This is a genomic window from Oceanobacillus sp. NCCP-135 (assembly GCF_059698015.1).
Genome location: NZ_BAAKSZ010000027.1, coordinates 1 through 41,871, shown reverse-complemented (window position 1 = coordinate 41,871; position 41,871 = coordinate 1). Strand labels below are relative to the sequence as shown.

Annotated in this window: 34 protein-coding genes, 2 pseudogenes and 2 riboswitches; of the genes and pseudogenes, 3 read left to right on the top strand and 33 right to left on the bottom strand. The window is 38.4% G+C overall.

Features of this window, described 5'->3' with window-relative positions:
* Positions 1–533: 533 nt before the first annotated feature.
* From AC6HVZ_RS15995 to AC6HVZ_RS15860, 28 genes and pseudogenes are all read right to left on the bottom strand, one after another.
* A complete protein-coding gene (locus AC6HVZ_RS15995) occupies positions 534–833 on the bottom strand; it encodes a YerC/YecD family TrpR-related protein (protein ID WP_497559179.1) in 300 nt (99 codons plus the stop codon).
* A gap of 23 nt (positions 834–856) precedes the next feature.
* Positions 857–1,927: a DUF3048 domain-containing protein gene (locus AC6HVZ_RS15990; RefSeq protein WP_497559178.1), complete on the bottom strand. Its 1,071-nt coding sequence runs from the start codon at positions 1,925–1,927 to the stop codon at positions 857–859.
* A 42-nt stretch (positions 1,928–1,969) separates the two neighbouring features.
* Positions 1,970–3,712 carry an adenine deaminase C-terminal domain-containing protein gene (locus tag AC6HVZ_RS15985; RefSeq protein WP_497559177.1) on the bottom strand — a complete coding sequence of 581 codons (1,743 nt, stop codon included), beginning with the start codon at positions 3,710–3,712 and terminating at the stop codon, positions 1,970–1,972.
* 645 nt (positions 3,713–4,357) lie between these two features.
* Positions 4,358–5,602 carry a phosphoribosylamine--glycine ligase gene (gene purD, locus AC6HVZ_RS15980; protein ID WP_497559176.1) on the bottom strand — a complete coding sequence of 415 codons (1,245 nt, stop codon included), beginning with the start codon at positions 5,600–5,602 and terminating at the stop codon, positions 4,358–4,360.
* Positions 5,603–5,617: 15 nt separating this feature from the next.
* Entirely contained in the window at positions 5,618–7,150 is a 1,533-nt protein-coding gene (gene purH, locus AC6HVZ_RS15975) for a bifunctional phosphoribosylaminoimidazolecarboxamide formyltransferase/IMP cyclohydrolase (RefSeq protein WP_497559175.1), read from the bottom strand.
* Positions 7,151–7,452: 302 nt separating this feature from the next.
* Positions 7,453–8,022 carry a phosphoribosylglycinamide formyltransferase gene (gene purN, locus AC6HVZ_RS15970; protein ID WP_497559174.1) on the bottom strand — a complete coding sequence of 190 codons (570 nt, stop codon included), beginning with the start codon at positions 8,020–8,022 and terminating at the stop codon, positions 7,453–7,455.
* A gap of 3 nt (positions 8,023–8,025) precedes the next feature.
* On the bottom strand, positions 8,026–9,039 hold the full coding sequence (gene purM / locus AC6HVZ_RS15965) for a phosphoribosylformylglycinamidine cyclo-ligase (RefSeq protein ID WP_497559173.1): 1,014 nt from the start codon (positions 9,037–9,039) through the stop codon (positions 8,026–8,028).
* A 718-nt stretch (positions 9,040–9,757) separates the two neighbouring features.
* The gene (purF, locus tag AC6HVZ_RS15960; RefSeq protein WP_497559172.1) at positions 9,758–11,107 is read right to left on the bottom strand and encodes an amidophosphoribosyltransferase; all 1,350 of its coding nucleotides are present in this window, start codon (positions 11,105–11,107) and stop codon (positions 9,758–9,760) included.
* A 191-nt stretch (positions 11,108–11,298) separates the two neighbouring features.
* Positions 11,299–13,524 carry a phosphoribosylformylglycinamidine synthase subunit PurL gene (gene purL, locus AC6HVZ_RS15955; protein ID WP_497559171.1) on the bottom strand — a complete coding sequence of 742 codons (2,226 nt, stop codon included), beginning with the start codon at positions 13,522–13,524 and terminating at the stop codon, positions 11,299–11,301.
* 66 nt (positions 13,525–13,590) lie between these two features.
* Entirely contained in the window at positions 13,591–14,721 is a 1,131-nt protein-coding gene (purK, locus tag AC6HVZ_RS15950) for a 5-(carboxyamino)imidazole ribonucleotide synthase (protein ID WP_497559170.1), read from the bottom strand.
* Entirely contained in the window at positions 14,708–15,199 is a 492-nt protein-coding gene (gene purE, locus AC6HVZ_RS15945; RefSeq protein WP_497559169.1) for a 5-(carboxyamino)imidazole ribonucleotide mutase, read from the bottom strand. Before purE ends, purK begins: the two co-directional genes overlap by 14 nt.
* Positions 15,200–15,331: 132 nt before the next feature.
* Positions 15,332–15,432, bottom strand: a riboswitch (purine riboswitch).
* A gap of 99 nt (positions 15,433–15,531) precedes the next feature.
* Positions 15,532–15,935, bottom strand: a pseudogene (locus tag AC6HVZ_RS15940) (SDR family oxidoreductase); the annotation flags it as partial.
* Positions 15,936–16,054: 119 nt separating this feature from the next.
* Positions 16,055–16,263 (bottom strand): annotated as a pseudogene (locus AC6HVZ_RS15935) (SDR family NAD(P)-dependent oxidoreductase); the annotation flags it as partial.
* A 103-nt stretch (positions 16,264–16,366) separates the two neighbouring features.
* A complete protein-coding gene (locus AC6HVZ_RS15930) occupies positions 16,367–17,872 on the bottom strand; it encodes an acyl-CoA synthetase (protein ID WP_497559168.1) in 1,506 nt (501 codons plus the stop codon).
* A 260-nt stretch (positions 17,873–18,132) separates the two neighbouring features.
* Positions 18,133–18,876 (bottom strand): 3-oxoacyl-ACP reductase FabG, encoded by a 744-nt coding sequence (fabG, locus tag AC6HVZ_RS15925; RefSeq protein ID WP_497559167.1) that lies wholly within the window; start codon positions 18,874–18,876, stop codon positions 18,133–18,135.
* 224 nt (positions 18,877–19,100) lie between these two features.
* Positions 19,101–19,991: an intracellular short-chain-length polyhydroxyalkanoate depolymerase gene (gene phaZ, locus AC6HVZ_RS15920; RefSeq protein WP_497559166.1), complete on the bottom strand. Its 891-nt coding sequence runs from the start codon at positions 19,989–19,991 to the stop codon at positions 19,101–19,103.
* A 16-nt stretch (positions 19,992–20,007) separates the two neighbouring features.
* Entirely contained in the window at positions 20,008–21,018 is a 1,011-nt protein-coding gene (locus AC6HVZ_RS15915) for a 3-oxoacyl-ACP synthase (protein WP_497559165.1), read from the bottom strand.
* A gap of 19 nt (positions 21,019–21,037) precedes the next feature.
* Positions 21,038–22,036 carry a branched-chain amino acid ABC transporter permease gene (locus AC6HVZ_RS15910; protein ID WP_497559164.1) on the bottom strand — a complete coding sequence of 333 codons (999 nt, stop codon included), beginning with the start codon at positions 22,034–22,036 and terminating at the stop codon, positions 21,038–21,040.
* Positions 22,037–22,040: 4 nt separating this feature from the next.
* On the bottom strand, positions 22,041–22,901 hold the full coding sequence (locus tag AC6HVZ_RS15905; protein WP_497559163.1) for a branched-chain amino acid ABC transporter permease: 861 nt from the start codon (positions 22,899–22,901) through the stop codon (positions 22,041–22,043).
* Between the two features lie 14 nt (positions 22,902–22,915).
* On the bottom strand, positions 22,916–23,623 hold the full coding sequence (locus tag AC6HVZ_RS15900; protein ID WP_497559162.1) for an ABC transporter ATP-binding protein: 708 nt from the start codon (positions 23,621–23,623) through the stop codon (positions 22,916–22,918).
* Position 23,624: 1 nt separating this feature from the next.
* A complete protein-coding gene (locus tag AC6HVZ_RS15895; protein WP_497559161.1) occupies positions 23,625–24,374 on the bottom strand; it encodes an ABC transporter ATP-binding protein in 750 nt (249 codons plus the stop codon).
* Positions 24,375–24,458: 84 nt separating this feature from the next.
* Complete coding sequence (locus AC6HVZ_RS15890; protein WP_497559160.1) at positions 24,459–25,670, bottom strand: substrate-binding domain-containing protein; 1,212 nt, start codon at positions 25,668–25,670, stop codon at positions 24,459–24,461.
* 85 nt (positions 25,671–25,755) lie between these two features.
* Positions 25,756–26,754: a 3-oxoacyl-ACP synthase gene (locus AC6HVZ_RS15885; protein WP_497559159.1), complete on the bottom strand. Its 999-nt coding sequence runs from the start codon at positions 26,752–26,754 to the stop codon at positions 25,756–25,758.
* The gene (locus AC6HVZ_RS15880) at positions 26,751–27,164 is read right to left on the bottom strand and encodes a MaoC family dehydratase (protein ID WP_497559158.1); all 414 of its coding nucleotides are present in this window, start codon (positions 27,162–27,164) and stop codon (positions 26,751–26,753) included. Before AC6HVZ_RS15880 ends, AC6HVZ_RS15885 begins: the two co-directional genes overlap by 4 nt.
* 6 nt (positions 27,165–27,170) lie before the next feature.
* Complete coding sequence (locus AC6HVZ_RS15875; RefSeq protein WP_497559157.1) at positions 27,171–28,661, bottom strand: AMP-binding protein; 1,491 nt, start codon at positions 28,659–28,661, stop codon at positions 27,171–27,173.
* A complete protein-coding gene (locus AC6HVZ_RS15870; protein ID WP_497559156.1) occupies positions 28,662–29,267 on the bottom strand; it encodes a TetR/AcrR family transcriptional regulator in 606 nt (201 codons plus the stop codon).
* 106 nt (positions 29,268–29,373) lie between these two features.
* Positions 29,374–32,619: an AfsR/SARP family transcriptional regulator gene (locus AC6HVZ_RS15865; RefSeq protein ID WP_497559155.1), complete on the bottom strand. Its 3,246-nt coding sequence runs from the start codon at positions 32,617–32,619 to the stop codon at positions 29,374–29,376.
* Between the two features lie 321 nt (positions 32,620–32,940).
* Positions 32,941–33,555, bottom strand: coding sequence for a DUF2179 domain-containing protein (locus AC6HVZ_RS15860; RefSeq protein WP_497559181.1), 615 nt, complete (start codon positions 33,553–33,555; stop codon positions 32,941–32,943).
* 348 nt (positions 33,556–33,903) lie between these two features.
* Here AC6HVZ_RS15860 and AC6HVZ_RS15855 point away from each other — a divergent pair, with 348 nt between their 5' ends.
* Positions 33,904–34,338: an Hsp20/alpha crystallin family protein gene (locus AC6HVZ_RS15855; RefSeq protein ID WP_497559154.1), complete on the top strand. Its 435-nt coding sequence runs from the start codon at positions 33,904–33,906 to the stop codon at positions 34,336–34,338.
* Positions 34,339–34,400: 62 nt separating this feature from the next.
* Here the strand turns inward: AC6HVZ_RS15855 and AC6HVZ_RS15850 are convergent, their stop codons facing one another.
* The gene (locus tag AC6HVZ_RS15850) at positions 34,401–35,108 is read right to left on the bottom strand and encodes an MOSC domain-containing protein (RefSeq protein WP_497559153.1); all 708 of its coding nucleotides are present in this window, start codon (positions 35,106–35,108) and stop codon (positions 34,401–34,403) included.
* Between the two features lie 96 nt (positions 35,109–35,204).
* Between AC6HVZ_RS15850 and msrA the strand changes: the two genes are divergently transcribed.
* Positions 35,205–35,729 carry a peptide-methionine (S)-S-oxide reductase MsrA gene (gene msrA, locus AC6HVZ_RS15845; RefSeq protein WP_497559152.1) on the top strand — a complete coding sequence of 175 codons (525 nt, stop codon included), beginning with the start codon at positions 35,205–35,207 and terminating at the stop codon, positions 35,727–35,729.
* 14 nt (positions 35,730–35,743) lie between these two features.
* On the opposite strand, the gene AC6HVZ_RS15840 is transcribed toward msrA, so the two are convergent.
* Positions 35,744–36,460, bottom strand: a complete 717-nt coding sequence (locus tag AC6HVZ_RS15840) for a gamma-glutamyl-gamma-aminobutyrate hydrolase family protein (protein ID WP_497559151.1) — start codon at positions 36,458–36,460, stop codon at positions 35,744–35,746.
* A 132-nt stretch (positions 36,461–36,592) separates the two neighbouring features.
* Here AC6HVZ_RS15840 and AC6HVZ_RS15835 point away from each other — a divergent pair, with 132 nt between their 5' ends.
* A complete protein-coding gene (locus tag AC6HVZ_RS15835; protein WP_497559150.1) occupies positions 36,593–37,765 on the top strand; it encodes an MFS transporter in 1,173 nt (390 codons plus the stop codon).
* A 49-nt stretch (positions 37,766–37,814) separates the two neighbouring features.
* Here AC6HVZ_RS15835 and AC6HVZ_RS15830 read toward each other — a convergent pair whose 3' ends face one another.
* The 3 genes from AC6HVZ_RS15830 to AC6HVZ_RS15820 all read right to left on the bottom strand — a co-directional run bounded on the left by AC6HVZ_RS15830 (position 37,815) and on the right by AC6HVZ_RS15820 (position 41,460).
* Positions 37,815–39,119 (bottom strand): NCS2 family permease, encoded by a 1,305-nt coding sequence (locus AC6HVZ_RS15830; protein WP_497559149.1) that lies wholly within the window; start codon positions 39,117–39,119, stop codon positions 37,815–37,817.
* Positions 39,120–39,253: 134 nt separating this feature from the next.
* Positions 39,254–39,354, bottom strand: a riboswitch (purine riboswitch).
* Positions 39,355–40,357: 1,003 nt separating this feature from the next.
* Entirely contained in the window at positions 40,358–40,900 is a 543-nt protein-coding gene (locus AC6HVZ_RS15825) for a hypothetical protein (RefSeq protein WP_497559148.1), read from the bottom strand.
* 152 nt (positions 40,901–41,052) lie between these two features.
* The gene (locus AC6HVZ_RS15820; RefSeq protein ID WP_497559180.1) at positions 41,053–41,460 is read right to left on the bottom strand and encodes a transposase; all 408 of its coding nucleotides are present in this window, start codon (positions 41,458–41,460) and stop codon (positions 41,053–41,055) included.
* Between the last annotated feature and the right edge of the window lie 411 nt (positions 41,461–41,871).

The following is a 41,871-nucleotide window of genomic DNA, read 5'->3' as shown; positions in this document are numbered from 1 at the left end:
GAAAATAAAATTAGCCTTGTCCTTAACACCTTGGGACACTTGCACTTTGAGACTTCGCAATTAGCTCAGAATAATTTTTGAAGTTTGATCGTTAGGGGTCTATCGGTGTGCGAATTGGGCGGGCGGATGTGCGGGTGAGCGGGGATGCGGGCGTGCGGGAATGCGGGCGGTGGTTTTTCGGGTGTGCGGGGTGCGGGCAAAGTTGAGAGATAAGTGGTCTGGGTTGAGAGATAAGTGGTCTAATTTGAGAGAAACAGTTAAAAAGTTGAGAGATAGGTGGTTCTGCTCGGGTTGTCTCTCAACTTTATGTAGATGTCTCTCAACTTTATGAGATTTCTCTTAACTTTAAGCAGGTGTCTCTCAACTTTCCGGAATTGTTGGGTGGATAGGATAATCTGCACTTGTAGGGTTATTTTTACTTATATTCCCACTCATTTCCGGCTATACACCCTCCATACATAGATTCCGATAACCTGCTCACCATTCATTCCAACCCAAAAAACCGCTGCTTATACTGACAGCGGTCATACCATTTACTTTTCATCTTCCAAAATTCTTTCCAGCACCATCTGGTATCCATCGCTGCCATAATTAATGCAGCGGCGCACACGTGAAATGGTTGCTGTTGAAGCGTTTGTTTCTTGTTCGATCGCACTATATGTGCTTCCCTCTGTCAACATTTTTGCAACTTGTAATCGTTGGGAAATGGAATGGATTTCTGACATTGTAGCAATATCATCGAAAAAGCGGTAGCATTCCTCCCGATTCTTTAACGATAGAATCGCATCAAACAATTGATCTAATTGTTCTCCACGTAATTTATCAATTTGCAAATCAAACCCTCCTGCTTCCTATACTAGTTTGATACGGATATAGATTGTTGTAATCCTGGATCGGATGGAATCACATTAATCCATGTTTTCCCTGGCATGAAGCCTACTGGCTGACCTTCTCTTACAGGGATGATTCTTCCATCTCGATTTTCCCACTGCACCGCTTGAATTTTACCATGTTGAATTAAATAACCTTCCCCACCTGATGTGAGATCAATTCCACGTCGACCAACTTCATCAATCACTTCATGATAGGTTTCTACAATAAAAATATTCTCTACTTGTACAGGATCTCCAGTATCTAATTCAACCGTTTTTTCCTGATCATTAAATCTAGTATAATTTCCGTTAGATGGATCATATTCATATTCCACGATTTCCAGCGGCTGATTGGAATAAGTAACCTTCACATGATTAGCGACTTTTCCTGGAAGTTCTGCCATTTCGTCTTCTGTTAAAAAAGACAATGGCTCATAAGTTGCAGTGCTTTCATATCCTTTATCTTCTGCTGCACGATACACTGCACCAAGCTGCAAATAAGAATTATGTGGAGCTTTGCGAAATGATTCCCGTTTAAATAACTTTCCATCATTATCATAAATCGAACCATTTAAATGCTCAATTCCGCGATTTTTAATCATTTCGTCGACAAAGGCTGCTGCTCCATGATAAACATATAGTGCGTCATAGCCATTTGCCAACTCAAAGTAATATTCCCTGGCACTCCGAACAGGGCCAACCACATCCGGTAGCTCACTTTGATATAATGCCAGAAGTCGGGTAATTCCGCCCTCTGCTAATAGTTCAAAGACAATATCAGCTTTTGAAAGTCCTGTTTGCGGTCTTGCCACAGAATGATTATTTACCATAACACTAATGATTCGATTATCAATCTCTTCATTTGTTTCGATACCTGTTAACGGAAAGATATTTTCAAGTTTTTCCGATTTTTCACCAACGCCAGCTGCTTCTTGCTTTTCTTCCATTGTATTTTCTTTTTCAGCGCTGTCTTGAACGTGATCGTTTTCCTCCTCATTTGAGCATGCTGCCAATAAAGCAAATACGATCAGAAAAACGCAGATTATTTTTCTCATTTCCCCCAACACCTTTAAATAAGTCTTGATTAATACAGTAAGCTAGCGCATCGTTGCCGGGAATAATACTTCTTTTTTCTTAACATCTATAATTCCTTGCTGTGTAATACGAACATAGGGTAAATGTGTAGATGATAAGAATAGTATACTATAAACTGGATCATTAAATGAATAGCCATAATCATTTAAGACTGCTTTCAGCTGCTTTTCCTTTTCGATAAGCTCACGCATATTTCCATTATACATGATTCCACCAAGGTAAAGCGGGATTTCAAGCAATACTTCCCCCTTATCAACTAAAACAATACCTCCACCAATGTCCCTTAAACGTTCCCAGGCAAGCAGTATGTCTTCTTTATTTTTCCCAATAAAAACAAGATCACCTGTCGTTGAGAAAGAACTTGCGAGTGCTCCAAGTCGATTTGTAAATCCACGAATCGTTGTATTGACACGCCATTTACCTTTCTTATCAATTAATAGAAGAAATGCCTCGTTTTTTTCTGCAGGCAATTCTACCATTGTAATATCTGTTTCGATAGCGTAAGGCTTTATTATAACTTCATTCACCATGTCCAGTCCAATTGGTAACGAAAACTGTAAATCCTTCGCATCAAGCTCCCAATCAAATGTACTCGGACCGATCTCGTATTTTTCCCAATTGATAACGGATGTAGCTTCCTGATCCACACCTTCTCTTACAATCCACTTTCCTTTGGCTAATACGCTTTCAGGATGTGGATTATCTTTCGCTTGTAAAATATTAATGTGTGCAATGCGGCCTGGTGCAATGCTGCCAAGCTGTTCATCGAGATGAAAATGTCTCGCTGCATTATAGCTTGCCATTCTGTACGCTTCTTCAAGCGGAACTCCTTTTTCAATAGCGATTTCGATACATACATTCATGACCCCTTTTTCATAAAACCCAGGAGTAGCACCGTCTGTAGTCATCGTCAGATTATCATATCCACCTAGATTTGCAGCAACGATTTCTTCAAGTAGCTTCGGTAAATCCGGCCTGATCGATGAATAACGCAACCCTACCTGATATCCGAGCTGCAGACGTTTGATTACTTCTTCTCCCGTCATTGATTCATGATCGGCGTTTACACCAAGTAGCTTCATTATCGTTAACGTTTTCTCTGATGCTCCGGGAAAATGTCCTTCAACAGGTTTGCCCAGCCGTTTGGTTTCCTGAATCCAATAAAGTAATCGGTCATCCCCCGCCAATAAACCCGGCCAAGAGGTTAACTCTCCGCCCTGAACTACAGACGGATGGGCTATCCATTTCAATACTTCATCTGTATTAAAAACTTTCTCCTCATTCTGTAGTGTCGTTTGTGAGTCATAACGCGCCCACCAATACATAGAGACAGGAAGTTCAGAAAAATCCCTCAATAAAGAAAACGCTTTCTTTTTATTTAATAAAAAATGCCACATCAGGCTGTCATTAATCAAGGTTGTTGTTCCGGTTCTTGCGGCATGATACGCTAATTCCTCTGGATTATACAGTTGAAAAGGATGTGCATGTGGCTCCATGTATCCTGGCACCAAATATTTTCCCATACAATCTACTATTTCCGTATTGTCCAGACTTTCCGGTAATTCATCCCCCACATAAACAATCCGATCATTAACAATCCAAATATTGCCCACGAGCCACTGTTTGGTATACATATTTAAATACGTTCCATTTTTTAAAATCAGGGTTGGTGATGCTGATCCATCAATCACACTAACATGCTGTCTAATCTCTCGGTTTCTCCAGTAATATCCATTATCTATCATCTAAAACAACTCTCCATCATTATCATTTCCTATATTTTAACATATTTTAGGCTTTAACACTGTAAAGTTATTGTTAATTGAAGTGAATATTTTGTGACAGTGGAATTGAGGGGAGAGAAATGCGGTTTTAGTGCTCGTGCAGATATCCTTATCGGTGGTTGCATACATTATATCAGTATAAGTGCCGATAGTTGAGAGTAATTAGTGAAAAGTTGAGAGAAACTATTGCGAAGTTGAGACAATGTGGATGGTAGTTGAGAGATAATGATAAAAATTAGGGTCTTCTCTCAACTTTGTGAGTGTGTCTCTCAACTTTGTGAGTATGTCTCTCAACTTTCCGAGTGCGTCTCTCAACTTTCCGAGTACGTCTCTCAACTTTCCGAGTGCGTCTCTCAACTTTCCGAGTGCGTCTCTCAACTTTCCGAGTGCGTCTCTCAACTTTCCGAGTACGTCTCTCAACTTTCCGAGTGCGTCTCTCAACTTTGTGAGTGTGTCTCTCTACTTTTGCAACCAAAGTTCAGCCTTGCTTAAAGTTACCATGGACAATTGGCATGCACGCCAGTTTTCTCTTTATTAAACTACCGACAAGACTCGTTCTCATCAATAAGAGCCACCATCAACAATGGTGGCTCTTTCAGCTAGATATTATCTTCCAATATCAGTCCGATAAAAAAACGCATCGGCAGCTGAAAAGTTTTCTAGATAATGATAGACTTTCGATGCTGCTTCTTCTAATGAATTACTTTTTGCACCAGCCAAAAGAATGCGCCCACCATCGGATACAAGTGTTTCGCCTTTGAGCTTTGTGCCTGCATGAACAACGAAAATATCTTCCTCTGATACTAATTTCGGAAGGGCAATTCCTTTTTTATAAGAACGGGGATAACCATTAGAAGCTACAACCACACCCGCACAATAGCTATCTTCCCATTCCAACTCCGGATCACGTCCTGCCAGTACATCCAAAAACACCTGCATGAGATCATTTTTCAATAACGGCAAAATAACCTGTGTTTCCGGATCCCCAAACCTTGTATTGAATTCAATCACTTTCGGACCCGTCTCTGTCATGATCAGTCCAACATATAAAATTCCCGTAAAAGGTCGACCTTCTTCCATCATTCCATCGGCTGTTTTTTGTAAAATCTTATCCACTGAAAAGGATAAATCATCCACAGTCACATCTGGTACTGGAGCAAATGCGCCCATTCCACCGGTATTCGGTCCTTCATCATGATCAAATGCACGCTTATGATCTCTTGCCGTCACCATCGGGAAGACATTCCCCTCATGGACAAATGCCATCAATGAAAACTCTTTTCCAGCTAAAAACTCTTCGATTACAATCGTTGCACCTGCTTCGGCAAAAGCCTTTGATACGAGCATTTCATCAACAGCATTCAGCGCTTGTTCCTTTGTTTCTGCAACAACGACACCTTTACCTGCTGCGAGTCCATCAGCCTTAATTACGATTGGCGCACCCTTTTCTTCAATGTACTGCTTTGCATCAGCAGGGGAAGTAAAGGTAGCATAATCTGCTGTAGGAATAGCATATTTTTTCATGAATTCCTTCGCAAAGCTTTTACTTCCTTCAAGTAAGGCCGCCTCTTTTGTTGGTGCGAAAACAGCTAGCCCCTCAGCATGAAATCTATCGGCAATCCCTTCATTTAAAGGGGCTTCCGGTCCAACAATCGTCAGGTCAATTGCTTTATTTTTTGCGAAGTCGATAAGCCCCTCGATGTCCATTTCATCAATTTGGATACATGCTGCATGCTGCTGAATTCCACCATTTCCCGGTGCGGCGTATAATTTAGTAACCTTTTCGCTATCAGCTAATTTCATTACAATACTATGTTCACGTCCGCCACGCCCGATTACGAATACATTCACTTTAGCAAGCCTCCCTTAGTGTTTGAAATGACGTATGCCAGTGTACACCATTGCGATTCCATGCCTATCACAGACATCGATAGAATCCTGATCACGCTTGGAACCACCTGGCTGGATAATTGCAATTACGCCGGCTCTTGCGGCAGCTTCAACTGTATCTGGCATCGGAAAAAATGCATCTGACGCCATGACTGCATCTTTAGCTTTTTCACCAGCTTGTTCAATTGCAATAGTTGCTGCACCAATCCGGTTCATCTGTCCTGCTCCAACACCAACTGTCTGCCTGTCCTTCGCCAATACTATTGCATTTGACTTCACATGTTTTACTGCCTTCCATGCAAATAACAAATCAGCTAATTCCTTTTCAGAAGGCTTGCGTTTCGTTGGAAATGTCAACTCATCCTGACCGACTTTTCCATTGTCAGAATTTTGAATCAAAACACCGCCACTCACAGTAGTTAATTTATGATTATCTTCTCTATTGTCAGTCAATGCCAATTTTAGCAGACGAATGTTTTTCTTCTTTGTTAAAATTTCCAGCGCTTCCTCTGTAAAACCTGGGGCAATTATAATTTCTAAAAAGATTTCACTTAGTTTTTCTGCGGTCTTTGGATCTATTTCTCGATTTATCGCTACGATTCCTCCGAAAATAGAGATAGGATCTGCAGCGAATGCTCGCCCAAAAGCTCCATAAATAGTGTCTGCAACCCCTATGCCACATGGGTTCATATGCTTCACAGCAACCGCTGCCGGATCATGATATTCTGCTAAAATTTCCAAGGCCGCATTTGCATCCTGGATATTATTATAGGAAAGTTCTTTTCCATGCAACTGCTTTGCCGTCGCAAGGCTTACACTTGCTTGGACTGGATCTTTATAAAATGCTGCCTGCTGATGCGGATTTTCCCCATATCTCAAATCTTGAACTTTTTCATATGTAACAGTATAGGTTTCAGGGAAATCCTCTTTTGTTTCTTTCATGAAATAGTGTGAAATCATCGCATCATAATTTGCCGTATGACGGAATACTTTTCCTGCAAGCTGCTGCCGTTTTTCGAAATCTAAATTCCCCTCACGGACTCCCAAAAGAACGTCATCATAATCAGCTGGATCAACAACGACTGTTACGTCCTCAAAATTCTTAGCCGCAGACCGAAGCATTGTTGGTCCACCAATATCAATATTTTCAATAATCTCTTCTTTGGAGACATCTGCTTTTTCAAGCGTTTGTTTAAATGGATAGAGATTAACAACAACCATATCGATTGGTAATATATTGTTCTCTTCCATTTGTTTCAGATGATCTTCATTTGCTCTTTTTGCCAAAAGTCCTCCGTGAATAAGCGGGTGCAATGTTTTTACACGACCATCCATTATTTCCGGAAATCCTGTGATTTCATCTACGGCCATGGCGTCGACTCCAGCATCCAGCAGAGCCTTTAATGTCCCACCAGTTGAAATAACCTCATAACCCAATTCAACTATACCTTTGGCAAATTCTGTTATATTTTCTTTGTTGGAAACACTGATCAATACACGTTTCTTCATAAACTAAACTCCTCACTTTGCTTGAGATAATTTACGTATTCAATAAGAAGGAAAAATAGTGCCAAAGCAGACTAAAGTACACAGACATTATCTGCTCTTTGGACGACATATTTGGTTTCCTTGTTGCAACGCTTACACTAGCACGTCCTATGCGTCGAAGTTCGAGGCAGCATTGCTTAGGGAAACAAGGAAAATATCCTCTGAGCTCATATCTTCGTGAGAAAAAGCGTTTTTCTTTTTCCAAAGACGTGTCGGTACTTTGAACGCAGATCCTCTATCCCGATACGTCATTTTTACCGAACTTATTGAACACCCTCTAAAAGTTGATTAATTACCCGTGGATATAATTCGTGCTCTATCGCTTGAATTCGCTGTTTCAATGTTTCTTCTGTATCGTCTGCATGAATGGTCAGTGATTCCTGAGCAATTATCGGTCCTGTGTCAATTCCTGCATCGATAAAATGAACGGTAACTCCTGTCTTTTTGACGCCCGCCTGAAGTGCTTGTCCAATTGCATCAATGCCCGGGAAATCTGGTAATAAAGATGGATGGATATTGACAATTTTCCGATCAAAAGCCTGCAATAGCATTGGTCCAATAATTCGCATATAGCCCGCTAAAAAGACCCACGTTACACCGGCTTCATTAAGTTTAGCAATAATATCTTTTTCATAATTTGCTTTAGAAGAAAAACCTTTTGGATTAAAAACAAATACGGGAACCCCATATTTCTTGGCTTTTTCTATAACATTTGCCCCCGGTTTATCACAAATAAGCAGCACAATGTCACAGGCTAGGTTTTCAGATTCCATAATTGCAGCAAAATTACTTCCTGTACCAGATGCAAAAACCGCTGCTTTTACCTTACTCATGACTTAAAAATGCACCCCTTCATGATCAATTACACTTCCGATTATCGAAGCTTTTTCACCTGCTTCTTTTAGAAGTACTAGTACATTATCTACCTCTTCCTTGGAAATAACGAGTGCCATCCCAATTCCCATATTAAAAACACCGTACATGTCTTTTTCAGGTATATCCCCTATTTTCTGTAAAAATGTAAATATTTCCGGTACATCCCAGTTGCTCTGATCAAACTTTATACCTAATCCCGCTGGCATCATGCGCGGGAAGTTTTCATAGAAGCCTCCACCAGTAATGTGTGAAATACCTTTAACTGTATACTTTTCCAATACTTTTGCTACAGCTTTTGCATAAATTTTAGTTGGAGTTAAGAGTGTTTCACCGAGAGATTGTGACATGCCGTCATACGTTTTATTCAAATCAAGCTCTGCAATTAGTTTTCGCACAAGTGAATAGCCGTTCGAATGAATTCCGCTAGAAGCCAGTCCAATTACCACATCATCTTTATGGATTGATTCACCTGTAATAAGCTTTGATTTCTCAGCGATCCCAACGATAAATCCTGCCAAATCATATTCATCAGCTTCATACATTCCTGGCATTTCTGCAGTTTCTCCACCAATTAGTGCCGCACCAGCATCCACGCAGCCTGTAGAAATTCCAGCAACAATTTGCTCGATCATCGCAGGTTCATTTTTGCCACAGCCTATATAATCCAGAAAAAATAGCGGCTTGGCTCCTTGCGCAACGATGTCATTGGCACACATGGCAACCAAGTCTATTCCAACAGTGTCGTGCCTATTTAATTGGAAGCTAAGCTTTAGCTTTGTTCCAACCCCATCTGTTCCAGAAACCATCACAGGTTCCTTGTAATTAAAGCTTGTTAGCTCAAATAACCCCGCAAATGAACCAATTCCGCCTAACACTTCAGGCCGTTTTGTCTTTGCAATATGCTTTTTCATTCGTTCAACAGCTTCATAGCCTTTTTCTACATCTACACCAGCAGCTTTATAAACATCTGACATACTTGACACATCCTTCAGTAATAATATTTCACAGGACAGAGGGATTCGGCTGTGACAACTGGGTCAAGTTGAGAGATAACTTCATTTGTTGAGAGATAACTGTTTAAAGTTGAGAGATAACTTCATTTGTTGAGAGATAACTGTTTAAAGTTGAGAGATAACTTCATTTGTTGAGAGATAACTGCTTAAAGTTGAGAGATAACTTCATTTGTTGAGAGATAACTGTTTAAAGTTGAGAGATAACTTGTGAATCACCATTAATCTCTCAACTTTCCCCTGCTTCTCTCAACTTTCCCCCTACTTCTCTCAGCTTTCCCCCTACTTCTCTCAACTTTCCCCCTACTTCTCTCAACTTTCCCCCTACTTCTCTCAACTTCCCCCTGCTTCTCTCAACTTTCCCCCTACTTCTCTCAAGTTTTGTTTATTATCTTTCAGCTTGTGCTGATTTCCCCAGAGTTTCCTTTTCCTTAACAATATGACAGCTTTTTTAGCCGCTACGGACAGGCTCCTTAACTCAATGTCACTATTGGCGCTTGTCGCATGAATTCGAGTGCTTATCGCACGAGTTTGAGTGCTTGCCGCTCGAGTTTGAGTGCTTACCTCACGAGTTCGAGCGCTGCCCACACGAGTTTGAGTGCTTGTCGCACGGATCAGAGCGTTTACTGCGCAACTTCAAACCATTGCTCAGCTTAAGTCTGCTTCATTCTAGCATTCCCATTTATTCTTCTTCCCTAACAGGATATTTCCCTGTCATACATGCCATACAGATCCCTTGATTAATTGTTTTATCCTTTACAATTGCTTCTTCCAACCCTTTGTCCGATAAAAAGGCAACACTGTCTGCTTCAATTATTTCACATATTTCTTCTTCCGTATAATTAGCAGCAATCAATTCTTGTCTTGTAGACATGTCGATTCCGTAATAGCACGGGTGTTGAATGGAGGGTGATGCGATACGTACATGCACCTCTTTGGCACCGACCTCCTTCAACATGCGAACAATCCGCTTGCTCGTTGTTCCCCGAACAATCGAATCATCGATCATGATTACCCTTTTTCCTTCAACAATTCCTCGAACAGGTGATAGCTTCATCTTTACACCTTGCTCGCGTAATTCTTGGGAGGGCTGAATAAATGTTCGTCCAATATAACGATTTTTAATGATTCCCATTTCATATGGCAATCCACTTTGTTCTGCATAGCCGATCGCTGCAGAAATACTTGAATCTGGAACGCCTGTTACTACATCTGCTTGCACAGGTGATTCCTTTGCTAATTCCATTCCCATTCTTTTACGTGAAGCATGAACATTCACATGATTTAAATCACTATCTGGTCTGGATAAATAAACATATTCCATTGCACATAATTTACGTTGTTCACGAATCGTAAACCGAATGCTCTCCACTCCGGAATTACTTATGACTATAAGTTCACCAGGGAGGACTTCCCGTTCAAATGTAGCCCCAATTAGATCAAATGCACTTGTTTCAGAAGCAACTACATGCGCCTCGCCAAGTTTACCGATTGATAGTGGCCTGATTCCATGAGGATCTGCAGCAACATACATCTTATCTTCCTTCAAAATGATAAAGGTATATGCACCAATAATTTTTGGTAAAACATCAATCAGTGCATCTTCTATCTTTTCCTTATTACTGCGTTTGATTAAATGTGCCAGAATTTCTGAATCTGTCGATGTCTGTAGAATACTTCCTGTAGCTTCCAGTTCACTGCGGAGCTCATGGGAATTCATGATATTTCCACTATTGGCAAATGCAATGCTCCCTGTTTGCGAGTGAAATAGCAATGGCTGTACACTATCAACACCCTTGCCTTTATCCCCTTTAGTAGAATAGCGTACATGTGCAATTGCGGCATGACCCTTGAGCTCTTTAAAATCAGCATGTTTAAATACATCATTCACTAGCCCCAAGCCTTTATGAAGCTTTAGCTTTTCCCCATCATTTACGACAACACCAGCACCTTCCTGACCGCGATGCTGCTGTGCGTGTAAACCATAATATGCAAGTTCAGCGGCTTTTTCATGTCCCCAAATTCCAAACACTTTGCATTCCTCTTTTATACGTTAGATTTTTAGAAAACTCGGCTTATCGTTAAAGGGATTCTTTGAAAGCGTTTTGGCTTTCTTAAAAACCCTTATACTTTGAAGTGCAAGCATTTAGGTGATAGCCTTAGTTGCACTTATACAAAGTTTTACAGTTGGGTGAGTAATCAGAGTCCCAGTTTAAGAAGATTTTAAACTTCCTTATCTGCCAATAAATTAGGAATCGCTTCTTTCCATAGTTTATTGATTTGTTCGACGTCTTCTTCAATTATATTATTGCCATTAGCACGTACCGTTAGTTTTCCATCATTCGTTACAACACCGATTTGTTTTGCATCACTGAACAGGTTTTCAAACGGTGTTTTATTCTCACTTTTTACTGAAACCAAAAATCTGGATTGCGATTCACTGAATAATGCTGTCGTAGCATCTGCTTGAACCTCTACCTCAACACCTAGTTTTTTTTCGTTAAAAACACTCTCCGCAAGGGCTACAGCAAGTCCACCTTCTGATAAATCATGTGCAGACACAACTAATCCCTGTTGAATTGCCTCCAGCAGCTGTTTTTGACGATTCGCTTCTACTTGCAAATCAATTTTAGGTGCTTTACCTGTGTAGCTGCCCTCCAGAATATTTTGCAGCTCGCTTCCACCAAATTCCGCATGCGTTTCACCAATAAGATAAATAGCATCATTTTCTTGTTGAAAATGGCTTGGAGTAAAACTTTTTGCGGATTCCAACAGCCCAACCATACCAATAATAGGTGTCGGCATAATTGCTTCACCTTCCGACTGATTATAGAGGGAAACATTTCCACTAATAACCGGTGCTCCAAGTGCTTTACATGCTTCACTAATTCCATCAATGCTTTTTTTCATTTGCCAGAAAACTTCTGGGTTCGTCGGATTTCCATAGTTCAAACCATCTGTCAGGGCTAACGGTTTTGCACCAGAACAAACGATATTCCGTGCCGCTTCAGCAACGGCAATTTTTCCGCCAACTTCTGGATCCAGGTAAATATAACGAGAATTGCAGTCTGTTGTAATCGCAATTGCCTTCTCAGTACCTTCTATTTGTACGATTGCTGCATCAGATCCCGGTCCCTGAATAGTATTGGACTGAGCGGTTGAATCATATTGACTGTATGCCCATTCTTTACTGGCAATCGTTGGCTGCTGAAGTAATTTCCGCAACATTTCCTGATGATCTTCTACAACTGGAACAGTATTTTCCATCGCTTGAAATGCTTTATAATAAGCAGCTTCTTCAGATGGAGAATGATAAACAGGCGCACCCTCTGTCAATGCATCCACCGGAATTTCTGCTGCTACTTCTCCATGTTGTTTTATGCGGAAGGCTTTTTCCTCGATCACTTTTCCGATAGCTACTGCTGGTACATCATGTTTATTGAAAATATCCAGGATTTCCTGCTCACGTCCTTTTCGGGCAACTAACAGCATTCGCTCCTGCGATTCAGAAAGCATTATCTCATAGGCATCCATATTTTCTTCACGCTGTGGCACTAAATCCAGATTCATTTCAATCCCTGTTCCGGCCTTACTTGCCATTTCACTTGCAGACGACGTTAAGCCCGCAGCTCCCATATCTTGAATTCCAACTAATGCACCCGAATTAACTACTTCTAAACATGCTGCAATTAATTTCTTTCCCATATGTGGATCACCAATTGCGACTGCTGACGTATTGTCGACAGACCCTTCCACAACATCCGAAGAAAAAGTTGCTCCATGTATTCCATCCCTGCCAGTAGTTCCACCAGCATAAATCACTGTATTTCCCACACCTTTTGCAATTCCCTTTTGCACTTTATCATGATCTACAAGACCAACAACCATTGCATTGACAAGCGGATTTTCCTGATAGCTTTTATCAAACTGAACTTCTCCACCAACCGTTGGAACCTCAATTACATTCCCGTAGCTAGCAATTCCTCGTACAGCTTCTGAAAAAAGCATTTTTGTATGGTCATTATCCAGGTTTCCAAATCGAAGTGAATTCATGGAAGCAATCGGTTTAGCTCCCATTGAAAATACGTCTCTGAGGATCCCGCCAACACCTGTTGCAGAGCCTTCGAAAGGTTCTACTGCAGAAGGACTGTTATGACTTTCGATTTTAAAAACAACTGCTTGATTATCGCCTATATCAACAACGCCGGCCCCTTCACCAGGTCCTTGAAGTACTTGAGATCCTTTGGTTGGGAATCTTTTTAATAATGGCTTAGACGTTTTATAGCTGCAATGCTCTGACCACATTACTGAAAAAATACCCGTTTCTGTATAATTAGGAAGGCGATTCATTTTTTCTTTTGCCATCCCATATTCTTCATCAGTTAAACCCATTTCTTTATATAGTTGTTCTTGTTCAATCTGCTCCGGTTTTATGTTTTTCATATCCATTATTTATTTTCCCTCCAGGTATTTGACTTTGTTAACAGTTAGTATTACTTCATGCACGGCGCCTAATCAATTCGTTGCTTCTTCAAAAGCTCGTACTTGTTTTGTAACTTCTTCCTGTGATTCTCCGATAAATGTCACATGCCCCATCTTTCTTTTCTCTTTTGGTTCAGCTTTGCCATATAAATGAACGAATGCGTCGTTTGTTTGAGCCATCGCTTTTAATACGCCTTCTACGTCTTCTCCTAAAATATTCACCATCATTGCTGGCTGCAAGAGCTTAATTTCCCTTAATGGCAACCCACAAACGGCACGTATATGTTGCCCAAACTGTGAGATATTACATGCTTCTATCGTATAATGCCCGGAATTATGCGGGCGAGGTGCCATTTCATTCAGAAAAACTTCCTCTCCCTTCACGAACATTTCAATTGCAAATGTACCGACAATATTCATTTTCGTAGCAAGCTTTTTAGCCGCCTCTAAAGCTTTATCCTGAATCGTTTCTGTTATATTTGCCGGTACAGTAGTTTTATATAAAATATGGTCCTTGTGATCATTTTCTGCTATCGGGAAAAATGTAATTTCACCAGATTGTGCTCGTGTAAATACCACGGAAACTTCGCGGTCAAAGGTTACCCAATCTTCAATAATGCAATGTTTATTTCTCTCAGCAAAATCTATCGCCTGTCCAATATCTTCCTCGGAATTTAATTTAATTTGCCCCTTCCCATCATAGCCTCCACGGCATGTTTTTATGACGGCAGGAAAGCTAAAGTTTTTCAATGCTTCCTTACATTCCTCGCCACTTCGGACAATTTTAAAGGAGGGAATTGGCAAATTGACATCTTTCATTAATTGCTTTTCTTTTTCTCTATTTTGCGTAATTTCCAATGCGAACGCACCTTGTGGTAACTTTCCCCTTTGTTCAATATACCTTGCAGCTGTCAGATCTACATTTTCAAATTCATACGTGATCACATCACTGATTTCAGTTAATTCTTTGATTGCATCCATATCGTCATAAGCGGCAGTGATTTGCTTATCAGCCACTTGAGCAGTCGGGCAGTTAGGTGTTGGGTCTAGCACAGCAACCGTATAGCCCATATATCTTGCGGCAATTGCCATCATCCGTCCAAGCTGTCCACCACCAATAATTCCAATTGTCTGTGCTGGGAGAATTGTCTTATTTTTTTGCAAGATCGTCCCTCATTTCTGTCACTTTTTCCTGCATGTCTTTTCGGTAAGTATTAAGTTTTGCTGCAACATATTCGTCAGATGTCCCGACGATTTGTGCAGCGAGAATCCCAGCATTTGTTGCACCTGCTTTGCCGATCGCAACTGTTGCCGTCGGTACACCGCCAGGCATTTGCACAATGGAAAGAAGCGAATCCAGCCCATTTAATGCTTTGCTTTCAACAGGCACGCCAATTACAGGAAGCGTTGTCTGTGAAGCTACCATTCCAGGCAAATGTGCAGCACCACCGGCTCCGGCAATAATTACTTTTAGCCCACGTTCACGGGCAGTTTTTGCATAGGTGAACATAACGTCAGGCGTACGATGTGCTGAAATAACATCCTTTTCGTATGGAATTTGCAATTCATCCAGTGCTTTACATGTATGCTGCATTGTTTCCCAATCTGAGATACTTCCCATAATTACACCAACAGTAGCCATGAAATCCCTCTCTCTATTTGAAGTTAATTTTTTAAAAAAAGTAAATAAAAAAATCCATTCGTCTCCCTCACTTATGAGAGAAGATGAACAGACTTGGTCTATTTCACATTAAAACGGATCATTGTAATATCACAACGATTCATCTCCCCTCATAGTCTGGCATTTAAGGTGCCAGGTAGAAACTTCCGAGCCATATTCTCAGTAATTATATGAGGTACTGTATTCTTTTGTCGCTTTTAGCATAACAAAAGACACATAATCATGTCAATAAAATATCGAACGATTAATTATTAATTTTATCTAACGTTCGGATTTTACTTTTTATTATTTTATCAGGAACTTACCATAGCTCCTCCATTTACATGAATAACCTGACCTGAAACATAAGATGAGTCATCTGAAGCAAGGTAAACATAAGCCGGAGCCAGCTCATACGGCTGACCTGCACGCTTCATCGGTACATCTTTTCCAAATTCTTCAGCAATCTGTTCAGCAGTAAAGCTTGCAGGAATTAATGGTGTCCAGATCAAATCTGGCGCTACAGCATTCACACGAATACCTTGATCAATCACATTTGAGTGACAGTGAGCGTGTATACCCAACAATTGCACCCTTTGTTGCCGTGTACAATCATTTGCTCTTCACCCTGAAATGTCGTGATTGATGTTGTATTTATATTGGTGCTTCTTTCTTTTAAAAAAGGTAAAGCAGCTTTTGTCATGTAAAAAAAGGGGTTCAATCACATTTTGCGGGGAAGGTTGGATCAGTTGGTTGATTCGGAACCGGTATAATGTGTATTTAAAGAAACAAACCTATTATTTTCCCGTACTTTGTGAAAGATCCAAAAAAAGCATAAATATTTGTTTGAAAGTCGCATCCCATTGCGCTGTAGAAATATCAGCTAAACTATTTTGTACGAATTGTACACCGTGATTATTTACTAATATATCAAGCCTACCGAAATGACTAATCGTTTGCCCAACAACATTTTGGCAATACTGTTGATTCCGCAAATCCCCAACAATCAGCAAACAGCTCCTGCCTAATTCTTCAATTCTATGTTTCATCGATAAGCATCCCCATCTTCGTAGGACAATAAACTTTATCATTGAAAGAATAACCTTTATATCAAAAGCTTATATAAAGTATTAAAAGCACCATCCCCTGCTAAAGGATCGTGCTATCTTTATACTTCATTACGCTTTCTTTTAATGCTTCTTTATTAATTTTTCCAACATGGGTTTTTGGCAGCTCATTTAAGAAGTAAAATTCCTTAGGCACCTTGTATCGGGTTAATTTCTGTTTGCAGTAGGTATCCAGATCTGCAGCAGTCATATTCATTTTAGGAACAACAAATGCCGCAAGTCTCTCCCCCCACTTCTCATCAGGCAAACCAATCACCGCAGCTTCATCAATAGCTTCATGGGATTCTAGCCAATGCTCCACTTCCAGCGGGTAAACATTTTCCCCACCAGTGATAATCATATCTTTCTTTCTGCCAACAATATAGACATATCCTTCTTGATCCTGTCTCGCAAGATCACCTGTATGCACCCACCCGTCAATGATTGTTTCGGCTGTTTGTTTTGGTTTATTCCAGTAAAATTCAAAAGCATGATTTCCTCGCAACAATAATTCACCCACTTCATCAGCATTTGCCTGGAAGCCATCATCCCTAATAATTTTTATATCATTGAAAATCATTGGTTTTCCAACTGAACCTAATTTTACTGTAGTATCATCAGGGTCTATGTGAAAATTATTCGGACCAGCTTCCGTCAATCCATAGCCCTCTTTAAAAGCAATTCCCTTTTTAGAAAAGGCTTCATATATTTTATGTGGGCATGGTGCTCCTCCTGATACAAAGACTTTCATATCCGGAAAAGTAGTTGATTTAAAATTTTTCGTTTGAATCATCATATGATACATTGTCGGCACAAATAGCGCAACCGTGCATTTATATTTAATTAGATCCTCCACTGCTTTCTCCGGATTAAATTCGGAAGCGATAACTACCTTTCCACCAACTAATAATAATGGCAAAGAGTATACATTTAATCCTCCAGTATGAAACATTGGCAAACATGTCAATGTTGTATCATCATTATTCAAGTTCCAGCTAATAATGGTGTTAAGAGCATTCCACACAATTGAACGATGGGATAACACAACACCTTTCGGGCGCCCGGTTGTCCCCCCGGTATAAATCATAGCAAGTGGATCTGCTTCTTTTATCAATAGTTCTGAAGCAGGATTTTCAGCATGTAAACGATCCAAATAGTTTTTTTCATTGATCATAATTAAATCAGCATTTGGTTTTATAGATTCTATCTTTTTATGATATAACGAATCAATTCCTATAATTTTCGGGTTACAGTCATTTATGACATATTCCATTTCAGCTTCTGCCAATCGCCAATTTAATGGTACAAAAATAGCTCCAATTTTCATGGATGCAAAAAAGAAATCAAAATAGCTTATATGATTCGGAGCAAGCAGCGCAATACGATCTCCCTTTTGAACTCCATTTTGTGAAAAAAAAGCTGCCAGTTTCTCTGTACGTTGATACAGCTGTACATATGTCCATGATTCATTTGTTTGTGAGTTAATAACTGCTACCTTATTCGGTGTCAGCTTTACTCGACTTATAAACCAGTTTATATCATAATGCACCCTTACCACTCTCCCTAAGCACTAACCACCAATTATGTTCTATGGATAGTGTAATGAAAAAGAGTTACAAGGCAGTTACATTCACTTAGCTTTAAGTTTTATTGTTGTCACTCCTGCTCCGATTTTGCTTTGTGATATATACTTTCCGACAGATATATTCATTCTGCAGGCGATATTTCCACTCTCAAGCAATTTAGTTTTTTTAAAACAAAAAGAAGCTATCTCCACAATAAGAACAGCTCCTTTTACAGATTTAAATTCTACATCATGATTCCACCATCCACATGTAGCACATGTCCATTTACATAATCAGACTCATTCGATGCTAGAAATAAATAAGCATTCGCTATATCTTGAGGTTTACCCAGACGCTGCATTGGAATTTGTGCTTTCATTTGTTCAATTATTTTATCCGGAACACCTTCCACCATGCGTGTCTCTGTAAATCCAGGCGCAACTGCATTTACATTAATTCCCTTACGTGCAAGCTCCTTCGCCCATGTCTTAGTCATACCGATAATACCTGATTTAGCTGCAGCATAATTTGTTTGGCCAACATTTCCATAGACTCCGGAAACGGATGAGGTACTGATAATCTTTCCTCGTCCTTGTTCAACCATAGAAGGCAACACTGCTTGTGTACAGTTAAAAACCCCGGTTAAATTAACATCAATCACTTGCTTAAATTGCTCTGTTGTCATTTTAGAAAGCATCGCATCTCTTGTGATTCCTGCATTATTTATTAAAATATCGATCCTGCCAAATTCATTTTTAACCTTACTCGCCAATGCATCCACACTGTCCTTATCCGCTACATTTACTTGAATAAATGTACAATTCAACCCTTCTTCAGCAAGTTCCCTTTCACTTTCCAACCCTTTTTCTTTCGCAAAATCCGCTATAATAACTTTTGCTCCTTCATGCGCAAATATGCGAGCAGCCTCTAAGCCAATCCCATTTGCAGCTCCTGTAATAATTGCTACTTTATTCTGTAATCTATTCATCTATGAAAGCTCCTTTATCTGTTTTTTAGAAAACTTGGCATTCATTAAAGGGATTCTTTGAAAACGCTATTTATTTTCTTAGAAACCCATACTTTGGAGTGCAAGCCTCTTGAGTTGGACTTTAGTTCAAGCGAAAAATAGTTTTCGTCCGCAACTTGAATTCGCTCCGAAGTATTACTTATTCTCTTATGTTCAAATATAATATAATTTATTTATTATCTTTACTACCGAAAGAAATCTTCCATTACATTCAATAGCTGATCAAGATCATCAATTAGCGGAGAATGACCACACCCTTTTAACTCTTTATAAACAGCTTTCTCACCATAATCTTCTATTAATTCCTCTGTCATTTGTTTTGTCACGACCATGTCATTTTCACCCGATGTAATCATCACAGGAATGTCAATGTGTTTCAATTTATCTTCACCTTCAGTTAGCCCATTATGAACAGTGCTTAGGTTGAAGGTGTTTAATGCCTGATAGCATTCTGCGAGATTTCGCTGTGTTGTCATGTCCTCTAAATATTTCTGATATCTTTGTGGATCTGGTTTATTGTTTACATAGATTAACATATCCCACAATTGCTTAAGAAAATCATAATTTAATGTATCGTAAGCTGTTTGAACGATATTCCTTTTATCATCCTTCAGCATTTCTTCTAGTGTAGTTACTCTGTTAGAGGTATCTGGAAGTCCGTCCTCACCAGTTGGATAATGAGGATATCCCCGTGAAGATGCCGAAACGAGTAGAAACAGGTGATTACAAAAACCTGGGTGGTCTGCACAAAACTGCTGACAAACAGCTCCACCGAGTGACCAACCCGCCAAATTGAAATCACGAAGCCCCAGTTCATCAACAAACAACTTCAGATCATTGCTAAAATCCTGCATGGAAGAAATCGGCTGATGATAGCTGGATTCCCCGAATCCTCTTAAATCTATAGCATAGACTTTAAAGTTACTGGATAGACTTTCGATGACAACATCCCAATGAACAGATGAAGTCATATTCCCATGCACCAGCACAACAACTTCTTCTCCTCCCTCACGTTCCCGATACGCCATTACCTCTCCATTTGTTAGTGAAACTTTTTTTAAAGATACATTAGCCATCTCAATAGACCTCCTTCTATTTTCCCCATTTTATAACATTTGCTCCCCAAGCATATCCAATACCTGCTGATACCAAGACGACAATATCACCATCCTTTAATTTTCCTTGTTGCTGGGCAAGCTCCAGTGAAATGATTTGATCAAACTGACCGATGTGACCATAGTTTTCCAGATAAATAGATTTGTCATGGTCAACACCAAGCTGCTCTAATACGTATGTATGTGCCGATCGTTTCATATGAAGCATGGCAACATAGTTAATATCCGTCTTTGAATATCCGCTCTTATCCAATGCTTTTTCGATACATTTAATAAAATTGGTCATTGACTTTTCTTCCAATCGCCGCTTCATCCCTGGAGGATCTAGCACATCAAGCTGGTATAATCCCGCATCTATTGTTTCTTTCGTAATGGGGTTTTTCGTACCACCTGTTGTAACGACCACATCTTCGGAAAAGGAACCATCTGTAATCATATGTGTTTCGAGTAAACGATTCTTCTCATGTCCTTTTTGAAGAATCATAGATCCACCACCTGCCCCCAAATTAAACATAAAGCGGGTTCGCGAATTTCTATAGTTAATAAAATCAACGTTACGATAGCCTCCAGCTAAGAGTACTGTATTAATATCCTCGTCAGCCATCATCATATTTTTAGCAATCTTTAATGCCATAATGGTTGTTCCGCACCGTAATGCCGTGTCAAATGCCCATGCATTAACTGCGCCGATTTCCTGCTGAAGTTTTATTCCTGCTGTCCATAGAGGATATTCTTTATGTTCTTCTCCAATATAGATAACCAGATCAATAGACTTTGGATCAATAGCCGCTTTATCTATAGCTTTCTTGGCTGCATGAATCCCCATAAGTGCTGTGTGGTCATGTTCACCTGGTATCGCCTTTTCCTTAATACCTAACCTTTTTTCAACAACATCTATCGGAAGTCCTGCTTGTTTTGCCAATTCCCCTGAAGACATTCGCTCTTCTGGTATATACATTCCCGTACTGACAATTCCAATGGATTTCATATATCATCCAGCCCCTTTTTTACTTCTTCTTTGATTTTAAATTACTGCGTAGTCCCCCTAATGAACGATTGGAAAATCTTGATTGCAATGTTCCTACAATACCGAGTGGAAAAAAAATAACTACTAAAATATAAACCGTTCCATAAAGGATGATCCATCGTTCAAATATCCAATGAACATCAGCTAAATCAGATAACCAATGGTGTGCAAATTCAACTAAACCTGCACCAATAATCGGACCAATTAATGTGCCAACTCCACCAATGATCGTCATTAAGAGCACATCAATGGTTAAGTCAGTAGAAAAAACACCGGTATTTACAAAACGGAGGGAAATCGCATACAAGACACCGGCAAAGCTTGCAACCACTCCTGCAACTACACTGGCAATAACCTTATAATGCACTACCTTATACCCTAATGATTCTGTACGGTTTTCATTTTCCCTAATAGCCATCAATACTCTTCCAAATGGAGATTTGGTAAAGCGTCTCAGTCCGAAGAAAATCAGAATTAAGGAAATCAGACTGAGCATATACTGGTTTTGTGAGTCTCGCAGCAAGTCTGGCAGGTTAAATGTAAATCCATCATTTCCTCCTGTAACCGATCTCCACTTTTCAGCAGCTACAAGAAATAAACCCGCAAGCGCCAGCGTCAACATGGCATAAAAGTGACTTTTTAACCTCAATGTCAGTATCCCTACAATTAAACTTAAAATAGCAGCTAAAATCACAGCTATCACAATTCCTAATACAAAAGAAAACAGCGTAGCGTCCAACCGATCCATCGTAACAGCCGTTGAATAAGCACCTATTCCAAAAAACATAACATGACCAAATGAAATAATCCCTGTATAACCAAGTAATATGTCATAACTCATCGCAAAGATAGCAAAGATAAATATTTGGATAATAATAAATTGCATGCTTCTGCCTGTCACAATAAATGGAACAATAAATAATAGCAAACTGATGCCAATATAGATCCATGTACTCTTCTCTATTCTTGTTATGTTCATTTTCTCACCCCTTCACCCTAAACAAGCCTTGTGGTCTGAATATGAGAACAACTGTCATCAATAGCATATTTACCGCTAACGAAAGCGAAGGAACATAATAAGCCATAAATGCTTGTGCCAAACCTACTAAAATTGCAGCAAATAAAGATCCTGGAAAGCTCCCCATACCACCAATAACCACTACAATAAAAGCAAGTATAGAGAATTCCAATCCCATTTCTGCATAGATAACACCCGAGTATGAAGCATGCAACATACCACTTAAAGCTGCCATAGCAGCCCCAACCATGAATACGAGCATAAATACAAGTTTTATATTAATCCCCAGGGATTGAACCATTTCTTTGTTCATTACACCCGCCCGAACGATCAGACCTATACGGGTACGTTTCAAGATATATGTGGCGACGAAAAAGATAAGAAAGCCGATTACGATAATAAAAAGTCTATATTTTATTAAAACTATATCACCAACCATAAAGCTTCCACTTAGAAATTCTGGTGGGAAAACTGCCTTTTGATTTGGTCCAAACACTACTTTTATTAATTCTTGTAACACTAGCATGAAGCCGAGCGTAATTAAAATTTGTTGAATATGATTACCATATACAGGTCTGATAATCAACTTTTCAGTCACAAGCCCAAGTAATAAACCTGTTGCGATCGCTACAATTATTCCCACTATAAAACTACCGCTCACTTGATAACTCCACACACCTGTATAAGCCCCCCATATAAACAGACCACCATGAGCAAAGTTTAGTACGCTCATTAATCCGAATATGAGTGTTAATCCAGCAGCAAGGAGGAAGATTAACATACCTGTCGCAAGGCCATTGATTACTAAGCTAATAATTAAATCCATTCTTATCCCCCTCCCTACGAAATACCAAGGTACTTTTTCTTAAGTTCTTTATCTTCCTTTAACTCCTCCATTTTCCCGCTATGAACCGACCTTCCATCATCAACAATGTAAAATTGATTCCCAATTCGGCTCGCCATTAAGAAATTCTGTTCTACCAATAAAATGGTTGTTTGTTCCTTCATTTGTTGAATGGATTCCGTAACTTTATCAACAATAATTGGAGCTAGCCCTTTACTTGGTTCATCAATTAACAATAGATCATTCTCATTGACATATGCCCGTGCTATTGCCAGCATTTGTTTTTGACCGCCACTTAATTGACCTCCTGGCTTATTCCAAAACTTTTTCAAATCAGGAAATAGCTCAAGTACCCATTCCATTCGTTTTGTTGTTTCTTCATCTTCTTTTTTCATAGCCACTCTTATATTTTCTCCTACCGTCAATTCACCGAATATGCCTTGATCCTCTGGTACATAACCAATTCCTTTATTTGCAATCTGATGGGGATTAAGATTACTAATTTCTTCACCCTTAAATGTGATCGACCCTTTGGAATTTTGGTTTAAACCCATAATCGTACGTAGTGTAGTCGTTTTCCCCGCACCATTTCTTCCAAGCAAAACGGTAACTTCTCCCTTAGGAATATCAAAGAAAACGTCATGTAAAATAAGATATTTTTGAATATAAGCTTCTATATGATCCAATTGAAGTAAGCTGCTCATTTTAAGCACCTCCCAAATAAGCGGACTGAACCGTTTCATTTTCAACAATCTCCTCAGGCGTCCCTTGTGCAATTAATTCACCATGGTACAAAACAAGCACTTCATCAGACATCCCCATGATCATATCCATTTTATGCTCAATCAGTACAATGGTCCGATCCTCAGTTTCTTTAATTTTCGTTATCACATCAATGATGGCTGGGACTTCTTCCAGCGACATTCCTGCCGTTGGTTCATCCAATAATAAAACTTCCGTATCCAATGCCAAAAGCATGGCTATCTCTAATTTCCGCTTTTCTCCATGAGCCAAATTAACTGCGATAGACTTTGCCTTATGTTTCAGAAAAACCTTTTCCAATAATTCATAGGCTTTCTCTTCAAATTGCTTGTAGTGCAGGAAATGAGCAATCATTTGATAACGAACATTTGCCTGGGATTGTACTGCTAGGCGGACATTTTCCAGGACAGTTAAATTTGGAAATACATTGGTGATCTGAAATGATCTTCCTATTCCCATTCGTGACCGTTCTGTCGTAGATAACTTTGTAATTTCCTTGTCTTTAAAATAAATAGAACCATCTGTCGGAGATAATTGCCCACTGAGTAGATTAAAAAAAGTGGTTTTTCCTGCTCCATTCGGTCCAATAATCGAAATAAACTTTTTTTCGATTATTTTTACCGAAACGGAATTTACAGCAACATGTCCACCAAAAGCTATTGATAAGTCTTTTGTTTCCAATATTGCATTCATCGTTTTCCCCCTCATGCTAGGTAAAACAAACCCTTACCTCATATGTTTTGGCTGTTTTGGCAAGGGTCGTGTCTTAGCTACTCATTACTCATTCATTATTGGTGGTGCTGTTTCCTCCGGTGTTAATACTTGTTTTAAAACTGGAACTGGATAATCAAATTCATCACTTTCCTCGAGTGTTACCGAATACATTTCCTGTAAAGCCTGATGATCTTCTACACGGAATGTCATCGTTCCCTTCGGTGTTTCAAAACTCATTCCTTCCATTGTTTGAATTAATGTATCTGCACTCGTATCACCATCTGTCTGTTCAAGTGCCTCCACAATCGAAAGTGCAGCACTCATTCCACCAGCTGTAAATAAGTCAGGTACTTCACCATCAAACCTTTCTTTATGTTCCTCTATTAACCAATCATTTACCTCGTTATCCGGCAGGGTATGATAATAGAGCGTGAAGCCTTCCATACCAATTAATGGACTCATAGAAGGAAGGGTTGCAATATCAGCTACACCTGTAGTTACTTTAATCCCTTGTTCCTCTACTTTCATATCCACAATTTGATTCCATGGTGTATTCGCTCCTGACCAAACAACATAAAGATAATCTGGATCTGCTTCAATTACTTTTTGAATATTAGCAGTGAAATCTGTAGCCTCTGGGGAAGCATATTCCTCGTGTACAAGTTCAGCCCCTAATTCTTCTGCTGCAGTAATAAATGCTTTCGCACCATCATGGCCAAATGAATAATCGGGTGCCAGTGTTGCTATCTTTACTCCTTCACCAGCAACAGCTGCCGCTGCTGCAACTGCATCCTGCGATGAATTCCTTGCCGTCCTAAAAATGTAATCATTGTATTCCGAACCAGTAATACTGTCAGCCGCAGCTGGTTCTATAATCATAACTTTTTCATATTCTTCGGCTAATGGAGTTACAGCCAGCGTATCTCCTGAACTTGAAGATCCTACTAGAAAATCCACTTCCTCATCTTCAAGAAGACTTAATGCAGCTTCTCTCGCTACTGTCGGATCTGTTTCAGTATCTTTAAAAATATATTCTATTTTCTTCCCCGCAACTTCCATTGTTCCATCTGTGGCATAGTCCATTCCTAATTCAAAACCCTTTTTCGTCTGTGCTCCGTATGTTTCCAGTGCACCTGTTTGTGAATAAAGCACACCAATTTTAATCGTTTCCTCTCCTGAATCACCACCAGATACTTCTTCACTATCTCCACATGCAGCCAATATGCCAATGAACAAAACGATTATAAATAAACTAAGTATGCGACTTATCTTCATTTTATATTGCCCCCTCTTTTATTAATTGTTCTCCTAAAAGCAATCATAATTTTTTAAAGTTACAACCAAGTTACAAACATGTTTTTTATCCAAACCATCGTATGGCTGTTGCTGCCCATGTATAACCTGTTCCAGCAGAGACTATCACTGCAACGTCACCTTTTTTGAGCAATCCAGCTACTTCAGCAATGTGTAGACCGTAGCATGGATCAAGTGCGGACATATGCCCATTATGAGTTAAATAAACAGCTTGATCCTCTGACAGTCCTACACCGGAAAGCATTTCCCTAAACATTGATTTTTTCGTATGAAGTGGTAAAAGTACTTTCAATTCCTCAAGGGCTACTCCGCTCATTTTTAATGCTTGTTTAATCACTTTCACAAAGTTAGGTATGGATACTGGATCTAACTTTTTCTTCATACTTGCTGGATTTGGCACATCAATAAAATGCATCTTTTCATTTACAACTTCTGAACTGACCGGATTCGCGGAACCACCTCCTGGCATGAGAACATCCTGACTAAACGAGCCATCTGTAATGATGGAAGAAGCAAGGATCTCACTTTTTACAGCGTCTTTTGTTATCAAAGCAGCTGCTCCACCATCAGCAAAATTAAACATGAATCGTGAACGGGGATTGTCATAATTAAGAATCATTGATTCCTTTGATCCGCCTACGAGCAAAATAGTTTTTAAATTATCATCTGAATAAAGCATATCCTTCGCAACTTTTACAGCTATCGGAAAACATGAACTAACATTCATCATTTCAAATGCGTAGGCATTTGATGTTTTTAGTTCATATTGTATCTTTGAAGAAGCTGTCCAAATCTGATAATCCTTGAAAGGGCTTCCAAAATAAATAACAACATCAATCGTTGTAGGATCTACTTCACTTAAAATCTTTCTTCCTGCAGCAATTGCTAAATCCGAAGCATGCATACTCTTAGGAGCGATTCTTTTTTCATATAAACCAAACTTTTCTATAATGACCTGTTCTGGAATTGATGTTTTAAGTGCCAGATCTTTTGCCGTTTCTTTTAATTCCGGTTCATAGATACTCGTTACTTGAATTCCAATCATACGTTTAACTCCTTCTTTGGCAGTTTCATTACTCCCTCACCATCCAGGACAATGACGTTATTTTGATTCATACAAGTTGTTTTTAATGTTAATAATCTTTTCTCTTTATCTATCTCAATTATTTCAGCATGTGCAGTTATTGTGTCTCCAATATATACCGGCTTGGTAAACGTCAGTGTTTGGGATACATAGATAGAACCTGGTCCTGGCAGATGCATTCCAAGTAATCTTGACAGAAAGCTAGCAGTCAGCAGGCCATGACTGATTCTTTCATAAAAAAATGTATTTTTTGCATATTCTTTATCAACATGAATCGGATTATAATCTCCGCTAAGTCCAGCAAATAATATAAAATCAGTTTCCGTTACTGTTCTTGAGAAGCTTTCTGTTTGTCCAATTGAGAAATTCAAATGTAATCACCTCGAGATCAAATTTCTGCCCAACTCTTGTTTATCAATTTTTCCGGTTGCGTTTTTTGGAAGACTGTCTATTATCATTATTTTTTTGGGTATTTTATATTTTGCTAACTTTGTTATGCAATGGGATTGAATTTCTTCTTCCCTTAACACGCCATTACGATTTAATGAAACAAAAGCAATTGGAATCTCCCCCCATTTATCATCCTCTGTACCAATAACGGCAACTTCATTAATTTGCGGCAGTTCTTTTATAATTTGTTCAACTTCTAATGGATAAATATTCTCCCCACCTGAAATAATCATATCTTTCTTTCTTCCGGCAACGTAAATAAATCCTTCATTATCCTGTCTCATTAAGTCACCTGAATAAAACCAGCCATCACGAATCGATTCATTTGTTTTTTCCGGGAGTCCCCAATATTCTTTCATTACATTGGAACCTTTTATGAGCAATTCTCCGATTTCTCCTCTTTTAACTGGGTTCCCTTCATAATCGACAATGGATATATCACAAAACATAACCGGTTTTCCAATCGAACCGACTTTTCTTTTATAATCCTCTTTAGACAGCATAAATATTGTCGGAGATGTTTCTGTCATCCCCATGCCTTGACCAAAAGGTAACCCTCTGTCAATAAATGCTTCAATTAATTCTTTCGGACAAGGTGCTCCACCACTATAGAACCATCTTACAGATTCAAAATCTGCTGATTCAAAAGCAGGATGTTTTCGAATTGCGTCATGGATAACTGGCACCCCCATCACAATTGTTACGTTATAGTCTTCAATCATACGTATTGTCATTACAGGATCAAATTTTCCAGGGATAATAACAGTCCCCCCAGCAAGTAATACTGGAAATGCAAATAATCCAATTCCACCGATATGAAATAATGGCAGCAGCACATTTACGATGTCTTTCGATGTGATATCAATTGCATATTGATTATTAATTGCATTCCAAAACATATTCGCCTGTGTTAAAACTGCACCCTTAGGTCTGCCAGTTGTCCCTGATGTATAGCAAATAATAAAGGGATCATTTTCAACATCAATTTGTACACTTTTTGCTTTTTGATCCGGAATAGCTTCATTTGCATCAAAGGAGACAGCGCTTTCAAATTTAGCATGGTTGCAAATACCATTGAAAAGCTCTTCTGTTTTTTCTTCATAAAAAATACATTTTGCACCACTGTCGTTTACTTGAAAAGCTAATTCAGAAACAGTAAGTCGAATATTTAATGGTACTGCGATCAACCCTAATTGTGCGATTGCAAAATAAGAAATCATAAATTCTTCGCGATTTTGTGATAGAATAGCTACTCTATCCCCCTTTTGCAGAAGATATTTATTTTGCAGCATTGCAGCCATAAGATTAATTTTTTTTGAAAATTCCTGATACGTATATTGATTAGCTTCACTAATTAAAGCCACTCGATCTGGTGTTATAAAGGATCGTTTATGAATCCAGTAGGAAATAGCCTCCATTTACTTCACCTCCTTTTGACCTAATCCATTAAAGATTACTTCCATTGCTTCATCAAATACTTCATCTGGAACTAATTCCTCTTCCCATAGAACCCAACGCATACCAATAAACTGACCAATCCCCATTAAACAATAGGCAACTGCTTCCGGATTTAACACTTTGCATTCTTGATTATCAATAGCTTCTTCAATCGATTTAATAAATCCATTTGCGATTTTCTCGTAATACCAGCGATAGAGGTCTTTATCAACTAATACCGACTGCTGTACAATACTATACAAATTACGATGGTCAGCCACCCATTTAAAAAAAGCTAAGTAACCTGCTCGCTGTTTTTCTTCAAATGTTATTTTTTCTTCCATTGCAATTTTTATTTGATAACGAAAACTGGAACTCAATTGATAGATCAGTTCATCATAGACTGCTTTTTTTGTAGGAAAATAATTATAAAATGTCCCTTGTGCAACACCAGCCTTTACAGTTATTTCAACAATTGAAGCTTCAAAATATCCCTTTTCCCCAATAATTTCTTCCGCTGTATCTAAAATCTTCTTCCTTGTCTTCATACCTTTTGTAGTCAATTGATTTCCGTTAATAACTGACATATGATTCACCTCTCAGTTTTAGATTATACAAAAGTTTCTAACAATTAGCAAGTGTTATTTTATGTAATTTTTTAACCCCCTTAATTTTAATTATTAAGAGGGTTTTTCAATACGTATCCAATTCTTCAGACTCCATGATCAAATGGTACATTTCAATCGTAGGCTCCATTGGTTCTACACCGAGTTCCTGCTCCAATATATCGGAGCATTTTTCATACCATTTAATTGCCTGAGGACGATTATTCTTTTGATAGTAACAATACATCATCAAGCGATATGCTTCTTCCCATGTATTGTCAATTGCTAAAATTCTTTCACACCATTCTATACAGAGGTTAAACTCAAGTAACCGAACTGCTGCCTGGGATAGCTTTTCCGCTCCTCTTAAGTATATTAACCGCAGACGATCCCTTTCAGCAGAACACCAACTTATAAAGTGAAGATCCGCTAAATAGTCATCCTGGTATAATTTCAATCCTTTTTTAAGTAACTCTAAGGAACGTTTCGAATCTTTTTCTTCCAAACCCTTCATGATCAATTCTTCAAATCTATTAATATCCAACTCGTAACCCGCATTTGGATTAAATCCATAAGAACTTCCCTGCCGCAAAATAAAATAGGAGTCTTCTCTCGCTCTTCTTTCCGGCTCCAGCACTTTCAGTAAAGCATTAAGTGCTACTTTAAAATTTTTATTCGCCGTTTTTTCATCTTGCTCCTGCCAAAGAAATTGGAAAATCTCTTCCTTTTGCAATAATTTGTTCCTGTTAGTAATAAACAGTTCAAACAGCTCTTTCGCTTTCCCACGCTGCCAGTCCTTTGCCTCTATCTGCTTCGTTCCCAGCCATACTTTTAATTGACCAAGTGTGTGAATCACTAGTGTATAACCTGGATGGTTTTTAATCGTTTCATCAAGACCAAGTTCATACAATAATCTAGTAACAAATGGTGTCTTGATGTTCAGCGCTTTCGTTTTTAGTAGCATCGGAGCAATATTTTGAATGTCTGTTGGTCCAAATGTTGTTCTTCGTTTTATAAAAAAATCATATTCCTCTGTTTGAACTTCGTGGAGGAAAAGCTCCATTTCACGCTTAAACTTATCGTCATCTCCTTTTTCAAAGAAAATAAATGCACTCCAAAATGCGGTTACCATTATTCCATAATGATCTCCACATGAATTCATATCTGTTCTTACCTGTTCAATCAATTTCTGAGCTTGTTCATAGTTGTTGTTATATATTTCAGTTATACCCATTCCCATTTTTATAAGCCCACTAAGCCAGCGATCTTTTACTTTTTCGGTTTCCATTAACCCTTTATTGGCATTTGCTATTGCTCGATTATATTCCCGCTTTCTACCATAAAGAATGGAAAGTCCCATATAAGGTTCCGCTTTTCCTCTGGAAACTTTTATCTTTTCCATGATATCCAATGCTGTTTCATAGCATTGAATGGCCAGATCTGTTTCATAATGATCCAATAATTGAACAGCATGACCCATCCGCATCCAGCCACAGGATTCCACAAACGGGGATTGAATGGATAAACCTAATTGAATTCCATCAGCAGCTAATGCTTTGCTATGTTCTGCATTTCCCATAAAAGCTTCTATAATGGATAATAGGATATCTGTTTCCCGATGTGACTGGGGTAAATGTTTATTGCTATGTTCCTTTTGTTTTCGTTCCATTAAAATTTCTTTTGCTTTTGCTAATCTGCCTGTGCGAAGATAAATTCTTGACTTTAGATTACTTTCTTCCAACGGCAAATTTAATTGTTTTGCACGATCGAACCAGGAATCCGCTTTACTGGCTTGTCCTGCATTTAATAAATTTTCTGCCATCAGCAAATATAATTGCGCCATTTCCTCTTTTGGAGCATTCGCTTTTTCTCTCATTTGGATCGCCTGATTTACAAATCTCTCTGCCCTACCAGGCTGAATTGTATCAAGATATATCCGTGCCTTTCCTTCTAAAGCTAACCCAGTTAGGTAATAATCTTCCTGTTCTTTATTAGGAAGCAAATCAATTATAGTTTCATAGTTTTGCTCAGCCTGCTCATATAAGGATCGGTATCGTTCAATCTCTCCCTGAAAAAAATAAAGAATGGGATATTGCTGTTTGTTTTCCCTTGGTAATTTCACCAACATATCATACAAGGTTTGAAGTCGACCGGACTTAAGAATTATTAATCCATGCTTGTTTAGTAAATAGGCGATTGATTTATATTCCTTTAGTTTTGAATAATGGTGCAAAGCTGTTTCTACATCCTCTGACTTTTCATAGTAACGTGCCGCTCGGATATGTACATGATTAAATTCATTCACATATTTTTTTAGTAAATTATTTTCCAAAAACGATTTAAATAATGCATGATATCGATAATAGTTTCCATCTCCTTCAACGATAAATAAATTTTGCTCGACCAGACCTGTTAAAATTTCCTCCGAGCCTTGAATTTGCAAAATCTCATCACAAATATTTGGGGCTAATACATCCAATACACTGGATTGCATTAAAAATTGCTGGATAATTAATGATTGCTTAGATAATACTTCTGTCGCTAAATAATCAAATAAATCCTTTAAGGAATTCTTTTGATTTTGATGAATTGCTTCCATTGAGATTCCTGTATCAATCTGCTGGGCTAGCATATTAAATGCAATTGCCCATCCTTCCGTCAATTGATAAATTTTAGTAACTTCTTCCTCCGAAACCTTTACTTGATAGACATCTTCCAGCATAAAGTGCATTTCATCAGGGGACAACAATAAGTCCAGCTGCGTAAGCTCCAGCAAATCCCCTTGAATTTTCAACTTAGGAAGAACATGCCATCTTGGTTTTTTCCTGCTTGATACAATCACATGTAGATTTGACGGAATGTGTTCGATTAGAAACAACATCCACTTTTCGATTTCATTGGAATTTAAGACATAATGATAATCATCTAAACATAATATAATTTCTTCATTCAAATGAACTACTTCATTGATAAAAGAACTGGCAAGTGCAACTATTTGTTCCATGTTCAAATAGTTATCCAGATTTTCCAAGTCCTTCTGAACTGACTCACCAAACATACTATGCCGCTGTCTGATCGATTTTATCAGTTTGGTTAGAAAAGGGAGGATGTCATCATCATTTTGAGAGATAGAATACCAACAGGCACTTGATTTTGTATCTTGAATAAATAAAGACAGTGCCGTACTTTTACCATATCCTGCACCAGCACATAGCAAAGTAAGCGGATATTTAGATATATTAATCAACTTTTTATTTAAATTTCTACGTTGTATAAACCTTTCTCTTATCGGTGGTGGCGTAAGTTGGCTTTGAATAATTGGTATACTCTCCATCCTTCTCACCTCCTTTCCAATAATCTTAATCTTCTATTATTTTAACATATAATGTTAGATTGATTACATTGTATTTAATTAAATAAGCAACAAATGGTTTCGATGGGGCGAGCAGTACGCAGTCCCAGTATTTTTGCGCTGCGAACGAAGTGCAGTCCTACAGTTTACCATAAGAGTCTATATATAAGAAAACCGCTAAAGCGTCTTTCTAGAGGTCAGAGGTCGGATTTGAAGAAATCGGCGAAAGAGCCGATTTCGTTTATACTTTTGTATCTTTTAAAAATGAACAGGTCACTACAACCCATTCATCTTCAACATCTCTTATTCACCTTTTTCCGAACTAGTTTCTTGCTTATCCCCTACTCCCGGTTCCTTCGGCTTATGCTTATCATCAAGATTGACATTACGCTTCTTGGGATTCATCAATCTACCTTTACGTACTTGTTTCACCCAGAAGCCGCCATGGATTTGTTTCGGTTCATAAGCAATAATAAACGCCTTTGGGTCTATTTCCTGGATGGTTTCAAACAGTTTTAATTCGTACTTTCTCGGTGTTAAAATTTGCATGGACAAACGATCGCCTTCCATTCCATAAGAAAACCAGCTCGTTACACCATATCCTTTATCCCGCAGCTTACGTGTGAATTCAATATCTGGATTGGATGAAACAACATTTACGGTGATATACCCCAGTGCTAATTTTTCTTCAATTTTCGTTCCAACTACTACGCCTGTTCCAAAACCAATTGCATATGCAACTAGATTCTGGATTTGATCCAGGTTATCCAGCACCAGACCGAGTCCCACAACATAGATAACAATTTCAAACATGCTGACAAAGGCAGCAATATATCGGCGTCCTTTTAATGTCAAGATCATGCGAATTGTTGATAGGGATACATACACGATATTTATTATAAGAATAATTGCGACCATTATATATGCATTTTCCAGCAACTTGAAGCCCTCCTTGTGAAGCCCTCCTACATTCTCTATCTTCTTAGAATACATTCTATTGTACTATTTAAAAATAATTATATGCAAAAAAATAAACTTCATCCAATCATCCTATTTCACCACTAAATGCTTCTGGGCATATTGTATAGAAGAAAAATGTTGCCTTGTTTTTCTAGAGGCGAAAAGTCAGAGGTCGTATTTATAAATGTTACTCTAAGAATGATTGATAGAAACCGGTGAAATAATCGATTTCTTCATCTAACTTTCTTCTTAATATGTAGTACAATTTTATACTTGCTTTATCAAATAACTATCTGAGGTGATATCATGGATCCATTTAAACAAATGGGAGATTGGAAAAAAAATTTGGATCAGTTTTTTGGTGAAAATTTTTGGAAAGAGTTTGATGGTATTATTAAACCAACTATACCGCAAATAAATATGTATCAATCTGATCATGAGGTAATGTGTATTGTTAATATGCCTGGATTGGATGATTTATATCAAATTGACATTTATGTAGATTATGCCACACTTGAGCTTAGAGGTACGATTGATATTCATCATTTAGGTGGAACTGCAATTAAAGAAGAAATATTGCAGGGGGTGTTTGAGCGGAGAATATCATTACCTTTCCCGGTTCGCGCAGATAAAATTAAAGCAACATACAAAAATGGCCTTGTCTTTATTCAACTACATCGTCTGATTTCAGAAACAAGCAGGAGAAATAGAGTAAATGTACGTTTGCTGGAGGATGATTAAGTTTAATGCCACCTGCTTAAATTACAATCATTTATCATTTTAAGCAGGTGACATCTATTTCATTATTTATTCGGACCAAATACTCGCCTTTCGATATTGGAAGACTGCCCACGCAATCGTTTATGTAATGTGCGCTTCCAGTTTTCAGCCAGCAATGGACAGGACGCGAGTTCATCTGCCAATCGCAAATCATCTTTATATACATGCATGACTTCATTGCATGCCTGAATCGACCACATCGAGTATGGACGTTCAATGAGTTCCAAATCGGAGCCCGCCTGCACATTTCCTTCCTGCAGAACCCGGAAATACCAGCCAGTTCTTCCACTGTTTTGAATACGTAATGCAAAGTCCATAATCCGAAAACGACGTGCTGGCTTCCAGCAGGGCTGACGCGGCTGAGACACCTGAATGATTGCATCTCCTATTTTATAAGTATCCCCAATACAAACGGAGAATTCATCCATTTCCAGAACAGCAAGGTTTTCCCCAAATGCCCCCATATCGATGAAGTCTTGCTCCAATTCTTCCTTCCAAAAGGTATAATGTTTAATCGGATAGGCAAAGACTGCTTTTTCCGGACCACCATGATTCTTTTTATCAGCAACCTCATCACCTATAAAACCTGTTTTTCCAAGCCAAATATTTCTATTCATTTCCTTTTTAAAAATACCACTTTCCCATGATCTGTCCATTTTGGTTTGTGCGTTAGGATCACCCATTTGCTTTACTTCACCGATAAAAATTTTATGTACATATGGTTCGTCCATTATGTCACCTGCTTTAATTATATGTTATAGTATCTTTATTCTACTCGAAAAATCTTTTAATTGTAACTATAACAATCATTTATGGGGGAAGATACATTGACGATAAATAAGGCAATTTTCGCTGGCGGCTGCTTTTGGTGTATGGTAAAACCATTTGATCAATGGGATGGTGTACAAAGTGTTGTATCAGGCTATAAAGGTGGACATCTAAAAAATCCTACCTATGAAGAGGTGAAAAGCGGCACATCTGGTCACTATGAAGCAGTAGAAATTACGTTTGATCCTACTATTATTACATACGAAGAAATTTTAAAAATCTATTGGCAGCAAATTGATCCAACCGATGATGGCGGACAATTTCAAGATCGTGGAGATTCATACCGCACAGCGATTTTTTATCATAATAATGAACAAAGGAATGCAGCTAAAATCTCCAAGCAAACGCTTGATCAAAGTGGGAAATTTTCAAAACCGATTGTAACTAAAATTCTTCCAGCAGTCCCGTTCTATCCTGCTGAAGACGATCATCAGGATTTTTATAAAAAAAATGAGAAGGAATATAAAGCAGACCGTGCTAAATCAGGCCGGGATGAGTTTATTGAAGCGAATTGGAAAAAGTAAAGAAACGTGCAGATTTATGCACGTTTCTTATATTCTAAACAGGCAGCCATAAATCCTTGATAAATTTTCAAAGAAGCTTCATCATTCATCCCCTCCGGATGCCACTGCAAGCCAAGTACAAATGGCTGGATGTTACTTTCTATTGCCTCAATGATCCCATCACTAGCCACTCCACTTACTTGAAAGGAATCCGGCACACTGCGATTTGCCTGATGATGCCAGCTATTTATACGAAGTTTCTCTAATCCTGTTAACTGATGCAACAATGAGGAGTTTAGTACATTTACATAGTGTGATCCATGCTTCAATGGCGCTTTCTGTGTATGCTGCAGCAATTCCCTGTCTATCTGTGCATCAATATCCTGATACATATCCCCGCCTGCTGCAACATTTAAAATTTGACATCCTCGACATACGCCTAAAATTGGTTTGCCCATTCGAAGCAGCTTTTTTATTAGTGCCATTTCAAATTGATCCCGATCAGGAATGATTATACCCAGTTTAGAATGGGGTTCTTCTCCGAATAATGTTGGATCAATGTCATACCCCCCTGTTAAATACAAGCCATCAATTTCATTTGCAATTTGATCGATGTCTTCATCTTTCAATAGATATGGCAGCATCAAGGGTATTCCTCCAACCCGTGAAATTGCTTTGATATTTCTGTTCGTGACAGTGTAGTGGAGTTGATCCATTTCCATGGATGAGGTTACCCCAATTAATGGTTTCATATGTTTACCTCCTCCTTAAAAATTGCCTCACAGCTTTTATTGAAAACTGTTAGCATACAAACCACCGAAAAAGTGATATAGTATTCTAATAGCATATGTACGGTTAGACACCTACGTTAGGGGAGAATATTTTTGTCAAAAAGCAATTCATTAACACCATTAAAAATGTTATTATTTAGTTTTCATGCAACAAATACGATTATTCTAAGTTACTTACCGTTATATTTAAAATATAAAGGACTGAATGGTACTGAAATTGGCTGGGTATTAGCCATTGGTCCACTTGCTTCCATTGTTGCCCAACCGTTTTGGGGATATATGAGTGATAAATACAAAACAGTGAAACGAATCCTCCAAATCTGCATTATCGGACTCCTTGTGACCAGTGTATTATTCTTTCAGATGGATGCATTGATTGCCATACTGTTAATGGGAGCTGTTTTCTATTTTTTCGTTACCCCTATTGGCGCATTGGGAGACAGTCTGGCACAGAGGCGAGCTGATGATTTAGGTGTTTCCTTTGGGACAATCCGGATGTGGGGTTCCGTCGGATTTGCAACTTCATCCCTTGTTATTGGTGAAATCCTGACGAGAGTCGGAATTCAATACATGATTATTCCTTATTTATTTTTCGGTACGATTGCACTTATTGTAACCTTTCGACTTACCGATGTAAAAGTAGACTCTGAACCTGTTCAGTTAAAAGATGTTACGAAAATCATTAAGAGCAAACCATTTGTGATTTTCCTTTTATTCATTATGCTTCTAAGTATTACCCATCGTGCGAATGATAGCTTTATTGGTTTATATATTGCCCAGCTTGGTGGAAGTGAAGGATTAGTCGGCCTAGCATGGTTTGTTGGCGTACTTACAGAAGCAGCAGTATTTGCTACTGCAGGCTTCTGGTTTAGGAAATACCACCCGTTAATCTTTATAATTGCTGCGGGTGCTCTATACAGTGTCCGTTGGTTCGTTTATGCCATGATAGATAACCCGATCTATATTATTGCCCTGCAATTCACACATGGATTATCATTTGGCTTATTTTATTTAGCATCATTCAGTTATGTATCCAGACTCATTCCAAAGCTACTGCAATCTACTGGTCACCTGATCTTTTTTGCAACATTTTTCGGACTATCAGGAATCATTGGCTCACTGGTTGGTGGTGCATTAATCGATTCCTCCGGTGGCAGTACATTGTACTTCGGAATGGGAATTCTAGCATTGATTGGAACCATATTGCTGACAGTTTACCATGTGTTGGGTAAACGTGGGGACGGTTCTCGCGTTTCATCTTTTTGAATAATCTGTAGACTGAGGTGCGAGAACCGTCCCCATGTTTCACCATGTTTCACGACAAGAAAATAAAATACAAAACAAACACAACAAACAATCCATACATAATTGGATGTATTTCTTTCGCACGGCCTTTCAGGATCATTGTAATTGGATAGAAAATAAATCCAATCGCAATCCCTGTTGCAATACTGTACGTTAACGGCATCATTAAGATGGTTAAAAATGCTGGTACTGCGATTTCAAATTGATCCCATTCAATGTTTTTCAATGAAGCCGCCATCATGACTCCTACAATAATCAATGCTGGTGCGGTTACTTGTGCTGTCACAACACTTAATAGTGGGGAGAAAAATATTGCCAGAAGGAAGAATCCCGCTGCAACGATTGCCGTAAATCCAGTTCTTCCTCCAACCCCAACCCCTGCAGTTGACTCGACATAGGAAGTTGTTGTTGACGTACCAATACTTGCCCCTACTACGGTTGCTGCTGAATCAGCAAATAACGCTTTTCCCGCACGTGGAAGTTTATTATCTTTCAAGAGACCGGCTTGTGAAGCTACTGCAACAAGTGTTCCAGCCGTATCAAAGAAATCAACGAAGAGAAATGTTAAAATCACAACAAGCATTTCGATGGTAAAAATCTCACCAAAGTGTAAGAATGCCTGACCAAATGTTGGCGCTAAGCTTGGCACACCACTTACGATTTCGCCAATTCCTGTAGGCGCAGCAATCAAACCGAACATTATGCCGACAATTGCAGTGATGATCATTCCAAAAAAGATACCAGCTTTTAAACCAATCGTAAGTAAAATAACCGATATAATAAGACCAAATATTGCTAGTAGCACTGTTGGATTTGTTATATCACCAATCCCAAGCAAGGTAGCTTCATTAGCAACAACAATTTCCGCACTTTGCAGACCAACAAATGCAATAAATAAACCGATCCCAGCACCTACTGCCATTTTTAGATTAGCTGGAATTGCATTAATAATAATTTCCCTGATTCCTGTTACCGTTAAAATAATAAAAATAATTCCTGATGCTAAAACCCCGGCTAATGCCGTTTCCCACGGAATACCATACCCAAGAACAACGGTGTAAGCAAAAAATGCATTCAATCCCATACCCGGCGCAAGTACGATCGGATATTTAGCAATGATTCCCATAAATAAGGATCCTACTGCTGCAGCAATGGCTGTCGCTGCAAATACAGCATCCTGATCCATTCCTGTTTCCCCCAGAATTGACGGGTTAACGAATAGAATATAGACCATGGCTAAAAATGTGGTCATACCAGCCATAAATTCTGTTTTATAATTTGTACCTAATTGCTCAAAACGAAAATACTTCTTCATTACAGCTTCCCCCTCGATGTTAAAAAATAAAAGCGCTCATGATCTATTATCCAGGAGCGCTACTTAAACTATACAGGGAAAAGTAATTTAAAAAATGAAAGAGCCATCTGCAACCTTGCAAATGGGTTTCTATTTCGAATTCACTATACCTGCGTAGTCAGACTATTTACGGCAGTCTGGTAGAAACTCTGAGCCATATCCCCGAAATTATACGCTTTTTATTATGGTGTGTAACTATATTACTATTTTCGATATAGGTTGTCAATGGAATCCGAATGATAATGATTTATTTTAAAATAACATTTGCATTCTTACTGTCAAGTGCTTCTATGATAGTGGTTTAAGCGTTGAGAGATGCGGGGATTTAGTTGAGAGAAAAGCAATTAATATTGAGAGATAACTGCGTTCATGTATTGTCTCTCAACTTTTGCTTATTTTTCTAACTTCCACCTCATGTCTCTCAACTTTCAAATCCCTTCTTCCAAAAAGTAATCCTGTGCTGGAAGTTGATTGGCTAATTTGTCATCCGACCAATAAGAGTTTATCTGCATACTTTACAGTAATAACTACTTTCTAACTGCATAAGTGCAAGCTATAAGCTTTCACTCAGGAGACTGATCTCTTTCATCTGGCCCAGTTGTTCCTTTGAGGGCTTGATTACGATAGCAATTCAGTTTTCTTCAATAGGATTGTTCTCTGTATCAGGTAAACTTATACATTCTCAACACTCAAAATACTCAAATTCTACTGTTTTTCTGCAAGTTGAGCAGACCATATTAGAATAAGGTGCTATAGGATTATTACAATACATGCATTTTTTCTTTATATTTTCGTATTGAGCATTCTGTGAAATTAATTTCTTATTACACGAATTATAAATGAAGTTTTCCGAGAATGTTAATATCATATTTGCACTTTCACAATTACCGCAATTTATTTTAGATATTTTCAGTCTAACATATTCTGTTATTTGTCTTTTCATAGCTTGACTGTTATGCTGATTAAAAAATTTATTCAAGTTTCTTATTAAGAGTTTATTTTGCAATAGTATATCTCTAAGTTGCTTTTCAAGTTTTTTATCATTATTACAAAAATCTTCTATCCATTTTTTCATTTCGTATTTTAATTGATTTTGTAGAATGACCATCTGCAATCTTTATAGGAATATCACTTGTAGAATATCCAATCCTCAGAGCAAATTACTATTAGATGTTTAAATTGTCCATTTTAGAAGGTAATTAAATCTTTTCTTCTTTTGCTAAAACAGTAAACTTCATTTCATTATCCCTTCCTATTACCTGCCCCATATGATTCTCGATAAAGTTAAAATAGCCGTTCGTCCCTGATCTCTTCGTCCAGTGCTTTATGGACTTTTCAATTCTTAACAAACATTTAATTGGAATCCTGAAGTATTCTTCTGCATCAAAAGCTTCATCTTCTACTATTACAACTTCATGAACTGCTTTATTGGTAAAAGGGTCGAAGCTCATAAGAAGCCCATGCAATAAAGCCTGATTTTCCGAGGTATTATGACTGCTGAAATCGTACTCAACCTGTTTGATATATCCATCTATGGTAAACAATGCCATTTTAATAGCTGTAATTGCTTGTCGTCCTGTGTGACTGGCATCTTGGCGATGGAGTTTCAACATATTCCCTTCCATTGAAGCAAAATGGAGTGCATAGTCCTCTTCTTGTCCTTTAGGTATTGTACCGAAATCCTTTGCCATTTTAGCTGAAATTCTGTCTAATTTGTACGTGTCCACCATGATTTTCTCCATAAATACTCAACTCCTATACTTTTCAAATTAACAAGTATTGCCTGGCACGCCCGATTAATCTACTTATTTAGTATAACGGTTTATCGAAAACACTACAATTCTTTCAAGTTCTCAACATTGTATTTTAATTATCAATTCTTTACTTTTGATATTTAATATTCCTTCTTTTGAAGTTCCTTTTCCAGCGTCTTTGCTTTGATTTTTTCTTCCTTCAATTCATGATTTAACTGTTTTGATTGGGATAAATCACGATCATGCGCCATTATACTAGTCCTTTTCCAGGCTACTATTTGCTCTTTGTATAATCCTTTCTGACGGCAGTATTCTACCAACTCAACCTTGTTCATCGTATCGGTTTTCAATACAACAAGGCATTTATCTTCACTACTCCATTTTTCTGATACCTTTCCGTTCCCAGGAGTGACGTTTCCGGTTTTACGTGCTTCTTTTCTCCAAGTGTACAAAGAGGCAACTGATATTCCAAGTTCTCTACTAAGCTTGCTAACTGATTCATTATAAGGTGGCATCATTCTTGCTATTACAGTTTCTTTTTCTTCTATTGAATATCATACACCTGTATTTTTAGTCATTTTATTCATTCTCCGCATATTTACTTAAGTATACACTTAGTTCTATGCGACTTCTATCCTAACACAGGGGGATTTGCAGGAGTGTGGAAATTTCTCCATAACTTGCTTGTTGAATTCAGAACGTGTTTTTCCCGCAAGGCTGCCTATGAATGGTTTGCTGTAATCATTATTGGCTTCATGATGGGTGTCGACAAAATGGTGGCGACTTCTTTTATCCGAATTTTAGAGTTGCACCCAAATCATTATAAAAATATCCTACACTTTTTTCGTGCAGATTCATGGGACATCGACTCCGTGCGGAAGAAATGGGGACTATTGTAAAAGAGAATATTCCTACTGTTAAAGTTGCCGAGCACAGGGTTCTTGTTGGTGATGGGATCA

Bases quoted from the DNA above. Each gene is read 5' to 3' on its own strand.
- phaZ (WP_497559166.1), bottom strand. From the start codon at position 19,991: ATGGCTAATGTATCTTTAAAAAAAGTTTCACTAACAAATGGAGAGGTA.
- AC6HVZ_RS15985 (WP_497559177.1), bottom strand. From the start codon at position 3,712: ATGATAGATAATGGATATTACTGGAGAAACCGAGAGATTAGACAGCAT.
- fabG (WP_497559167.1), bottom strand. From the start codon at position 18,876: ATGAATAGATTACAGAATAAAGTAGCAATTATTACAGGAGCTGCAAAT.
- AC6HVZ_RS15875 (WP_497559157.1), bottom strand. From the start codon at position 28,661: ATGGAGGCTATTTCCTACTGGATTCATAAACGATCCTTTATAACACCA.
- AC6HVZ_RS15860 (WP_497559181.1), bottom strand. From the start codon at position 33,555: ATGGTCGCAATTATTCTTATAATAAATATCGTGTATGTATCCCTATCA.
- AC6HVZ_RS15870 (WP_497559156.1), bottom strand. From the start codon at position 29,267: ATGTCAGTTATTAACGGAAATCAATTGACTACAAAAGGTATGAAGACA.
- purE (WP_497559169.1), bottom strand. From the start codon at position 15,199: ATGGCTACTGTTGGTGTAATTATGGGAAGTATCTCAGATTGGGAAACA.
- AC6HVZ_RS15895 (WP_497559161.1), bottom strand. From the start codon at position 24,374: ATGAATGCAATATTGGAAACAAAAGACTTATCAATAGCTTTTGGTGGA.
- purM (WP_497559173.1), bottom strand. From the start codon at position 9,039: ATGTCAGATGTTTATAAAGCTGCTGGTGTAGATGTAGAAAAAGGCTAT.
- AC6HVZ_RS15825 (WP_497559148.1), bottom strand. From the start codon at position 40,900: ATGGAGAAAATCATGGTGGACACGTACAAATTAGACAGAATTTCAGCT.
- AC6HVZ_RS15855 (WP_497559154.1), top strand. From the start codon at position 33,904: ATGGATCCATTTAAACAAATGGGAGATTGGAAAAAAAATTTGGATCAG.
- AC6HVZ_RS15915 (WP_497559165.1), bottom strand. From the start codon at position 21,018: ATGAAATCCATTGGAATTGTCAGTACGGGAATGTATATACCAGAAGAG.
- purH (WP_497559175.1), bottom strand. From the start codon at position 7,150: ATGAAGAAACGTGTATTGATCAGTGTTTCCAACAAAGAAAATATAACA.
- AC6HVZ_RS15910 (WP_497559164.1), bottom strand. From the start codon at position 22,036: ATGAACATAACAAGAATAGAGAAGAGTACATGGATCTATATTGGCATC.
- AC6HVZ_RS15850 (WP_497559153.1), bottom strand. From the start codon at position 35,108: ATGGACGAACCATATGTACATAAAATTTTTATCGGTGAAGTAAAGCAA.
- AC6HVZ_RS15990 (WP_497559178.1), bottom strand. From the start codon at position 1,927: ATGAGAAAAATAATCTGCGTTTTTCTGATCGTATTTGCTTTATTGGCA.
- AC6HVZ_RS15890 (WP_497559160.1), bottom strand. From the start codon at position 25,670: ATGAAGATAAGTCGCATACTTAGTTTATTTATAATCGTTTTGTTCATT.
- AC6HVZ_RS15900 (WP_497559162.1), bottom strand. From the start codon at position 23,623: ATGAGCAGCTTACTTCAATTGGATCATATAGAAGCTTATATTCAAAAA.
- AC6HVZ_RS15840 (WP_497559151.1), bottom strand. From the start codon at position 36,460: ATGAAACCATTAATTGGGGTAACCTCATCCATGGAAATGGATCAACTC.
- purN (WP_497559174.1), bottom strand. From the start codon at position 8,022: ATGAGTAAGGTAAAAGCAGCGGTTTTTGCATCTGGTACAGGAAGTAAT.
- AC6HVZ_RS15885 (WP_497559159.1), bottom strand. From the start codon at position 26,754: ATGATTGGAATTCAAGTAACGAGTATCTATGAACCGGAATTAAAAGAA.
- AC6HVZ_RS15865 (WP_497559155.1), bottom strand. From the start codon at position 32,619: ATGGAGAGTATACCAATTATTCAAAGCCAACTTACGCCACCACCGATA.
- purL (WP_497559171.1), bottom strand. From the start codon at position 13,524: ATGGATATGAAAAACATAAAACCGGAGCAGATTGAACAAGAACAACTA.
- AC6HVZ_RS15905 (WP_497559163.1), bottom strand. From the start codon at position 22,901: ATGGATTTAATTATTAGCTTAGTAATCAATGGCCTTGCGACAGGTATG.
- AC6HVZ_RS15830 (WP_497559149.1), bottom strand. From the start codon at position 39,119: ATGAAGAAGTATTTTCGTTTTGAGCAATTAGGTACAAATTATAAAACA.